38 protein-coding genes are annotated in these 42,604 nt (G+C 73.1%); 27 read left to right on the top strand and 11 right to left on the bottom strand.

What is annotated here, in order from left to right; genetic code table 11:
- Positions 1-223: 223 nt before the first annotated feature.
- From KUM32_RS45020 to KUM32_RS25895, 4 genes are read left to right on the top strand one after another with little or no spacing between them, the layout of a single operon-like run.
- On the top strand, positions 224-1,267 hold the full coding sequence (locus KUM32_RS45020; RefSeq protein WP_308408718.1) for a HAMP domain-containing protein: 1,044 nt from the start codon (positions 224-226) through the stop codon (positions 1,265-1,267).
- A gap of 6 nt (positions 1,268-1,273) precedes the next feature.
- Positions 1,274-2,617 (top strand): poly-gamma-glutamate synthase PgsB, encoded by a 1,344-nt coding sequence (gene pgsB, locus KUM32_RS25905; protein ID WP_374227553.1) that lies wholly within the window; start codon positions 1,274-1,276, stop codon positions 2,615-2,617.
- Positions 2,614-3,096: a poly-gamma-glutamate biosynthesis protein PgsC/CapC gene (locus tag KUM32_RS25900; RefSeq protein ID WP_217144366.1), complete on the top strand. Its 483-nt coding sequence runs from the start codon at positions 2,614-2,616 to the stop codon at positions 3,094-3,096. The genes pgsB and KUM32_RS25900 overlap by 4 nt, the downstream gene beginning before the upstream one ends.
- Before the next feature lie 37 nt (positions 3,097-3,133).
- A complete protein-coding gene (locus tag KUM32_RS25895; protein ID WP_217144365.1) occupies positions 3,134-4,237 on the top strand; it encodes a C40 family peptidase in 1,104 nt (367 codons plus the stop codon).
- A 12-nt stretch (positions 4,238-4,249) separates the two neighbouring features.
- Here the strand turns inward: KUM32_RS25895 and KUM32_RS25890 are convergent, their stop codons facing one another.
- Entirely contained in the window at positions 4,250-5,128 is an 879-nt protein-coding gene (locus tag KUM32_RS25890) for a hypothetical protein (protein ID WP_217144364.1), read from the bottom strand.
- Between the two features lie 74 nt (positions 5,129-5,202).
- On the opposite strand from KUM32_RS25890, the gene KUM32_RS25885 reads away from it, so the two are divergent.
- The 4 genes from KUM32_RS25885 (at position 5,203) to glmM (ending at position 9,199) form a co-directional block, all read left to right on the top strand.
- Entirely contained in the window at positions 5,203-6,402 is a 1,200-nt protein-coding gene (locus KUM32_RS25885) for a glycosyltransferase 87 family protein (RefSeq protein ID WP_217144363.1), read from the top strand.
- Positions 6,403-6,609: 207 nt separating this feature from the next.
- Entirely contained in the window at positions 6,610-7,053 is a 444-nt protein-coding gene (rplM, locus tag KUM32_RS25880) for a 50S ribosomal protein L13 (RefSeq protein WP_055632362.1), read from the top strand.
- A 42-nt stretch (positions 7,054-7,095) separates the two neighbouring features.
- The gene (gene rpsI / locus KUM32_RS25875; protein WP_004927169.1) at positions 7,096-7,608 is read left to right on the top strand and encodes a 30S ribosomal protein S9; all 513 of its coding nucleotides are present in this window, start codon (positions 7,096-7,098) and stop codon (positions 7,606-7,608) included.
- Positions 7,609-7,840: 232 nt separating this feature from the next.
- Positions 7,841-9,199, top strand: a complete 1,359-nt coding sequence (gene glmM, locus KUM32_RS25870) for a phosphoglucosamine mutase (RefSeq protein WP_217144362.1) — start codon at positions 7,841-7,843, stop codon at positions 9,197-9,199.
- A gap of 86 nt (positions 9,200-9,285) precedes the next feature.
- Here the strand turns inward: glmM and KUM32_RS25865 are convergent, their stop codons facing one another.
- The 4 genes from KUM32_RS25865 to coaA form a co-directional block, all read right to left on the bottom strand.
- Positions 9,286-9,930: a hypothetical protein gene (locus KUM32_RS25865; RefSeq protein WP_254406128.1), complete on the bottom strand. Its 645-nt coding sequence runs from the start codon at positions 9,928-9,930 to the stop codon at positions 9,286-9,288.
- Position 9,931: 1 nt separating this feature from the next.
- Positions 9,932-14,677, bottom strand: coding sequence for a ricin-type beta-trefoil lectin domain protein (locus tag KUM32_RS25860; RefSeq protein WP_374227554.1), 4,746 nt, complete (start codon positions 14,675-14,677; stop codon positions 9,932-9,934).
- Between the two features lie 696 nt (positions 14,678-15,373).
- Complete coding sequence (locus KUM32_RS25855) at positions 15,374-16,321, bottom strand: DUF389 domain-containing protein (protein ID WP_217144371.1); 948 nt, start codon at positions 16,319-16,321, stop codon at positions 15,374-15,376.
- Positions 16,322-16,355: 34 nt separating this feature from the next.
- Positions 16,356-17,324, bottom strand: coding sequence for a type I pantothenate kinase (gene coaA / locus KUM32_RS25850; protein WP_254406135.1), 969 nt, complete (start codon positions 17,322-17,324; stop codon positions 16,356-16,358).
- A gap of 223 nt (positions 17,325-17,547) precedes the next feature.
- Between coaA and KUM32_RS25845 the strand changes: the two genes are divergently transcribed.
- The gene (locus tag KUM32_RS25845) at positions 17,548-18,339 is read left to right on the top strand and encodes a hypothetical protein (RefSeq protein WP_217144359.1); all 792 of its coding nucleotides are present in this window, start codon (positions 17,548-17,550) and stop codon (positions 18,337-18,339) included.
- Positions 18,340-18,456: 117 nt separating this feature from the next.
- Positions 18,457-20,304: a glutamine--fructose-6-phosphate transaminase (isomerizing) gene (gene glmS, locus KUM32_RS25840; RefSeq protein WP_217144358.1), complete on the top strand. Its 1,848-nt coding sequence runs from the start codon at positions 18,457-18,459 to the stop codon at positions 20,302-20,304.
- 261 nt (positions 20,305-20,565) lie between these two features.
- On the opposite strand, the gene KUM32_RS25835 is transcribed toward glmS, so the two are convergent.
- On the bottom strand, positions 20,566-22,020 hold the full coding sequence (locus tag KUM32_RS25835) for an NAD(P)H-hydrate dehydratase (RefSeq protein WP_217144357.1): 1,455 nt from the start codon (positions 22,018-22,020) through the stop codon (positions 20,566-20,568).
- 69 nt (positions 22,021-22,089) lie between these two features.
- Here KUM32_RS25835 and KUM32_RS25830 point away from each other — a divergent pair, with 69 nt between their 5' ends.
- The gene (locus tag KUM32_RS25830) at positions 22,090-22,761 is read left to right on the top strand and encodes a helix-turn-helix domain-containing protein (protein ID WP_217144356.1); all 672 of its coding nucleotides are present in this window, start codon (positions 22,090-22,092) and stop codon (positions 22,759-22,761) included.
- A 249-nt stretch (positions 22,762-23,010) separates the two neighbouring features.
- On the opposite strand, the gene KUM32_RS25825 is transcribed toward KUM32_RS25830, so the two are convergent.
- Positions 23,011-23,382: a holo-ACP synthase gene (locus tag KUM32_RS25825; RefSeq protein ID WP_217144355.1), complete on the bottom strand. Its 372-nt coding sequence runs from the start codon at positions 23,380-23,382 to the stop codon at positions 23,011-23,013.
- Positions 23,383-23,474: 92 nt separating this feature from the next.
- On the opposite strand from KUM32_RS25825, the gene alr reads away from it, so the two are divergent.
- The 4 genes from alr to KUM32_RS25805 all read left to right on the top strand — a co-directional run bounded on the left by alr (position 23,475) and on the right by KUM32_RS25805 (position 27,069).
- On the top strand, positions 23,475-24,641 hold the full coding sequence (gene alr, locus KUM32_RS25820) for an alanine racemase (RefSeq protein ID WP_217144354.1): 1,167 nt from the start codon (positions 23,475-23,477) through the stop codon (positions 24,639-24,641).
- A 95-nt stretch (positions 24,642-24,736) separates the two neighbouring features.
- On the top strand, positions 24,737-25,969 hold the full coding sequence (locus tag KUM32_RS25815; protein ID WP_217144353.1) for an alpha/beta fold hydrolase: 1,233 nt from the start codon (positions 24,737-24,739) through the stop codon (positions 25,967-25,969).
- Positions 25,970-26,068: 99 nt separating this feature from the next.
- Positions 26,069-26,608 (top strand): tRNA (adenosine(37)-N6)-threonylcarbamoyltransferase complex ATPase subunit type 1 TsaE, encoded by a 540-nt coding sequence (gene tsaE, locus KUM32_RS25810; RefSeq protein WP_302185184.1) that lies wholly within the window; start codon positions 26,069-26,071, stop codon positions 26,606-26,608.
- Between the two features lie 287 nt (positions 26,609-26,895).
- Positions 26,896-27,069 carry a hypothetical protein gene (locus KUM32_RS25805; RefSeq protein WP_217144352.1) on the top strand — a complete coding sequence of 58 codons (174 nt, stop codon included), beginning with the start codon at positions 26,896-26,898 and terminating at the stop codon, positions 27,067-27,069.
- Between the two features lie 100 nt (positions 27,070-27,169).
- Here the strand turns inward: KUM32_RS25805 and KUM32_RS25800 are convergent, their stop codons facing one another.
- Positions 27,170-27,724 carry a hypothetical protein gene (locus KUM32_RS25800; protein ID WP_217144351.1) on the bottom strand — a complete coding sequence of 185 codons (555 nt, stop codon included), beginning with the start codon at positions 27,722-27,724 and terminating at the stop codon, positions 27,170-27,172.
- 133 nt (positions 27,725-27,857) lie between these two features.
- Between KUM32_RS25800 and tsaB the strand changes: the two genes are divergently transcribed.
- Genes tsaB through KUM32_RS25780 form a run of 4 tightly spaced genes read left to right on the top strand, consistent with a single transcriptional unit; the run spans position 27,858 to position 30,574 of the window.
- Positions 27,858-28,511, top strand: a complete 654-nt coding sequence (tsaB, locus tag KUM32_RS25795) for a tRNA (adenosine(37)-N6)-threonylcarbamoyltransferase complex dimerization subunit type 1 TsaB (RefSeq protein WP_217144350.1) — start codon at positions 27,858-27,860, stop codon at positions 28,509-28,511.
- Between the two features lie 50 nt (positions 28,512-28,561).
- On the top strand, positions 28,562-29,179 hold the full coding sequence (locus tag KUM32_RS25790) for a GNAT family N-acetyltransferase (RefSeq protein WP_217144369.1): 618 nt from the start codon (positions 28,562-28,564) through the stop codon (positions 29,177-29,179).
- Positions 29,172-30,290, top strand: coding sequence for a tRNA (adenosine(37)-N6)-threonylcarbamoyltransferase complex transferase subunit TsaD (gene tsaD / locus KUM32_RS25785; protein ID WP_217144349.1), 1,119 nt, complete (start codon positions 29,172-29,174; stop codon positions 30,288-30,290). The genes KUM32_RS25790 and tsaD overlap by 8 nt, the downstream gene beginning before the upstream one ends.
- Positions 30,287-30,574, top strand: a complete 288-nt coding sequence (locus tag KUM32_RS25780) for a hypothetical protein (protein ID WP_217144348.1) — start codon at positions 30,287-30,289, stop codon at positions 30,572-30,574. The genes tsaD and KUM32_RS25780 overlap by 4 nt, the downstream gene beginning before the upstream one ends.
- On the opposite strand, the gene KUM32_RS25775 is transcribed toward KUM32_RS25780, so the two are convergent.
- A complete protein-coding gene (locus KUM32_RS25775) occupies positions 30,543-30,842 on the bottom strand; it encodes a hypothetical protein (protein WP_217144347.1) in 300 nt (99 codons plus the stop codon). The genes KUM32_RS25780 and KUM32_RS25775 overlap by 32 nt on opposite strands.
- A 14-nt stretch (positions 30,843-30,856) precedes the next feature.
- The gene (locus KUM32_RS25770) at positions 30,857-32,431 is read right to left on the bottom strand and encodes a hypothetical protein (protein WP_217144346.1); all 1,575 of its coding nucleotides are present in this window, start codon (positions 32,429-32,431) and stop codon (positions 30,857-30,859) included.
- Positions 32,432-32,653: 222 nt separating this feature from the next.
- Here KUM32_RS25770 and KUM32_RS25765 point away from each other — a divergent pair, with 222 nt between their 5' ends.
- The 4 genes from KUM32_RS25765 to KUM32_RS25750 all read left to right on the top strand — a co-directional run bounded on the left by KUM32_RS25765 (position 32,654) and on the right by KUM32_RS25750 (position 36,740).
- Complete coding sequence (locus KUM32_RS25765) at positions 32,654-33,706, top strand: LacI family DNA-binding transcriptional regulator (protein ID WP_217144345.1); 1,053 nt, start codon at positions 32,654-32,656, stop codon at positions 33,704-33,706.
- A gap of 216 nt (positions 33,707-33,922) precedes the next feature.
- On the top strand, positions 33,923-34,951 hold the full coding sequence (locus tag KUM32_RS25760) for an LCP family protein (protein WP_217144368.1): 1,029 nt from the start codon (positions 33,923-33,925) through the stop codon (positions 34,949-34,951).
- Positions 34,952-35,058: 107 nt separating this feature from the next.
- A complete protein-coding gene (locus KUM32_RS25755) occupies positions 35,059-35,412 on the top strand; it encodes a YciI family protein (protein WP_217144344.1) in 354 nt (117 codons plus the stop codon).
- 44 nt (positions 35,413-35,456) lie between these two features.
- Complete coding sequence (locus KUM32_RS25750; RefSeq protein WP_374227552.1) at positions 35,457-36,740, top strand: RNA polymerase sigma factor; 1,284 nt, start codon at positions 35,457-35,459, stop codon at positions 36,738-36,740.
- Between the two features lie 191 nt (positions 36,741-36,931).
- Here KUM32_RS25750 and KUM32_RS25745 read toward each other — a convergent pair whose 3' ends face one another.
- Complete coding sequence (locus tag KUM32_RS25745) at positions 36,932-38,107, bottom strand: class I SAM-dependent methyltransferase (RefSeq protein ID WP_217144343.1); 1,176 nt, start codon at positions 38,105-38,107, stop codon at positions 36,932-36,934.
- A gap of 89 nt (positions 38,108-38,196) precedes the next feature.
- Between KUM32_RS25745 and KUM32_RS25740 the strand changes: the two genes are divergently transcribed.
- From KUM32_RS25740 to groL, 4 genes are all read left to right on the top strand, one after another.
- Positions 38,197-39,138, top strand: a complete 942-nt coding sequence (locus tag KUM32_RS25740; protein WP_217144342.1) for a polysaccharide deacetylase family protein — start codon at positions 38,197-38,199, stop codon at positions 39,136-39,138.
- Positions 39,135-39,854, top strand: coding sequence for a polysaccharide deacetylase family protein (locus KUM32_RS25735; RefSeq protein WP_217144341.1), 720 nt, complete (start codon positions 39,135-39,137; stop codon positions 39,852-39,854). The genes KUM32_RS25740 and KUM32_RS25735 overlap by 4 nt, the downstream gene beginning before the upstream one ends.
- Positions 39,855-40,104: 250 nt before the next feature.
- A complete protein-coding gene (gene groES / locus KUM32_RS25730) occupies positions 40,105-40,413 on the top strand; it encodes a co-chaperone GroES (RefSeq protein ID WP_014178834.1) in 309 nt (102 codons plus the stop codon).
- A 131-nt stretch (positions 40,414-40,544) separates the two neighbouring features.
- Positions 40,545-42,170, top strand: a complete 1,626-nt coding sequence (groL, locus tag KUM32_RS25725) for a chaperonin GroEL (RefSeq protein ID WP_217144340.1) — start codon at positions 40,545-40,547, stop codon at positions 42,168-42,170.
- Positions 42,171-42,604: the final 434 nt, after the last annotated feature.

The following is a 42,604-nucleotide window of genomic DNA, read 5'->3' as shown; positions in this document are numbered from 1 at the left end:
GGTGTCGGGTGCTGGAGGCGGTGGGGTGTCGGGTGCCGGAACGGGTGGGGTGTCGGGTGCCGGAACCGGTGGGGTGTCGGGTGCTGGAGGCGGTGGGGTGCCGGGTGCCGGAACCGGTGGGGTGTCGGGCGCTGCCGGCGGCGGGGGGTCGGGCGCCGGGGGCCGCGAGGTGCTGGAGGCCGGGCGCGGCAGGGTCCGTCTCGGGGTGCGGGTGCCGTTGGCGGTGACCGCGGTTCTGCTGCTGCTGTGGTGCGCGCCCGTCGGCCTGTTGCTGAACCGCACCGACGACTCGGTCAGCGTGCCCGCCACCCTCGTCAACGACCAGCGCGACCGTACCGACCTGATCGCCGACCGCGTCCGCCGGGCGCTCAACGAGGCCCAGGCGGACCTCGTCTCGACCTCCCGGATGATCGACGCCGACGACCCCGGCGCCGCCGGGAACCTGCTGACGGACGCCCTGGAGGAACACCCCCGCTACCAGGCGCTGTACCTCGTGGACGCGGGCGAGGTGGTCGCCCGCGCCGGGGGAGACCCGCACCACTGGAGCGACGACGAGGACCTGCCGCTGGTCCGCGTCTCCGGCAAGGGGGACAGAAAGCCGGTGATCCAGGCCGCCGCCCCCGTGCCGGGGCACAGGGACGCCACCCTGGTCGGTGAGGTCCGGGTGGAGTTCCTCAACTCGCTGCTGAACCGGCCGGGCCTCGGCGAGGTCCGGGTGGTCGACGCCGACGCGCGGACGGTCGCCGCCGACGACGGGTTCCTGGCCTTCGAGGAGCTGCCCGACGGCACCCTGACCGACCTGGTCCGCGCGGGCAGCGTGCGGGCCGGTGCCGCCCGGGTCGCGAACGGCCTGCTCGTCCGGGACGGCGGCGACGTCACCGTGGCCGCCGCGGCGCCCTTCTCCGGCGGCGGTGTCGCCTCCGGCATCGGCTGGACCGTGGTCAGCAGCCAGGACGCCGACCGGTTCGAGATCGCCGCCTACGAGCGCGAGGACCGCAGCGTGCTCGCCGGGATGCTCGGCCTCGCCGCGATCGTGGTCTGCCTGGGCTGGGTGTACCTGGTCGTCGCCCGCCCGCTGAGGGCGCTGGCCACCAGTGCCGAGAAGCTCGCCGACGGAGACCTCAGGACCGTGCACCACCCCCGCTACCAGGACGAGGTCGGGGCCGTCGCCCGCAGCCTCGAACTGCTCCGCCAGCAGCTGCAGGCCCGCCGCCAGAACCAGGCCCGCCGGCCCGCCGAGCCCCGGCCCGGCGCCGGAGGAAGGTGACCCCCCGTGCTCTACCTGTACTTCGTCCTGCTGACCGGCAGCCTCTTCCTGCTCGCCGCGGGCATCGTGGAGCAGCGCCGCCACTACGCGGCCCTGCACTCCATCCCCGCCCGCGTGCTGGTCAACGGCATCCGCGGCAAGTCCTCCATCACCCGGCTGTGCGCGGGCGCGCTGCGCGGCGGCGGCCTGGTCACCGTGGCCAAGACGACCGGTACGGCCGCGCGCTTCATCCACCCCGACGCCACCGAGGAGCCGGTCTACCGCAAGTTCGGCATCGCCAACGTCGTCGAGCAGATCGGCATCGTCCGCCGGGCCGCCACCTACCGCCCCCAGGCCCTGGTCATCGAGTGCATGGCCGTCATGCCGGCGCTCCAGGAGGTCAACCAGAGCAAGCTGATCCGCTCCACGATCGGCGTGCTGTGCAACGTCCGCGAGGACCACCTCGCGGAGATGGGGCCCACCCTCGACGACGTGGCCCGCTCGCTGTGCCGCTCGATGCCGGAGAACGGCATCTGCGTCACCGCCGAGAAGGAACGCTTCCACATCCTCCAGGAGGAGGCCGACGCCCGTGACTGCCGGTTGGTCTACGCCGACCCGGACACGGTCACCGACGAGGAGCTGCGCGGCTTCAGCTGGTTCACCTTCAAGGAGAACGTCGCCATCGCCCTGGTCGTCGCCGAGCTGCTCGGCGTGGAGCGGAAGGTGGCCCTCCAGGGCATGTACGACGCTCCGCCGGACCCGGGCGTGCTCTCCGTGGAGCGCTACGTGGCCCCCGGGGACAAGCGGTTCTCCTTCGCCAACGTCTTCGCGGCCAACGACCCCGAGTCGACGTTGATGAACATCAACCAGCTGCTCGACCTCGGCGCCATCCGCCGCCCGCTCAACGTCGTGATCAACTGCCGCCCGGACCGCGTCGAGCGCAACGGCCAGATGGGCGAGATCATCCCCGGCCTGGAGCCGGAGAACGTCTTCGTCATCGGCCACCCGGCCAGGAGCGCCCTCGACGCCATCCCGGCCCGGTGGCGCGAGCGGGCGGTCGATCTCGGCGGTGAGCGGCGGTCCGCCGACGAGTTCGTGCCGGCCCTGCTCGACCGCATGGCCGACGGCTCCTCCCTGGTCGCCGTCGGCAACATCCACGGCCAGGGCGAGGAACTCCTGGAGTACCTGGCGGAACTCCCGGCCGACGACGGCGACCCCGGCCCCGCCGTGCCGGGCCCGGCCGCCGGGGCACCGGCCGAGGAGGCCCCCGTCGTCCGCATGCCGGCCCAGCGGACGGGACCGCCCCACGACGAAGCGCACGACGACCCCTACGGCGGGACACCCCGTCCGTCCGCCCGGAGGCCCCGTTGACCACCGCCGCACTCACCCCCGAGATGGCCGCCCTCGGCATCGCCATCGGCCTGTTCTTCTCACTGCTGTGCTACCTCACCACCAACCTGTCCCCCGGCGGCATGATCACCCCGGGCTGGATCGCGCTGACCCTCGTCGAGGACCTCCAGCGCGCGGCCATGATGGTGGGGGTCACCGCGCTGACCTACGGGGGCACCAGGGTCATGCAGCGGCTGGTGATCCTCTACGGCAAGCGGCTGTTCGCCGCGGTCGTGCTGTTGGGCGTGCTGCTCCAGGCCACGGTCATGATCGTGCTGTCGATCGAGTTCCCGCTGATGTACGGCAACCAGACGCTCGGATTCATCGTGCCCGGCCTGGTCGCCTACCAGATGGTGCGCCAGCCGAAGGGCGCCACCCTGCTGGCCACGGGCACCGTCTCGCTCATGGCCTACGTCGTCGTCGCCGCCGGCCTGCTGCTCGGCGTCATGCCCACCGTCTGAGACCCGGACCGCCTGAGAACCGAGGAGGAGCAAAACCATGGCAGCGAAGGCAGCGAAGGCCAGGAAACAGTCGCGTCCGGTCGTCTCGGGCCTCGTGGTGCTCGTGCTCGTCGCGGCCTCCGGCTACCTCACCCTGGAGCTGCGCGAGCGGGAGGAGACCGGCGTCACGGAGGTCGTGAACGCCGGCGTCCTCGACGGCACCGGCGGAACCCTCGGCACCGGCGTCGCCTCGAAGCGCGAGGGCGGGGAGAGCTGGTCCCGGCTGGAGAACCCCGCGCGCTCCGTGCTGCGCGACGCGGACGGCCGGGTCAGGGCCGTGCTGACCGACGGGGCGCGCACCGCCACGCTGACCGGACCGGCGCGCACCTTCGCGGAGCCGGCCTCCACCTCCTCCGAGGTCTCCACCACGGACTGGGTCCGGCTCATGCCCCGGCCCTGGGAGAAGGGCGCCGAGAAGACGAAGTGGTTCAGGGACTGGTACGCCGAGTACCGGGACAGCGAGGAGGACGACCTGTTCGCCTTCGCCTTCCAGTACGTGGCGGGCGCCCCGCAGAAGAAGGACCGGCGGGGCGTCGTCTACGCCGGTGACGCGGACTTCGGCCCGCCGGCCGCCACCGGCGGCGAGGGCGGTGGCCCACGCCTGGAGCAGTCCGACTTCTTCGACTACCTCGGCGTCCCGCACCTCTTCCGCGACGGCTCGACCGGTGTGCCCAAGCCCCTCCACGCCAGGTCCCTGGACCGCGCGGGTTACATCCGCATGGTGTTCGGCCACCGCGCCCACTACCCGCTGATGTCCTCCGACACCTCCGGCGACGGCCTGCCGCGCACCGCCGACGGCATGGCCCGCTCCGGGGAGGGCGTCGACGTCCTCCCGCTGACCGGTGTCTCGCCGGACCACCGGCCGCCCGCCATCGACCAGCTCCAGCCCGGCGACCTCGTCTTCTTCAAGCTCGACCCGCGCACCGAGGAGCGGCTGGACCACGTGGGCATGGTGCTCGGCTACGACACCGAGGGCCACCTGATCTTCGTCTCCAGCCGGGAGGAGCTCAACGGCCCGACCATCGGCGACATGGGCGGCGTCTCCCGGCTGGACGGCAACGGCACCTACGCCAGGACGCTGCGCAGCGCCAAGCGGCTGTGACCGGCGGAGGGGTCAGCTCTCCGCCGCGGCCGACGCCTGGGCCTCGCCGCGCTTGCGGATCTGCCGGAACGCGAACTCGGCCAGGTCGTCACCGGCCCGGAACACCTCGGTGGTCTTCTCCGTCACGTCCTTGCCGTTGGTGAAGCCGGCGATGGTGAAGTAGGCGTAGCGGCCGTAGGAGTTGGTGGTGGAGCGGCAGACGGCGCCGGTGCAGAAGGGCTTGACGCCGCCGCCGGACAGGGAGCGGATGATGCTCTTCTTGTCGGTCTGCTTCTTGGCCCTGGCGGCCTGCGCCTCGGTGTCGAAGACGGCCACGCCGACCGTCACGGCGGTGTCGCCCCTGGTGTAGGTGACGCGCATCAGACGGGTGCAGTCGTTGTCGGCGAGCACCTTCGGGAGCGTCTTCTGGGCGGCGGACCCGCAGGTGCGGGTGTCGGCCGCCGGGCCCTTCTCGTAGACCGCGTCGCCCATGGTCAGCCGTGTGCCGGGGAAGAGCACGTCCGGTCCGAGCGGAGCCCTGTCCTTCTGGACGCTGGAGACGAAGTCCTTCGGGTTCAGCGGCGGCGGGGCGCTGGTCGGGGCGAACGACGGGGCCGTGGCCGTCGCGCTGGGGATGTCCGCGGTCGCGGGGAGCCGGGAGGGGTTGTCCGACGCCTGGCCGGAGCCGTTCGCCGAGACGACGGCCACGGCGACGGCGGCGGCCACCGCCACGGTGGCCAGCGCGCCACCGCCGATGAAGAGCAGGCGGCGCCGCTTGTTGCGGGCCTCAGAGGCCTCCGCGAGGGCGGCCCAGTCCGGGGTGCCGTCGCCGTCGCCACTGTTCCAGGGCTGCTGCGATTGCGGTTTCCACGGATCCCACTGCGACTGAGGTCCCCCCTGCCCAAAGCTCATGGGCGGCATCTTAGACGGGCTCCGCGGCGCGCTGGTGCCGGTCCCGGGGCCCCGCGACGCCTAGCGTTCCGTTCATGCGGAAGGACGAAAGCGGCATCTGCGGGTGGTTGGTGCGACCGGCGGGCGGGCATCCGTGGGCGGTGCTCGGGGTGGTGCTGGCGGCGTCGGCGGCGCACGCGGCGCGGGTGACCCCGGACGGCGGGATGGACAACGCGATCGTCGTGCGCGCCGCCCGCACCTGGCTGGCCGGCGGGTCCCCGTACGACGATCCGCACTTCCTCTATCTCCCGGGCGCCGTCCTGGCGGCCGTTCCGCAGGCGCTGCTGCCCGGGGCCGTGCTGCGGGTGCTGGTGCCGTGCGCGGTGACGGCCCTGCTGGCACTGGGCTGGGCCTGCGCGCTGCGCCTGCACCGCGTGCCGCTGCGCAGCCGGCTGGCGGTCCTCGGGCTGACCGGGCTCGCGGCCGGCTTCGCGCCGTTCGGCCACCTGGTGCGCCTCGGCAACTGGACGGTGACGGCGGCGGTGGCCCTGCCGCTGTCCCTGCTGCTGGCGAGCCGGGGGCGGTGGACGGCGGCGGGCGCGGTCGTCGGCGCCGCCGTGGCGCTCAAGCCGCTGCTCGTGCCGGTCGTCCTGCTGTTCCTGTTCGCCGGACGGTGGCGGGCGCTGGCGGCGGCCGTGCTGGTACCCGCGCTGGCCTCCGGCGCGGCGGCACTGCTGATGCCCGATCCGGCCGGCTTCTTCACCCGTACCCTGCCGTTCCTGCTGCACGCCGACGACGGCTTCGTACGGCTGTACGAGGCCTCCCCGGCGGCCGTGCTGCCCCGGCTCGGCGTGCCGCGGGCGCTCGCCGAGGGGGCGGCGGTGGCGGCGGCCGGCGCGGGGCTGCTCTGCGCGTACGCGCGCTGGCGCCGCGCCGACCCCGGTCCGCCGCGGCTCGCGGAGACCGGCGCGGGCCTGATGCTGTCGGCGTTCCTCGTCTCCCGGCCGTCGTACGACCACTACCTCCTGGTCGTCCTTCCGCTGCTGCTCGCCGGGGTGCCGTACGCCGGTTCGGTGGCACGCGGGCCCTGGTTCTGGATCGCCCTGCTGCCCCAGGCGCCGGGGCTGGGCTGGCCCTGGCTGGAGTCGGAGCGGCGGCGGGCCTTCAAGGACGCCTTCACGCTGGGTGTGCTGGCCGTGACGGTGGCCCGGCGGGCCCGTGCCCCGGAGACGGCCGCCGGCGTCGGCGACCCTGTCCGCGCGCGGGGCGCGCCGGTGTCGCCGGCTCCGTTTTGACCCTGCCGCGGTACCCCGGGTACTCTGCACAGTCGTATGTGTATTGGCTTGCTCATTCTCACGTGAGGGGCCCTTACACCGGTCCACCGGGACCGATGACCAGCGACCAGCACGCGGTTTGCGTCACCGTGGTGCGGTCAGGGCTGTCGTGATCGTCTTCGGTGACCTTGTCAGGACCATTCACTGAAGAAGCGAAGGCTACGAACCGTGCGTACGTACAGCCCCAAGCCCGGCGATGTGACGCGCCAGTGGCACGTCATCGACGCTCAGGACGTCGTCCTGGGTCGTCTGGCCTCCACCGCCGCCTCCATTCTGCGTGGCAAGCACAAGCCCATCTACGCGCCCCACGTGGACACCGGTGACTTCGTCATCATCATCAACGCGGACAAGGTGCACCTCTCCGGGAACAAGCGCACCCAGAAGATGGCGTACCGCCACTCGGGTTACCCGGGCGGTCTGCGCTCGGTGCGCTACGACGAGCTGCTGGACAAGAACCCGGAGAAGGCCATCGAGAAGGCCGTCAAGGGCATGCTCCCCAAGAACACGCTGGGCCGTCAGATGCTCTCGAAGCTGAAGGTCTACAAGGGTGACCAGCACCCGCACGGCGCGCAGCAGCCGCAGCCGTTCGAGATCACCCAGGTCGCGCAGTAAGTCCGGCCACCCCCTAAGACTGAAGAGAATCTGAGGAGCATCGTGGCCGAGACCACTGCCGAGCAGCCGCTCGAAGAGCTTGACATCGACAGCTACACCACCGAGTCCGAGGTCCCCGTCGAGGGCGAGTACACCTCGGAGTCCATGGCCTCCCGCTTCGGCGAGCCCCAGCCGGCCGCCGGCCTGGGCCGTCGCAAGAACGCCATCGCCCGCGTCCGGATCGTCCCGGGCACCGGCAAGTGGAAGATCAACGGTCGCACCCTCGAGGACTACTTCCCGAACAAGGTGCACCAGCAGGAAGTCAACGAGCCCTTCAAGGTGCTCGAGCTCGAGGGCCGTTACGACGTCATCGCCCGCATCGCCGGTGGCGGTGTCTCCGGCCAGGCCGGCGCGCTCCGTCTCGGTGTCGCCCGTGCGCTGAACGAGGCCGACGTCGACAACAACCGCGGCCCGCTGAAGAAGGCCGGCTTCCTCAAGCGCGACGACCGTGCGGTCGAGCGCAAGAAGGCCGGTCTGAAGAAGGCCCGCAAGGCGCCGCAGTACAGCAAGCGCTAAACGCTGCCTGTACTCCGAACGCCCCGGCGGCACGCCACTGTGCTGCCGGGGCGTTCGTTTATCCCCGCCGTTGGGCGTATAACGGCACAAGACGTTCAGAAGTTGAGAAGCTCAAAGGCTTGTGTGATCGGATGGTCGGGCAGCGCATGCCGCACGCCCAGGACCACGGGAGCCGACTGCGTGGGCCGCACCAGCAGCCGCTTCCGGAACTGACGTTTCCTCAGGAGGACAAGTGGGACGACTCTTCGGCACGGACGGCGTGCGCGGTGTCGCCAACGCGGACCTGACGGCCGAGCTGGCGCTCGGGCTCTCCGTCGCCGCGGCGCACGTACTGGCCGAGGCGGGCACCTTCGCCGGACACCGGCCGACCGCCGTGGTCGGACGGGACCCGCGCGCCTCCGGGGAGTTCCTGGAAGCCGCCGTGGTCGCCGGCCTGGCCAGCGCCGGCGTGGACGTCCTGCGGGTCGGCGTGCTGCCGACGCCCGCGGTCGCCCACCTCACCGGCGCGCTCGGCGCCGACCTCGGCGTGATGCTGTCCGCGAGCCACAACGCCATGCCCGACAACGGCATCAAGTTCTTCGCCCGCGGCGGCCACAAGCTCGCCGACGAGCTGGAGGACCGCATCGAGGCCGTGTACGAGGAGCACCGCACCGGCGCCCCCTGGGACCGGCCGACCGGCGCCGGCGTCGGCCGCGTCCGCGACTACGACGAGGGGCTCGACCAGTACGTCGCCCACCTCGTCGGCGTCCTCCCGAACCGCCTCGACGGCCTGAAGATCGTCCTCGACGAGGCGCACGGCGCGGCCTCCCGGGTCTCGCCGGAGGCGTTCGCGCGGGCCGGGGCCGAGCTGGTCACCATCGGCGCGGTGCCGGACGGCCTCAACATCAACGACGGCTGCGGCTCCACCCACCTCGACCTGCTCAAGGCCGCCGTCGTCGAGCACGGCGCCGACCTCGGCATCGCCCACGACGGCGACGCCGACCGCTGCCTGGCCGTGGACCACACCGGCGCGGAGGTGGACGGCGACCAGATCCTGGCCGTGCTGGCACTGGCGATGCGGGAGCGGGACGCGCTGCGGTCCGACACCGTCGTGGCCACCGTCATGTCCAACCTGGGCTTCAAGCTCGCCATGGAGCGCGAGGGCATCCAGTTCGTGCAGACCGGCGTCGGTGACCGGTACGTCCTGGAGGAGATGAAGGCCAACGGCTACGCCCTCGGTGGCGAGCAGTCCGGCCACGTCATCATCCTCGACCACGCCACCACCGGCGACGGCACGCTGACCGGCCTGATGCTGGCGGCGCGGGTCGCGCAGACCGGCCGTACGCTCCAGGACCTGGCGTCGGTCATGGAGCGGCTGCCGCAGGTGCTCATCAACGTCCCGGACGTGGACAAGTCCCGGGTGACGACCTCCGCGGAGCTGGCGACCGCCGTCGCGGAGGCCGAGCGGGAGCTGGGCAGCACCGGGCGGGTGCTGCTGCGCCCCTCGGGGACCGAGCCGCTGGTGCGGGTGATGGTCGAGGCGGCGGACATCGAGCAGGCCCGGACCGTCGCCGGACGGCTGGCGGACGCGGTGAAGTCGGCGCTGGGATAGGCACCAAAAGCCCTGTACGGCGAAGGCCCGTACCCCTGGCAGGCCGCCAGGGGTACGGGCCTTCGGCCGAGCGGGCGCCGCGTGCGTCAGTCCGTGTCCGGGACGGACTGCAGCGTCCCGTCGTCGACGACGAGCTCGTGGTAGCCGAAGCGCTCACCGAGCTCGTGGTACCACTGGTACCGCGACTCCGTGACCGGAACCAGGTACGCCTTCAGGACCCGCAGGAAGAGCCGGAACCCGAGGTCGGGGTCGGCCTGGACGACCACCTGCTCCAGCGCGGCCACCACCTCGGCCCCGCCGGACCGGACCGCGGCCTCCACGGCGGGTGCGGCCCCGCGGATCTCCTCCAGGACCGCCTCCTTCAGCGGCCCGTCCACCGGGGGACCCGGCGGCACGGGAGTGAAGGACGGGTCGTCGCGGCGTATCCGTCCGGTGCAGATCCGGACGATGTCGCGCAGCCACGCGCGCCCGTCCGGCCCCACGGCGTCCGGGTCGTACGGGAGCCCGGTCGCCGCACGCCACAGGAGGCCGATCACCCGGGTGGGCAGCGGCGACTCCAGCAGACGCAGGGCGTCCTCCAGCAGCGTGGCCGCGTAGGCCCCGTCCCCCCAGTCCGCCGCGCCGGCGACGATCTCCTCCGGCGTGGCCTCGCCGACCCACGGGCCGGCGAACCACTTGGTGAGTCCGCTGAGCCCGAAGTCGACCCAGATGTCCTGCCGTCCCGCGGTCATCTCACGGCCTCGCGCCCTTGGGGTACGCGGTGTACACCATGTAGCCGGGCTTGTGCGCGGACCTCTTCAGCGTGATGGACACGATGTTCCGGGCGGGCCAGCTGTCACCGGTGTGGTGGTGGACGGTGCCCAGGGACGCCGTGTCGTCCAGCGTCACGTCGAACGAGAGGAGGTCCTTCGGGCTCTCGGAGTCCTTCGGGGTCTTCTGCATCCAGGAGTTCAGCCGCTTCCGGTTCTTGTCGTTCTGAGTCGGGGACATGCCCGTCAGCCACTTCCGCATCGCCTCGTCCACGGCGGCCTGGGCCGTGTCCAGATCCTTCCAGACACCGGTGACGCCGGGGTGGTTCGGGTTCTTCTCCAGGTCCCTCTTCGCCTTGTCGGCCGCCTCCCGAGGGGTGGTGTCGACGTGGTCGCCGATGGTGTGGGCGCCGCGGTCCCCCTCGTGCAGCCTCAGGTTCAGGCAGTTGTGGACGAGGACGTCCCGGGTCGGGGTCCCCGCCGTGCCCTCCGCGCCCACGTAGAAGGTGTGCGGTCCGTCGACCGTCAGGTCGTACACCGCGCTCGGTGCCAGACCCGGCCGGTCGTGCAGTGCGCCGACGACACGGGACGCGCCGTCCGGCCCGCGCAGCCGGTCACCGGCCCGCAGGTCGACCGTGAACGTCCAGCCCCGCCCGTCCACGTACACCCGGTGCCAGGCCGTGCTGGTCAGCCGGGTCCCGTCGGCGAAGGAGACGTCGACGAGCCGCCTCGTGTCGTGCCGGAACGTGTCCGTGACCGGATGGGCCGCGTGGGCACCGGTCTCGGGGTCCGTCGCGAGGACCAGGTCGCCCTCGTGGACCGAGCCGATCGGCCGGCGCGTGCCGTCCGCCATCAGTACCGGCGTGTCCGCCGGGAAGCTGTTGACGCGGCAGCTCGTCAGGGCGTCCTCGACGATGTTGGTGTGCTGCTGGAGGGCCGCCAGCGTGCTCGGGTCGATGTCCAGGGTCTTCAGGGCCTTGAACGCGTCGGTGACCCCGATCCCGGTCCGCAGCGCGGCGTCCAGGGCGGTGAGCGCGTCGGCGATCTTGGCGAACGCCTTGCCCGGGATGAAGTTGCTCGCCGCCCAGGCGCAGCCGCTCGCGCTGCCGTGCCAGCAGTCCAGGAAGTCCTGGACCAGGACCGCCTTGAGGATCTGGTAGACGACGGTCTGCTTGATCAGGTCGAGCTTGCTGAAGTAGTGGGTGACGTCCTTCTTCAGCCCGGTGAAGCGCTCGGTCTTGATCAGGACCGTGTCCTGCGCCGGGCAGCCGGAGGACGTCGCCGGCACGTCGGGGTCGGTGCAGAGGAAGAAGTCGACCGTGGCGTCGAACGTGACCGCGAAGGTGACCGTGCAGCCGCCGAACCCGATCTCGATGACGCAGTCGTTCTTCTGCTGGGTGTCGGTGACCTCGACGCTGTCCTCATCGACGACGTAGAAGGTGCCGCCGATCCCGGTGCCGGCGCCCGCGGAGACCTGCTGGTTGGCCTCCTTGCGTTCGGCGGACTCCGCGGCCTCCTGGGCCTCCTCCGCGTACTTCTGGGCGTCCTTCGCGGCCTCCTCCGCCTCGGTGGCGGCGGCGTCCGCGCGGTCGGCCGCCGCCCGGGCGTCCCGGGCGGACTCCTCGGCCTCCGAGGCGGCCGTGCGGGCGGCCTCCGCGTCGAGGGCGGCCTCGTCGGCGGAGTCGCGGGCGTCCTTGGCGTGGCCCTCGGCGCGGCCCGCCGCCTTGTCGGCGGCCTCCGCGTCCTCGGTGGCCTGGCGGTCGTACTCGACCGTGCGGGCCAGTGAGGCGGTGGCCTTGGACGCGGCGAGGGCGGCGTCGGCGGCGTAGCCGAGGGCCTCCTTGGCGTAGGTGCGGGCGTCGGCGGCGTGGCCGGCGGCGTTCGCGGCGTGGACGTAGGCCTGCTTCGCGTCGCCCTTCGCCTGGTCGGCGAGGTTCTTGGCGGCGGAGGCCTCGGCCTGCGCGTTCTTGGCGTGGGCCTCGGCGACGGCCTTCTGCTGTTCGGCGATCGACTTCGACGCCTGACCGGACAGCACCACGAGGCCGGCGGCCGAGTCGGTGTCGACGTAGGGGGAGCCGAGCTGGATCGCGTCGTTGGCGGGCTGGGCGACCTGCGCGGCGGCGTTGCCGGCGTCCACGGCGGCCTGGGCGGTGACGTGGGCGAACCCGGCGGCCTTCGCCGACGCGGCCAGGGCCTTGCCGGCTTCCTTGCTCGCCTCGTCCGCGTGGGTCTTGGCGGTCTTGGCCTGCTTCTCCGCCTCGTCGGCCAGTGCGACGGCCGCCTTCGCCTCGGCCGCGGCGTGCTGGGAGGCCTGGATGGCGTCGGCCGCGGCGCTGGTCGCGGTCTTCACCGCGGCGTCGGCCCTCAGCTTCGCCGCCTGGGCGTCGTCCGCGTGCGCGCGGGCCCGCTTGGCGGCGGCCTCGGCGCGGGTGGCGGCGGCGTCCGCGTCGGCGGCGGCCTGCGTCGCCGCGTCGGCCGCGGTGCGGGCCCGCCCGGCGGCGGCTTCGGCGTCGTCGGCGTGCCTGGCCGCGGCGTTGGCCGCCGCCCTGGCCTCCTGGGCGTTGCTGTCGGACTCGTGGGCCTGCGCGAAGGCCTCCTTCGCGTCGGCCTTGGCGCGTGCGGCGTCGGCCTTCTGCTCGGCGTCCCAGGCGTCGTCCCGCAGGTCGCGGGCCTTGTCCCGGGCCTTGACCGCGGCGTCCCTCCTGTCGGACGCCGTGCCCTCGGCCGCCTCCGCCCTGTCCTTGGCGTCCTTGGCCTTCGTCGCCTCGGATTCGGCGGTCTTCCGGTGCTCGGCCGCCTCGGCCCGTTTGGCGGCGGCGTTGTCCTTCTCCGCCTTGGCCGTCTTCTCCTCGGCCTCGGCGGCCAGGCGCTCGGCGTGGGCGTCGGCGGCGGCCGCCTTGGCCTCGCCCTCGGCCTTCAGGGCCTCGGTGAGCTTGGCCTCCGCGGTCTCCTTGTCCTTCTTGGCGTTGTCCCGGTGGACCTTGGCCGCGTCCGCCGCGGCCTTCGCCTGCAGCTCGGCGACGTGTGCGGCCTCCTTGCGGAACTCCGCCTTGGACTGCGCCGCCTGCGCCAGCGCACGCTGCGCGATGGTCTCGCTGTCCCCGGCGGAGGCGCGGGTGGCGGCCTCGGCCGTCTCCGCGGCCTTCACCAACGCCGTCAGCGCCGCCGCGGCGCCCTTGGTGACCTGCGCCTTCTGCTGGCCGGCCAGCAGACCGCGACCACGCGGCGCCCCGTTGGCGTCGGCGATGCCGTAGGCGGCCTGGGTGGCGGTGTCCGAGGCGGCGGCGGCCTTCTTGGCCGTCTCGAGCTGGGCCCTGACGGCGGCGAGCTGCTTCTTGGCCTGCGCCTGGGCGTCGGTGATGCCCTTCTTCGCCTTGTCGAACTGCGCCTTGTCCGGGTAGGAGAGGCTGTCGGTGCCCTGGTGACCGGACGGCTTGATCAGGAACTTCTGCGCGGCGGAGTTCTTGCAGTCCCACAGCCGCGCGTCCGTGCTCTTGGTGAACGCGCTCAGGTCCAGGCACTTGCCGGTGGTCACGCTCTGCAGGGGCGCGGTGGCACGGGCGTCGCCCTTCCACGACTGCCCCTTGGACTTGTAGCAGTCCGATATCTGGATCTTCGTGCCGTTCGCCGACGCGTTCCCGGCCACGTCCAGGCACTTCTGCGAATTGACGTTGCGCAGGTGGAGGTCGTCCTCACTGCCTTCGAGCGTCCACTGCTGGGCCGCGCCGCCGTTGCAGGTGTAGATCTGGACGGGCGTGCCGTTGGTCTTGCCGCCGCCGGCGACGTCCAGGCAGTTGCCCTTCGCGCCCGGCACCTCGATCGCCACGGGACTGTCGCCGATCCAGCCCACCCCGCCGGCGGACCAGTAGTCCTGCCAGCGGGCGAGGTGGTCGGCGCCCCAGGACTGGCCGAGCAGGTCGGCCATCGACTCGGAGGCCTTGGCCAGGGCCGTCGTGGCCTCGCGGTTGGCGTCGAGGATCTGGTTGCGCTGGACCGCCTGGGAAGCGATCTCCTGCTGCCACTCCTGCGCGGCGACGTCCTCCACCTGGCGCAGGGCCTTGTTCGGGTCGATCGGGTCCTGCCACGCGCAGGACGCGAAACGCGTCTTCATGTCCTCGACCGCGACCCGGTACTCCGCCGTGCCCGGCTGGGGAGCGGTGCGGGGGAAACCGCCGGAGGCCAGGAAGATGCGGGCGTCGTCCGCGCTCGCGTTCGAGGAGCCGTCCGTCAGCTCCTCGAACGCCTGCTGCTCGTAGTACTGCCGGTCCCGTTCGTCGGACGGCAGGGAGGGGTCGTACGGCTTCTCACCGTAGAGGGGAGCACCGAGGTCGGTGACGGCCTTGAGGGTCTTCTCGTCCGCCTCCGGGGTCGGGTCGTAGAAGTCGAACTCCTCGTTCCAGTCGGGTCCTCCGGCCCATTTGCCCAGGCCGGTCTGGTCGTAGAAGTCGTCGCCCTCGTGGACACCGGGAACCCAGTGGAACCCGGTGACGGTGAACCCGCCGGGGGTCTCCAGGCCGTCGAGCGGCTTCTCCCACGCGTTCCTGCGCGCGTGCAGACGCTCCCAGGTGGCGTCCCAGTCGGCCTCGTCCTTCTCGTGCGCCTGGTGCAGCGGGCCGTCGAACGCGCCGTCCAGAGTCGCCAGTTCGCGCAGCTTCTCCGGCGTCTGGTCGAGGGCGTCCTGCGCGAAGCGGTACATGCCCGGCCCGCCCAGGCGCAGGGCGTCGGTCATCAGGCACTGGTCGAAACGCAGTTGCTCGTCCGCCGTGGTCTCGTACCAGTCGTCCGGCCGGTCGCTGGACCGCGTGCCGTCGGCGCCGACGGGGACCGCCGCGAGTTCGGGCCGTACGGCGGTGGTGGCCAGGACGGTGACCGTGCTCAGCAGCAGGGCGATACGGGTGAGTGTTCTGTGTCTTCCCGATCTCGGTGTCGGGAGGACGGGTGATCTGGAACGCAAGGGTGCATCCCCTTTTCGTGGTGAGAGGGATGACCGGGAATGAGCCGGTGAGCGCGGAGGGCCGTGACGGCGCCCGCCTTCTGCGGCGTCAGGAACGGCGCATGGTGTGTGGTGCCGGATGCACGGATGGCCGGTGCCGCGGCATGCGACGCGCCCCTCCCCGTGGCGGCGCTGTTCCCCCGGTCGCTGATGGATGTGCGCGAGGACGGAGTGGTCAGTTCCAGCCGGGCGCGGCGCAACACTAGGCAGAAGTCGGGGGAGTGGGAAGGAGTGCCAGGGGCCTGCGGGAAGGGCGGTTGGCGCGAACCTTGCTACCGGTCGGTAGTCGTCCTGGTTCACCGTTCCTTCACAAGACAAGGGGCGCTTGTGGAGTTCTGGTGTTCAGGTGGCGGAGGGCGGGGTGAGGCGTCGGCTGAAATTGGCCGGTAACCGACGGCGGGAAAGGTTCAGGTTCGGGTCCGTCGGAGCCGCTCAGGCCCCGGGGCGTCTGCGCGGGCGTTCGTGCTGCCCGGCCCAGAGGGCCTTCTGGACCAGCAGCGTGAGGATCCCCGCGAGGACGATGCCGAGCAGGTTGAGCAGGAGTTGCTCGGTGGAGCCCCGGGTCTGGACGGTGTCGCCGTAGCTCAGCGCCACGGCGGCGTTCGCGGCGGCCGGGACCGTCGTCACCGAGATGGCGACGCCGACCAGGGCGCCGGACTTGGCGGACGTCAGCGAGAGCGTGCCCGCCGCACCCGCCAGCACCGCCACCACGAAGGAGAACCAGTCGGGGGCGTAGACGAACCCGGTCTGCGGGCGATCGCCCTCCAGCCGCTCCTCGGTGAACAGCCCGACCGCGTCCATGAAGAAGCTGAAGCCCACCGTCACCGCCATCGCCACCGCGAAGCCGACGAGCAGGGCGGTCATCGAGCGCAGCGCGAGGCGGGGCTGACGCTGCACGGCCGCGGTGGAGATACCGGCCAGCGGCCCGAACTCCGGGCCCACCGCCATCGCGCCCACGATGAGGATCGCGTTGTCCAGCACCACACCACAGGCCGCGATCATCGTGGCGAGCGTGATGAAGGCGACGTAGGTGAACGACAGCGTCGACTCCTCGTGCGTCGCCTCCTCCAACTGCTCCCACAGCACCGCGTCCGCGGCCTCGCCCGGCGCGTCCTTCTCGGCCCGGTCGGCGCGCGTGGACAGCGACAGGTCGATGTGCTCGGCGGTGATGGCACCACGGCTGTCGATGCCCAGCACCTGGAGCTCGCGGATGAGTGGGTCACCCGCCTCGCGGGCCACGTCGCACATGACCACGTCGCCCTCGGGATCGCGTGCGGCGCCCGGCAGGACGACCAGGTGGGCGGTGCCGACCGTCCGGCCGATCAGGCGGACCACCTCGTCGGTCCGGTCGGCCGGGGTGATCAGACGCAGATGCAGCAACATCCGGCATTTCTACCTTCTGCGGTGGTCACCGTCACAACTTGCGCAGCCTGAGGCGCTGCACCTTGTGGTCCGGTCCCTTGCGCAGGATGAGGGTGGCCCGGCCCCTGGTGGGGGCCACGTTCTCCACGAGGTTGGGCTTGTTGATGGTGCGCCAGGTGGTGCGGGCGTAGTCGAGGGCCTCCTCCTCCGACACCTGGGTGTACTTGCGGAAGTACGAGGACGGGTTCTGGAAGGCGGTCGCGCGCAGCTTGCGGAAGCGGCTGAGGTACCAGCGCTCGATGTCCTCGGTGCGGGCGTCGACGTACACGCTGAAGTCGAAGTAGTCGGCGAGGCCGACCCTGGTGCGGCCGTCCTTGCCGGGCAGCGCGGGCTGGAGCACGTTGAGGCCCTCGACGATCAGGATGTCGGGGCGGCGGACGACCAGCCGCTCGTCCGGGACGATGTCGTAGATGAGGTGGGAGTAGACCGGCGCGGTCACCTCCGCCTTGCCCGCCTTGATGTCGGCGACGAACCGGGTGAGCGCCCGGCGGTCGTACGACTCGGGGAAACCTTTCCGCGACATCAGGCCGCGGGCCTCCAGCTCCCTGGTGGGCAGCAGGAAGCCGTCGGTCGTGACCAGCTCGACGCGCGGGTGCTCGGGCCAGCGGGACAGCAGCGCCTGGAGGAGGCGGGCGACGGTGGACTTGCCGACCGCCACCGAGCCGGCGACCCCTATGACGAAGGGCGTGCCGGACTGCGAGCCCTGTTCACCGAGGAAGGTGTTCAGCGCGCCGCGCAGGCCGTCGGTGGCGCCGACGTAGAGGTTGAGGAGCCGGGAGAGCGGGAGGTAGATGTCCCGCACCTCGTCGAGGTCGATGACGTCGCCGAGGCCGCGCAGCTTCTCGACCTCCTCGGCGGTGAGGGGGAGCGGCGTCTTGTCGCGCAGCGCGCTCCACTCGGGACGGGTGAGGTCGACGTAGGGAGTCGCCTCCGGCCGCTGCCGGTGGGCGCTCCTGGGCATCGAGGAGACCGGTGAGATCACAGTCCATTGTTAACGGAAGACGAACGGGGCGGCGGGTGGGGTGTGTCACGCCGGACGCCCCGCCCGCGGGGGAGATCACGTCGGCGTCACGGTCGGATAACCGGGTGAACCTCATGGATCAGCTGTGCGCGCCCTGTGCGTAGAGTGCGCGCACAGCATGCGGGGAGCCTCTCCGCGATTCCGGCAGAAAGAGCCCCCCGACGTGAGAACCACCCCCGTCCGCCGTTCCGCCCTCGCTGCCTCCGCCGCGGCCCTGGCCCTCCTCGTGACCGCCTGCGGCTCCTCCGACGACGGTGGCGACAAGGCGTCCGGCGACGGCGGGGCCAAGGGCGACAAGACCGCCTCCGCGGCTCCGGCGGCGGCCCGGGCGCTCACCGCCGCCGAGCTGGAGAAGGCGGCCCTGGCGCAGGCGGACGTCAAGAACGGCAAGGTCACCAAGGCGTCGGCGGCGGACGACGTCGCGAAGGACAAGATCAAGGGGGCGCAGGCGGAGTGTGAGCCGCTCGCCTTCGCCGAGGCCGGCGTCCCGCTGGGCGAACCGGCGGCGACGGTGAAGCGGACCTGGACGGAGGGGCCGAAGAAGCCGTCCTCGGACGCGAGCACCGAGGAGGCCATCGGCAGCGCGTTCGACCTGGACAAGGCCCTGGTGACGCTGGCCTCCTACGAGGACGGCGGCGCCGAGGCGGTCATCGAGGACGTGAGGACGGCCGCCGGCACGTGCGCCGGGGGCTTCGCCTTCACCGCGGTCGGGCAGTCGGCAAAGATAGCCGAGGTGGCCGAGGACCAGGCGCCCGGAGGCGCCGACGAGGCGGTCGCGATGACGATGACGATGACCGGCGACGACGGTGACGCGTTCCCGGTGAAGGTGGTCGTCACCCGCAAGGGCTCCACCGTCGTCTCCTTCACCGTCCTCAACCTGGCCTCCGCCGGCACCGGCAAGGACTTCCCGTTCCCCACGGAGATCAGCGACGCGCAGCTCGCCAAGCTCGGCTGAGTCTGCCGCTCGTCGGCGCCGACGTTCCCACCGGGGTGTTCGTACCCCGGTGGGAATTTCCGATTTCGGGCACGGGAAGGCCCGTTCGGGAACGAATCTGATCGTAGGCTGCCGGGCATGTGCGGAATCGTGGGTTACGTGGGGTCTCAGTCGGCGCTCGACGTCGTGATGGCCGGGCTGAAGCGGCTCGAGTACCGGGGTTACGACTCGGCGGGCGTGGCCGTGCTCGCGGACGGCGGTCTCGCCACCGCCAAGCGCGCCGGAAAGCTCGTCAACCTCGACAAGGAACTGGCGGAGCGGCCACTGCCGACCGCGGCGACCGGCATCGGCCACACCCGCTGGGCCACGCACGGCGGACCCACCGACGCCAACGCCCACCCGCACCTCGACAACGCGGGCCGGGTGGCCGTGGTGCACAACGGCATCATCGAGAACTTCGCGCCGCTGCGGGCCGAGCTGGCCGAGCGCGGCCACGACCTGGCCTCCGAGACCGACACCGAGGTCGTCGCCCACCTCCTCGCCGAGGAGTTCTCCGCCTGCGCCGACCTCGCCGAGGCGATGCGGCTGGTGTGCCGGCGGCTGGAGGGCGCGTTCACGCTGGTCGCGGTGCACGCGGACGCGCCGGACGTGGTCGTGGGGGCGCGTCGCAACTCGCCGCTCGTGGTGGGCGTGGGGGAGGGCGGGTCCTTCCTCGCGTCCGACGTCGCCGCGTTCATCGCCCACACCCGGGACGCCATCGAACTCGGCCAGGACCAGGTGGTGGAGCTGCGCCGGGACGGCGTGACCGTCACCGGCTTCGACGGCAGCCCGGCCGACGTCCGCTCCTACCACGTCGACTGGGACGCCTCCGCCGCCGAGAAGGGCGGCTACGACTACTTCATGCTCAAGGAGATCGCCGAGCAGCCGAAGGCGGTCGCCGACACGCTGCTCGGCCGCATCGACGGCTCCGGCACGCTGAGCCTGGACGAGGTACGGATCCCTCCGAGCGCGCTGCGCGAGGTCGGCAAGGTCGTCATCGTCGCCTGCGGCACGGCCTTCCACGCCGGGCTGATCGCCAAGTACGCCATCGAGCACTGGACGCGCATCCCCTGCGAGGTGGAGCTGGCCAGCGAGTTCCGCTACCGCGACCCGATCCTCGACCAGCAGACCCTGGTCGTCGCCATCTCCCAGTCCGGCGAGACCATGGACACCCTCATGGCCCTGCGCCACGCCCGCGAGCAGGGCGCCAAGGTGCTGGCCATCTGCAACACCAACGGTTCGACCATCCCGCGCGAGTCCGACGCGGTGCTCTACACGCACGCCGGACCCGAGGTCGCCGTCGCCTCCACCAAGGCCTTCCTGACCCAGCTCGTGGCCTGTTACCTGGTCGCCCTGTACCTGGGCCAGGTGCGCGGCACGAAGTTCGGCGACGAGATCCGCGACGTCGTGCGCGACCTCTCGCGCATCGCCGGAGCGGTCGAACAGGTCCTGGGGACCATGGAGCCGGTACGGGAGCTGGCACGCTCGCTCGCCCACAAGGACACGGTGCTCTTCCTGGGCCGGCACGTGGGGTACCCGGTCGCACTCGAAGGCGCCCTGAAGCTCAAGGAGCTGGCCTACATGCACGCCGAGGGCTTCGCGGCGGGCGAGCTGAAGCACGGGCCGATCGCGCTGATCGAGGAGGACCTGCCGGTCGTCGTGGTCGTCCCGTCCCCGCGCGGGCGCTCCGTGCTCCACGACAAGATCGTGTCCAACATCCAGGAGATCCGGGCGAGGGGAGCCCGCACCATCGTCATCGCCGAGGAGGGCGACGAGGCGGTGGTGCCCTACGCCGACCACCTCGTCAGCATCCCGGCCACCCCGACCCTGCTCCAGCCGCTGGTGGCGACGGTGCCGCTGCAGGTCTTCGCGTGCGAACTGGCCACGGCCCGGGGGAACGAGGTGGACCAGCCCCGGAACCTGGCGAAGTCGGTGACGGTGGAGTGAGCCGGCTTCAGGGCCCCGGCAGGGGGTGAACGTTCCGGTCGGCCCGACCGAGCCCGACCGGGCCCGGTCGGTTCCGGTCGGTTCCGGTCGGGAAGGCGGCGACGGCGCACGCCGGGTCCGAGGACCGCGTACGGCCCCCGGACCGCACCGGAGCACGACCGGGCCCACGGTGAAGTGCCCACGGCCACCCCCTGGTGAGGCCGGGCCGCAGGCACGCCACGTGCTCACCGCAGCGACCCGGCGCCCCGCGGACCCCCGCGCTCAGCCCCCTGCCCGCGTCACGCTCCGCCACGCCTTGGGGATCGTCCCGGCGACGTCGTGGGCCCCCATCGGCGCCCCCTCCGCCGCCAGCCGCCCCGCCAGCCCGTGCACGTACGCCCCCACGCTCCCCGCGTCCACCGCCGAGAGCCCCGCCGCCAGCAGCGATCCTGCCAGCCCCGACAGCACGTCCCCGCTCCCGGCGGTGGCGAGCCACGAGGTCCCGGTCGCGTTGACCCGCACCGGACCGCCGTCCGGCCCGGCGACCACCGTCGTCGACCCCTTCAGCAGCACCGTCGCCCCGTACCGCGCCGCCAGCTCCCGCACCGAGGCCAGCCGCGCCCCCTCGACCTCCTCGCGGCTCACCCCGAGCAGCGCCGCCGCCTCCCCGGCGTGCGGCGTCATCAAGGTCGGCGCCGTACGCCCCCGTACCGCCGCGGCGTCCGCCAGCCGCAGCCCGTCCGCGTCGATCAGCACCGGCACCTGGGCCGCCAGCACCTGCGCCACGGTGCCGGCGTCGTCACCGGCCCCCGGCCCGACGACCCACGCCTGCACGCGCCCCGCCCGCTTCGGCCCCTCGTCGGACACGAGCGTCTCCGGGAAGCGGGCGATCACCGCGTCCCCGGCCGGACCGACGTACCGCACCGCCCCCGCCCCGCCCCGCAGCGCCCCGGCGACGGCGAGCACCGCCGCGCCCGGATAGCGCGCCGACCCGGCGGCGACGCCCACGACCCCCCGCCGGTACTTGTCGCTCTCGACCCCCGGCACCGGCAGCAACCGCGCCACGTCCGCGTGCTGCAACGCCTCCAGCTCGGCCGCGTCGGCCGGCAGCGCCAGCCCGATGTCCACCAGCCGCACCGATCCGGCGTACTCCCGCGCCGGGTCGACCAGCAGCCCCGGCTTGTGCGTCCCGAACGTCACCGTCAGGTCGGCCCGTACGGCGGCCCCGCGCACCTGCCCGGTGTCCGCGTCGACCCCGCTCGGCAGGTCGACGGCGACGACGGCGGCCCGTGACCGCGCCGCCGCGTCCGCGAGCGGGACCGCCTCCTGGCGCAGTCCGCCCCTGCCGCCGATCCCGACGATGCCGTCGACGACCAGATCGGCCCGCGCGATCAGCTCCTCGGCGGATCCGGTTTCCGCGACCCGTCCGCCCGCCCGGCGCAACGCCGCGAGCCCCGCGCCGTGGGCGCGCCCGGGCGAGAGCAGTACGGCCGTCACCCCCGCGCCCCGCCGGGCGAGCCGCGCCCCGGCGTACAGGGCGTCGCCGCCGTTGTCGCCGCTGCCGACCAGCAGGACGACCCGGCTTCCGTAGACCCGCCCGGACACCCGGCCGAGCAGGTCCGCGCAGGCGGCGGCGAGCCCTGCCGCGGCCCGCTGCATCAAGGCTCCCTCCGGCAGCCGTGCCATCAGTTCCCGTTCGGCCATCCTGACCATTTCCACGCTGTACGCAGTCCGCATGCCGTCGAGTCTTCCCCGTGGGCCGCGAACGTTCACGAAGCCCCGCGCGAGGTGAGGGACAGTTGTCCCATGGGTGACGACGAGACGGGCGACGACGAGACGGCACAGGTGATGACGTCACTGGGGGCGCGTCTGCGCGCCATCCGGCAGGCCCGCGGCCTCACGCTGGCCCAGCTCGGCGGCGCCACCGGCATCTCCGTGAGCACGCTGTCCCGGCTGGAGTCGGGGCAGCGCGAGCCGGGCCTGCGGCACCTGCTGCCGCTGGCCCGGGCACACCGGCTGCCCCTGGACGAACTGGTCGGCTCCCGCACCGGTGACCCCCGCGTCCACCCGCGCCCCTTCACCCGGCACGGCCAGACCTGGATCCCGCTGACCCGCAACCCCAACGACGGGCTGCACGCGTACAAGCAGATCCTCCCCGCCCCCGCGACCCCGCGGACGCGGTGGACCCCGCGGCCCGACCAGGGGTCGCACGAGGGCCACGAGTGGATCTACGTACTCTCCGGCCGTCTGCTCCTCGCCCTGGGCGACCACGACCTCGTCCTGTCGGCGGGCCAGACGGCGGAGTTCGACACCCGCGTCCCGCACGGCATCGCGAACGCGGGGGACCGGCCCGTCGAGTGGATCGCCCTGTACGGCGCGCAGGGCGAGCGCATGCACATCCGGGTCCAGCCGACGGGAGGCACCGCCCAGGCCCGCCCGGCCGACGCGCCCACCGATCCGCCCGCCACCGCACCGTGAGGCGAGCCGTGTCCGTCGCGGCAGTACGGCCGTTGCCGTGGGTGGGGCGCTCGTGTCCGTCGCTGGTGGGGCCGTTGCCGTGGGTGGGCGCTCGTGTCCGTCGCTGGTGGGGCCGTTGCCGTGCGTGGGGGTCAGGGTCCGTCGCCGTACGGGTCGCCACCGCGCCGTGAGGCGAGCCGCGTCCGTCGCCGTACCGGCCGCCACCGCGCCGTGGGGCGAGCCGTGTCCCTCGCCGCACGGACCCGGGCCCTACCCCTCGGCGATCACCACCGCCGACGCCACCCCCGCGTCATGGCTCAGCGACACGTGCCACGACGCCACGCCCAGCTCCGCCGCGCGCGCCGCCACCGTCCCCGTCACCCGCAGCCGCGGGCGCCCGCTGTCCTCGACGTACACCTCGGCGTCCGTCCACAGCAGGCCCGCCGGCGCACCCAGCGCCTTGGCCAGCGCCTCCTTCGCCGCGAAGCGGGCCGCGAGCGAGGCGACGCCCCGGCGTTCACCGCTCGGCAGCAGCAACTCGCTCTCCAGGAAGAGCCGCTGGGCCATGGCCGGTGTGCGCTCCAGCGACGCCCCGAACCGCTCGATCTCGGCCACGTCGATCCCGACCCCGATGATGCTCATGCCGGGCACCCTAACCACTGCCGGCCGCAGGCGAGCGGGTGGCAGTCCGGGCACACGGCGCCGGGCGGGGGCTCTGAGAGACTGTGGGCACGATGAGTGAGACAGCTGCTCGGCGGACCGCGCCCCTGCGGGCCCGTGCCGAGATCGATCTGGCCGCCCTGCGGGCCAACGTCCGCGCACTGCGCGAACGGGCTCCCGGGTCGGCTCTCATGGCCGTGGTCAAGGCCGACGCCTACGGCCACGGCGCGATCCCCTGCGCCCGCGCCGCCGTCGAGGCGGGCGCGACCTGGCTGGGCACCGCCACGCCGCAGGAGGCCCTCGCCCTGCGCGCCGAGGCGGGGCTCCCGGACGACGTGCGGATCATGTGCTGGCTGTGGACGCCGGGCGGGCCCTGGCGCGAGGCCGTCGAGGCCGGCCTCGACGTGTCCGTCAGCGGCATGTGGGCCCTGGCGGAGGTCACCGAGGCGGCACGGCGGGCCGGGCGGCCGGCGCGCGTGCAGCTCAAGGCCGACACGGGCCTCGGCCGGGGCGGTTGCCAGCCCGGCGAGGACTGGGCCGAGCTCGTGCGGGAGGCCCTGCGGGCCGAGGCCGAGGGGACCCTCCGCGTCACCGGGCTCTGGTCGCACTTCGCCCGCGCCGACGAGCCCGGCGACCCCTCGATCGCCGCCCAGCTCACCCGCTTCCGGGAGATGACGGCCCACGCCGAGCGGCAGGGCGTGCACCCCGAGGTGCGGCACATCGCCAACTCGCCGGCCACGCTCACCCTCCCCGAGGCCCACTTCGACCTCGTACGCACCGGCATCGCGACCTACGGCGTCTCGCCCAGCCCCGAGGTGGGCACCCCCGCCGACTTCGGGCTGCGTCCCGTGATGACGCTGTCCGCCTCGCTGGCCCTGGTCAAGCAGGTCCCCGGCGGCCACGGCGTCAGCTACGGGCACCACTACACCACCCCCGGCGAGACCACCCTCGGCCTCGTCCCCCTCGGCTACGCGGACGGCATCCCGCGCCACGCCTCCTCCGCCGGCCCCGTCCTCGTCGACGGCAAGTGGCGCACGGTCGCGGGGCGGATCGCGATGGACCAGTTCGTCGTCGATCTGGGCGGGGACCGGCCGGAGCCGGGCGCCGAGGCGGTGCTGTTCGGGCCCGGCGACCGCGGCGAGCCCACCGCCGAGGACTGGGCGCAGGCCGCGGGCACCATCGCGTACGAGGTCGTCACCCGGATCGGGCCCCGCGTCCCGCGCGTCTACCTGAACGAGTGACGCGCCCGTCCACGGCGTGACGCGCGCGGCACGCGTCGAGGTGAATCAGCGACCAGTGGGTATCCGCACAACGGCCCGGTGAAGAGGAGCGGTACGTGAGCGAGAGCAACGCGGAGGCCGTCGCGGCGGCCGTCGCCTCCGCCACGGACGCGGCCGCCGGCGGCTGGCGCCGGGCGACCGGCATCGCCGGCGTCGCGATAGGCGTGGTCGCGGCGGGCGCGGCGGCCGGCGTGGCGATAGAGCGGCTCACCGTCGGCCGGGGGATACGCCAGAAGGCACGGCTCGCCCTCGACTCGGCGGGACCGTACGGCGGACTGCGCGGCACCCCGGGCAGGGCGTACGCCGACGACGGCACCGAGCTGTACTACGAGGTCGACGACGTCGATCCGGAGGCGGAGACCGCGCTCACCCGGCGCCGCCGGCGGCTGTTCGGCCGCAGGGCGCCCGCCCCCGTGACGGTCGTCTTCAGCCACGGCTACTGCCTCAACCAGGACTCCTGGCACTTCCAGCGGGCGGCCCTGAGGGGCGTCGTGCGCACCGTGCACTGGGACCAGCGCAGCCACGGCCGGTCCGGGCGGGGCGTGTCCCAGGTGCGGGACGACCGGCCGGTCACCATCGACGAGCTGGGCCGCGATCTGAAGGCGGTCATCGACGCGGCCGTGCCCGAGGGCCCGATCGTGCTGGTCGGGCACTCCATGGGCGGCATGACGGTGATGGCCCTGGCGGACGCCTTCCCCGACCTGGTCCGCGAGCGCGTCGTCGGTGTGGCCCTGGTCGGCACGTCGTCCGGGCGGCTCGGCGAGGTCAACTTCGGACTGCCCGTGGCCGGTGTCAACGCGGTCCGGCGGGTGCTCCCGGCGGTGCTGAAGGCGCTGGGACAGCGGGCCGAGCTGGTGGAGAAGGGGCGGCGGGCGACGGCGGACCTGTTCGCCGGGATCATCAAGCGGTACTCGTTCGCGACCCGCGACGTCGACCCGGCCGTGGCCCGGTTCGCCGAGCGGATGATCGAGTCCACGCCGATCGACGTGGTCGCCGAGTACTACCCGGCCTTCAACGACCACGACAAGACCGAGGCGCTCGCCCACCTCGCCGACCTGCCGGTCCTGGTGCTGGCCGGCGTACAGGACATGGTCACGCCGAGCGAGCACAGCGAGGCGATCGCCGACCTCCTGCCGGGCGCGGAGCTGGTGCTGGTGCCGGACGCCGGGCACCTGGTCATGCTGGAGCACCCGGAAGTCGTCACCGACCGCCTCGCCGACCTGCTCGCCCGCGCCGGTGCGTTGCCGGCAGCGGCTACCGTGGACGGCTGTGACTCCGCCTCTTCCTGACTCCTCCCGAGCGGAAGCGGCTTCCAGCCTTCCGGCTGCGGTCCAGCCCGACCGGCCCCTTGCGGGGTGTGACAAGCGTACTACTGCGAGTGAGTGACGATGGAAGAATCCGCCAAGGCGCCCATCCCGACGGAGACCGGCCCGGCCGGGCCCGGTCCCGTCGTCGAGGTCACCGTCACCTCCCCGGAGCAGATGCGGGAACTGGGCCGCAGGCTCGCCGAAGAGCTGCGCGCCGGTGACCTGCTGATGCTCAGCGGGGAGCTGGGTGCGGGCAAGACGACGCTGACCCGGGGGCTCGGCGAGGGGATGGGCGTGCGCGGCGCCGTCACCTCCCCGACCTTCGTGATCGCCCGCGTGCACCCCTCGCTCGGCGACGGTCCGCCGCTCGTCCACGTCGACGCCTACCGGCTGTCCGGCGGCCTGGACGAGATGGAGGACCTCGACCTCGACGTCTCCCTGTCCGACTCGGTGATCGTCGTCGAGTGGGGTGAGGGCAAGGTCGAGGAGCTGACCGAGGACCGGTTGCAGGTGCGGATCCACCGGGCCGTCGGCGACACCACCGACGAGGTGCGGCACGTGACGCTGACGGGCGTCGGCGAGCGCTGGGCCAGGGCCGACCTCGGCGTGCTCGCGGTCTGAGCCGGCCCCGACGGAGCCGTCGGGGCCGCGTGAGCCCTCCGGGGCGTCCGGGCCGTCCGGGGTATGCGGGGTATGCGGGGCATGCGGGGCGTGCGGGCTGTCCGGGGCATGCGGGGCGTGCGGGCCATCCGGGGCATGCGGGGCGTCCGGCCGTCCCTCGGTCCGGGCGCGTTCCGACAGGGTGTCGGCAAGATATTGCGTTCGGGGTCCCGCACGTGGTCACATGGTATCCAGCTCGTGGTTAGGTTTGCCTAACTACCCCCGCCCCCGACCTTCAGGAGGCGTCCATGCCGGAGACCGAGCGCCAGCCGCAGACCCATCCGCGGCCGCCCGCCCCCGCCGGGGTGTCCATGCACGCCCTGCTCGCGTCCTGCGCCGCCGCGAGGGCGGTCTCCACACCCCCGCGCGCACCCGAGCCGGAGGCGTGCCACCCCGCCCGGCGCCACCGCGAGGCCGCCTGAGCCGTCCGGCGGCAGGGAGAGGCAGGGGACGCCGAAGCGTGGCGGACGCGCCGTCGGCGCCCGTACAGCGCGCCCCGCAGGCCGGGGCACGGGCGGCGGCTCAGGGGACGACGACGACCTGCTGGCCGATCGTCGCGAACCGCCACATCGCCTCGCCGTCCGCGCGCGTCTCCCGGATGCCGCCGGTGCGCTCCCGCGGGTCGGGCTTCGCCGTCGAGCCGTCCACCGCCGCGCTGAACCCGATCACCACGCCGCCGACGTCGGCGAAGCGCACCACGTGCTCGACCGGCACCCCGTCGGATCCGGTGACCCGGCTCGAACGCGACGTGACCGCGTAGGTGCCCGGCAGCGGATCGACCGTACTGGGCGTGACCCTGAACGTGCGCCGGACCTCGTTGTCGGCCCCGACCAGCCAGACCCGGTCGTCGTCCACCGAGTAGACCACCCGCTCCCCCTGGCCCGACCGTGCGGGCAGGGCCTCGGGACGCCGTCGGTCGCGGGGGGCCTTGGAGACGCCGGGGGCGGGCCCGTTGCCCACGTGGGCCCTGCCGAGGCCGTCGGGGACGGTGGCCGCCGCCTGGTAGGCGAGGACACCGATCGTCGCGAGCGCCGCCGCGGTGAGGCCGGCGACGAAACCGGCGCTGCTGCTTGCCACTGGGACCACCTCGACGTCGTACGTCCTGCGCTTGCGTCGTCCCCGCCCCTTTTGCCCTCCGGCGACGGTAGCAGCAGGTGACCGCCCGACCCGGTCGTCCGACACGGGCCTCGCGGCGCCGTAGGCTGTTTGCGTGCTCTTGCTCGCTCTGGATACCGCCACGCCCGCCGTCACCGTCGCGCTGCACGACGGTACGGACGTCATCGCTTCGTCGAGCCAGGTGGACGCACGCCGGCACGGTGAGCTGCTGCTGCCCGCCGTCGACCGGGTGCTCGCCGAGGCCGGTCGCACGCTCGACGCCGTCACCGGCATCGTCGCCGGCACCGGCCCCGGCCCGTACACGGGGCTGCGGGTCGGCCTGATGACGGCGGAGGCGTTCGGGCTCGCGCTCGGCGTGCCCGTGCACGGTGTGTGCACGCTGGACGGCCTGGCGTACGCCGCAGACCTGGAGGGACCCTTCGTGGTGGCGACCGACGCCCGCCGCAAGGAGGTCTACTGGGCGCGGTACGCCGACTCCCGCACCCGCCTCACCGACCCGGCGGTGGACCGTCCCGCCGACATCGCCGACCGGGTGGCGGGCCTGCCTGCCGTCGGCGCGGGCGCGCTGCTGTACCCGGACACCTTCCCCCGGGCCCACGAGCCCGAGCACGTGTCCGCGTCCGCCCTTGCGTGCCTGGCCGCCGGGAGACTCGCGGCGGGCGAGGAGCTGCTCGCCCCCCGGCCGCTGTACCTGCGCCGGCCCGACGCCCAGGTCCCCAAGAACTACAAGGTGGTCACCCCGAAGTGACCGAGGCGACCGATCCCGTGACCCCGCCCGTGCGCGCCGAGCTGCGCGAGATGCGCTGGTGGGACATCGACCCCGTGCTCCGGATGGAGCGGGAGCTGTTCCCGGAGGACGCCTGGTCGCGGGGGATGTTCTGGTCCGAGCTGGCCCACGCGCGCGGCCCCGGGGCGACCCGGAGATACGTCGTCGCCGAGGTCCCCGCCGCGGACGGGGGGACCACAGAGGAATCCGAGAACCCCGAGAGCCCCGATAACGCCGAGAACCCCGAGAACGCCGGGGAAAGGGGCGACGGGGGCGGCGGCGCGGCGGGCGGGCGCAACGGCGCCCGGATCGTCGGCTACGCGGGTCTCGTCGCCTCCGGCGACCAGGCCGACGTCCAGACCATCGCCGTCGCCCGCGATCACTGGGGCACCGGACTCGGCGGGCGGCTGCTGGCCGAGCTGCTGCGGGCGGCGACCGCCTTCGAGTGCGCCGAAGTGATGCTGGAGTGCCGGGTGGACAACACCCGGGCCCAGCGGCTGTACGAGCGCTTCGGCTTCGAGCCCATCGGTTTCCGGCGCGGCTACTACCAGCCGGGCAACGTGGATGCCCTGGTGATGCGACTGACCACAGCGCCCGGCGGCCCCGCCGCGGACGCCGACCCCGTACAAGGAACCGACAACCATGGCTGACTCCCGCGACGAACCTCTCGTACTGGGGATCGAGACCTCCTGCGACGAGACCGGCGTCGGTGTCGTCCGCGGCACCACCCTGCTGGCCGACGCCGTCGCGTCCAGCGTCGACGAGCACGCCCGCTTCGGCGGGGTCGTGCCGGAGGTGGCGAGCCGGGCCCACCTGGAGGCGATGGTCCCCACCATCGACCGCGCCCTGAAGGAGGCGGGGGTGAGCGCGCGCGACCTCGACGGCATCGCGGTCACCGCCGGTCCCGGCCTCGCCGGCGCCCTGCTGGTCGGGGTCTCGGCGGCGAAGGCGTACGCCTACGCCCTCGGCAAGCCCCTCTACGGCGTCAACCACCTCGCCTCGCACATCTGCGTCGACCAGCTGGAGCACGGCCCGCTGCCGGAGCCGACGATGGCCCTGCTGGTCTCCGGCGGCCACTCCTCCCTCCTTCTGTCGACGGACATCACCTCCGACGTCCGCCCGATGGGCGCCACCATCGACGACGCGGCCGGCGAGGCCTTCGACAAGATCGCCCGCGTGCTGAACCTGGGCTTCCCCGGCGGCCCCGTCATCGACCGGTACGCGCGCGAGGGCGACCCCGGCGCGATCGCGTTCCCGCGCGGGCTCACCGGGCCGCGCGACCCGGCGTACGACTTCTCCTTCTCCGGGCTGAAGACGGCCGTGGCCCGCTGGATCGAGGCCAGGCGGGCGGCGGGGGAGGAGGTGCCGGTGCGGGACGTGGCGGCGTCCTTCCAGGAGGCGGTCGTCGACGTACTGACCCGCAAGGCGGTGCGCGCCTGCAAGGACCAGGGCGTCGACCACCTGATGATCGGCGGCGGTGTGGCGGCCAACTCCCGGCTGCGGGCGCTGGCCCAGGAGCGGTGCGAGGCGGCCGGCATCCGGCTGCGGGTGCCGCGGCCCAAGCTGTGCACGGACAACGGGGCGATGGTGGCCGCGCTCGGCGCCGAGATGGTCGCGCGGGGGCGGGCCGCCTCCGACTGGGACCTCTCGGCCGACTCCTCCCTGCCGGTGACGGACCCGCACGTGCCGGGGACCGGCCGGCCGCACACGCACGACCACGACCACGTCCACGAGGTCAGCAAGGAGAACCTGTACTCGTGACCGTCGCGCTGATGTGGGAGGCGCGGGCCGTGCCCGGCCGGGGCGAGGAGCTGCTGGCCTGGGCACGGGCGCAACCGCTCGACGGCGCCCCGCTGCGCCGGGAGACCCTCCGCGCCCCGCAGGACCGCGTCCTCGTCATCACCTGGTGGGACGCCGCCTACGACGCCGACCTGCCGGAGCTGCCCGAACCGGACGCGGGCCTGGTCGTCCGGGCGGTGCACCGGTGGCGGTTCGAGTCGGTGGAGGGGGCGCTCACAGACCCAGGTGCGCCGTCAGGGACGTGATCAGGGCCAGGGCCCCGCTGCCGGCTCCCGCGCCCTCCCGGATCGTGGCGAGCCATTCCTGCATGCGGCCGCGGTCCACGGGACGGTTCTCGGCCGCCGCGAGCGTGATCTCGGCACGGACCAGCTCGGCCTCTTCCGCCTGATCGGGCTGTTCCGCCCGCACCCGCTCCACCAGCTCGTCCAGGTTCCCGACGAACAGGTTCTGGTTGTTGTCGCCGATGTTGGTCTGAGCGCTGTGGACCGGCCCGTTGAAGTGGTACGTGCCCATGGGTGCCGCCTTCCTCACTTCGCGGTGCTGCCGGAAGCCCCCGACGGGGCCGGGCTGGTGCCGGTGCCGGAGCCGGTGCCGGAGCCGAGGGCAGGGCCGGGGCCCGCGCCGGGTCCACGGGCCGGGCCGAGGCCCGGGCGATGGCCCGTGACGATGTTGACCCCGCGGTTGCCGAAGTTGTTCTGGCCGCTGATCGGGCCGCTGAAGTTGTACGTCTGGTTGTTGATGGTCTTGTGGGCGTGGCGCAGGTCCGACGTGTCGATGTGGTGCGCCGTCAGGAACTGCTCGGTGGCGTGCAGGAGGGCCTGCTGGATCCGCTGGATGGCGTCCCTGGCGTCCATGCGCTGGGTGTAGTCCCACTCCCGTTGGAGGGTCGCCGCCGCGGCCCTCAGGGTGCCGTAGGCGCCGTAGTCGAAGTGGCTGCGGGGGCGGGAGATCCGGTAGCGGCGCCACAGCAGCCCCATGGCGTCGGCCAGCCGGCGCAGGGGGCGGCGCAGCACCCGGCGGACGGAACCGAAGAGGTCGTTCCGCAGTTGCCCGCGGGTGACGTCCAGGACCTTCAGGAGGTGCGGACCCAGGTCGAGGGGCCGGGTGCCCTTCGCGCTCAGTTCGGCCGGCACGGGCGGCAGGTAGTAGGCGGAGACCTCCCAGGACAGGCGGGAGCGGACCAGCCGGGCGCGGACGTGCACGGTGACGACGTACGAGCCGCGGGCGCCGACGAGTTCGAGGGTCAGGTAGGTGCGCATCACGTCGCCGGTCTCGGTCACGCCCTCCTCGACCAGCTCCGGGGCGATGCGGGTGACCGGCCGTCTCAGCCGGTCCGGCAGCAACTCCGCCTCCAGGTCCCTGACGTGGTGCCCCCGCACGTACAGGCGGTTGTGGGCGCGCAGCCCGTCTATGCCCGCGATGTCGGCCACGTGCTCGGCCACGTGGGCGTGCAGTTCCTGGGCGGTGAACTCCTTGGCCGTGAGCTTCTCGCCGGCGTCGTCCTCGGCGGGGCGGGCGACGTCGATGCCGGCCCAGACCTTCTCCAGCACGGAGACGCCGCTGCCGAGGAAGGGCTGGTCGCCCTCCGGTCCTTCGGCCGAGTACACGATGACGTTGGCGTCGTCGAGGGCGTCCAGTTCCTGTTCGAGTACGGCACCGACCGCGGGGGCGCTGTCGCGCGGCGGGGTCGTGCCCCACTGGACGGCCTGCGCGAGCCGCCACATGACCCAGGTCCACGTGAACACGACGAGGGTGCCCGCGGCGAGCGCGCCGAGCACGAGGAGCAGGCTCCTGCCCAGGCGGGCGCCGTCCTTCGTCAGGAAGGCCATGAAGCCGTCGACGAGTCCGGCGACGAACGGGGCCAGGCAGACCAGGAGCATCAGGTCGCGCACCAGGAAGAGCCGCCCCGCACGGCGGGCGTGCCGGGCCACGGCGACGAGGTCGATCCCCTGCGGCTGGCCGTGCGCCCGGAACCGCTCCGTCACGAACAGCCTGTGCACGTCCACGGCGAAGGGCATGTACCGGTACAGATGGCCCACCAGCTGCCGGGTGACGGTGTCCGCGGTGTACCGCGGTAACGCGTACTTCCCCCGTTGCTCCATCAGTCCCCCTCCTGGTGAGCAGACCCAAGATAGGGGTGGCTTGCCCTTCCTGTCGCCGGGTCGAACGCGTTGGAGTACGGAAGTTCGGTCCGTCTCCCCGGCCTCGGTCCCGCGTTGCCGCCCGGAAGTGCGAAAGATTGCGGACGTGAAAACGAAAGCTGCGGAAGAAAGCGACCTGCCCGAGGCTTCGCCAGGAGGGCCCGCAGGGTTACGATCGCCGCCATGACATCCCCCCAGCCCGCAGAAACACGGACGCAAAGGCGATCCGCGCAGACCGCGACCCTCGCCGAGATCGCGCGTGAGGCCGGTGTGTCGGCGCCGACTGTTTCGAAGGTCCTCAACGGCCGCGCCGACGTCGCTCCCGCCACCCGGGCCCGTGTGGAGGAGCTGCTGCGCGCCCACGGCTACCGGCGCAGGCGTGCCGAGGCGACCCGCTCGCCCCTGATCGACCTGGTCTTCCACGAGCTGGAGAGCGCCTGGGCGATGGAGGTCATCCGGGGGGTGGAGAACGTGGCGCGGGACACGGGGCTCAGCGTGGTGCTCTCCGAGAGCGCGGGGCGCCTCACGCCCGGCCGTACCTGGGCCGACCAGGTCGCCGCCCGTCGGCCGCACGGCGTGATCCTCGTGCTGTCCGACCTCGACGAGTCCCAGCGGGCCCTGCTCACCAGCCGTTCCATCCCGTTCGTGGTGATGGACCCGGCCGGTGACCCGGGCGCCGACGTGCCGTCCATCGGCGCCACCAACTGGCAGGGCGGACTCGCCGCCACCCGGCACCTGATCGACCTCGGCCACACCCGCATCGGCGCGATCAGCGGCCCCACCCGGATGATGTGCAGCCGCGCCCGCGTGGACGGCTACCGGGCCGCCCTGGAGACGGCCGGCCTGCCGGTCGACCCGGACCTGATCACGACCGGCGACTTCCACCACGAGGCCGGCTACCGGCAGGGCCTGGAACTGCTGCGCCGCCCCGACCGGCCGACCGCGGTCTTCGCCGGCAACGACCTGCAGGCGCTCGGGCTCTACGAGGCCGCGCGTGAGCTGGGGCTGCGCATCCCGCAGGACCTGAGCGTGGTCGGGTTCGACGACCTGCCGGTGGCCCGCTGGGTGGGGCCGCCGCTGACGACCGTACGGCAGCCGCTGACGGAGATGGCCGAGGCGGCGGCTCGGCTGGTCCTGGACCTCGGGCGCGACGACGGCTCCACGGTGGCGACCCGGGTGGAGCTGGCCACCAGCCTGGAGGTGCGCAGCAGTACGGGGGCGCCCGCGGTGGTGTGACCGACCGGTCGCCGACCCCGGCGAAACGTTCGGGCGCGGCGCGACGGTGCCGGTGACGCGGCCGGAAGCGGCGCCGGGAAGCAGCCGGGAAGTCTGAGAATTTCCGCAGAATGCCGGTCCGGGCGGGTCCGCTCGCCGTATTTCGGACGTACGTTCCTCCCGATGGGGCATGCGGGTGGGGACGCGAACGGGACCGGCAGGGGCGGGGGCGGACGCATGGCGGGGCGGGTCGGACCGGGCGGGCGCCCGAAGGGGGTCAAGGCGGCCGGCCTGGCCCTGGTCGGCGCCCTGTTGCTCGGAGCCGGTGCGGCGGGCTGGGCCTACTGGCACCTGAACGGGAACATCAGAAGCGTCGACATCGACGGCGCGCTCGGCGACGACCGTCCCGCGAGGCCGGTCGCCGTCCCCTCCGCCTCGCCCTCCGCGTCCCCGGTGCCCACCGGCGCCCTGAACATCCTGGTCCTCGGCTCGGACTCGCGCGGCGGCGAGGAGAACCAGGAGCTCGGCGGCGGCGACAGCGAGGGCGCCCGCTCGGACACGGCGATGGTCGTCCACCTCGACGCCGGCCGGACCACCGCCACCGTCGTCAGCATCCCGCGCGACACGCTCGTCGACCGGCCGTCCTGCCCGCTGCCGTCCGGCGGTTCGACCCTGGCGGCGAGCGGCGCGATGTTCAACACCGCCTACGCCCTGGGCGGTCCGGTCTGTGCGGTCAAGACGGTCGAGACGCTCACCGGTGTCCGCATGGACCACTACGTCGAGATCGACTTCTCCGGCTTCGCCGAACTGGTCGACGCGCTCGGCGGGGTCACCGTCACCACCGACGTGGACATCGACGACGACAGGAGCCACCTCCGCCTGGACGCCGGCACCCACCACCTCGACGGCACCGAGGCCCTCGGTCTGGCCCGCACCCGGTACGGGCTGGCGGGCGGCAGCGACCTGGCCCGCATAGAGCTCCAGCAGAAGCTGGTCAAGGCGTTGCTGGAGCAGGTCTCCACCACCGACCTGCTCACCGACCCCGTGCGGCTCTACCAGGTCGCCGACGCGGCCAGCGGCAGCCTCACCACCGACACCGGTCTTGACTCGCTGGGCCAGCTGACGAGCCTCGGCCGCAGCCTCGGGGGCCTGTCGGCGGACGACGTGCGCACGGTGACGATGCCGGTGGTTTCCGCCCCCTGGGACGTCAACCGGGTGGTGGCCCAGCAGCCGCAGGCCGCTGACCTGTGGGAATCACTGCGGTGAAAAAACTCGGGGAAATCTCGCGGCGCCTGTCGATCCACGGCATTCCCGTTCGACGCAGGGGGTGAGAGGCCGGGAGGACACCCGGCCACCGACCCCGAGGAGCCACCATGCCCCGCTACCTGTCGCTGATCCGGATCGAGGAGAACGACGCCCTCGACGGCCCCAGCCCCGAGCTGATGCAGCGCATGGAGAAGCTGATGGAGGAGATGACGAAGGCCGGTGTCCTGCTCGACACCGCCGGGCTCGCCCCGACCGCCGAGGGCACCCGCGTCCACTACGAGGGCGGGCAGCTGTCCGTCACCGACGGGCCCTTCACCGAGTCCAAGGAGGTCATCGGCGGCTACGCGCTCCTGCAGGCCAAGGACAAGGCCGAGGCGATCGAGTGGACCAAGCGCTTCCTGAAGGTGCACGAGGAGCACTGGACGGTGACCTGCGAGGTGCGGGAGGTCATGGAGGGCTGAACCGCGTTTTGCCCGGGGGGTCCGAGGGTGTTGCATGGTGGGTTGTGGAACCACAGCCCACCACCACCCCGCACGGCCCCGTCGACCCCGTCGCCACCGAGGCCATCGAGACCGTCTTCCGTCTGGAGTCGCCCCGCGTCATCGCCGGCGTCGCCCGTCTCGTCCGGGACGTCGGCATCGCCGAGGAACTCGCGCAGGACGCCCTCGTGGCGGCCCTGGAGCAGTGGCCCCGGGACGGTGTTCCCGACAACCCGGGCGCCTGGCTGATGACCACCGCCCGGCGCCGGGCCGTCGACCTGATCCGGCGCCGGGAGAACTACGCCCGCAAGCTGGCGGAGATCGGCCGGGACCTGCCCACCGCGGCACCGCCCGCGGAGGCCGCCGACCCGGACGACATCGACGACGACCTGCTGCGGCTGGTGTTCACCGCCTGCCACCCGGTGCTGTCCGCCGAGGCCCGCATCGCCCTGACCCTGCGTCTGCTCGGCGGCCTGACCACGACCGAGATCGCCCGCGCCTTCCTCGTCCCCGAACCGACGGTCGCCCAGCGCATCGTGCGCGCCAAACGCACGCTGGCCAGGAAGAACGTGGCCTTCGAGGTGCCGTACGGCCCGGACCGGGCGGCCCGCCTCGGCTCGGTCCTGGAAGTGATCTACCTGATCTTCAACGAGGGCTACGCGGCCACGGCCGGCGACGACTGGCTCCGCCCGGGCCTGTGCGAGGACGCCCTGCGCCTGGCCCGCGTGCTCGCCGCCCTGATGCCCAAGGAGCCCGAGGTGCACGGCCTGGCGGCGCTGCTGGAGTTCCAGGCGTCCCGCACCGCCGCGCGCACCGGCCCCGACGGCGCGCCGGTCCTCCTGAAGGACCAGAACCGCCGCCGCTGGAACCGGATGCTCATCGCCCGCGGCATCACCGCCCTCGACCGGGCCACCGCCTCCGGCACCGGCTCCCCGGGCCCCTACGCGCTCCAGGCCGCGATCGCCGCCAGCCACGCCCTCGCGCACAGCTACGAGGAGACCGACTGGCAGCGCATCGCCACCCTCTACGCCCTGCTCGCGGCCCGCGCCCCGTCCCCGGTCGTCGAACTCAACCGCGCGGTCGCCGTGTCGATGGCCGAGGGCCCGGCCCCGGCACTCGCCCTCGTCGACGCCCTCGCCGCCGAACCCGCCCTGCGCGACTACCACCTGCTCCCCAGCGTCCGCGGCGACCTGCTGCTGCGCCTGGGCCGTACGGCGGAGGCGCGCACGGAGTTCGAACGGGCGGCGTCGCTGGTCCACAACGCGCGCGAGCGCGACCTGCTGACCCGCCGGGCGAAGGAGTGCGACTGAGACACCCGGAGCCGGGACGCCCCCCGGGGCGCCCGCGGGCCGGGCGCGCGTGCGGCTGAGGGGCGGGGCCGTCCCGGGGGCCGGCTCGGGACACGGGGGCGCCTGCCGGGGGCGCCGCCCCCGGCCCGACCGCGTCGCGCGGGCCCGCGACGGACGTGCGGCGACCGGCACCGCCCCACCGGGCGGTCCGCCTAGCGCACCGGGTGCCCGATCAGCATCGTCGGTGCCCCCGCGACCCTGGTCAGGAAGACCGTCGCCGTGTTCGGCCCCTGGGGCTTGACCTTGCGGCGCAGTTCCTCCGGCTCGACCGCCGAGCCCCGCTTCTTCACGGTCAGCGTGCCGACGCCGCGTTCCCGCAGCAGCGCCTTCAGCTTCTTGACGTTGAACGGCATCCGGTCGGTGATCTCGTACGCCGTGGCGTACGGCGTCGGCAGCAGCTCGTCCGCCGTGACGTACGCGATGGTCGCGTCGAGCAGCCCGCCGCCGACCTGTCCGGCGACCTCGGCGACCAGGTGGGCGCGGATGACGGCGCCGTCCGGCTCGTAGAGGTACCGGCCGGGCGTGCGGACCTCGGGGTCGGGCAGGCCGGTGCCGAGCAGTGTGCGAGGGCCCGGCAGCAACGTGGCCCGCACCGCCCCCGGCGTGCAGCCGAACCACAGCACCGCCTCCTTCACGTCCCCGCCGTCGGAGATCCACTCGGCCTCCGCGTCGTCGGGCACCGCCTCGTGCGGAATGCCGGGGGCGACCTTCAACGCGGCGGCGCGGGACGCCGTACGGGCCGCCGCCACGGCCCAGGACAGCGGCGGCGAGTAGGCCTCCGGATCGAAGATCCGGCCCCGTCCGCCACGCCGCGCCGGGTCGACGAACACGGCGTCGTACCCGCTCGTGTCCACCTCCGTGACGTCCGCCTCGCGCACCTCGATCAGCTCACCCAGCCCCAGCGCGTCGGCGTTGGCCCGGGCCGCCGCGGCGGTCACCGGGTCCCGGTCCACGGCCAGTACCCGGATCCCGGCGCGCGCCAGCGCGATCGCGTCGCCGCCGATCCCGCAGCACAGGTCGGCGACGGACGTCACGCCCAGGGCCGCCAGCCGCCCGGCCCGGTACGCGGCCACGCTCGCCCGCGTCGACTGCTCGACCCCGTTGGCCGTGAAGAACATCCGCCCGGCGTCCCGCGCCCCGAACTTCGCCGCCGCCCGCTGCCGCAGACGCGCCTGCCCGAGTGCCGCCGACACCAGTTCGGCGGGACGGGTGCGGCGCAGCCGGGTGGCGACGGCCAGCTCCTGCGCGGGGTCGGTTTCGCGCACTTCGTCGAGGAGGGCGCGGCCTTCGGGGGTGAGCAGGGCGAGGAGGGCGTCGAGGTCGTTCACGCCGTCATTGTGGGCCAGTCGGTGGATGGTGCGCCTCCGGCGGGTGTCGGACGGTCTCCGGCAGCCGGGGGCTGCGAGGATCCGGCACCATGCGAGTAGTCGTACAAAATGACAAAAGTCGGCCTTTTCAGGTGTTCCGGGCGCGCTCTCCCCACGCCCGCGCGCGGGGCCTCGTCGCCGTCCTCGCGGCCGCCGCCCTCGCCTCCGCCTGCGCGCCGGGCGCCTCCGAGGTGCGGGGCTCCCACGGTCAGCAGCCCCTCCAGGCCCCGCCGGCCCGCGCGCTCGACTCCTACGCCTCCGAGCTGCGCGCCGCGCACGCCGCCCGGGTCGCCGCCGCCCGGCGCTGGGGGCTGGAGGAGGTCCCGCTGCCGGCGCCGCCGGCCCCCGCCACGAAGCCGGAGATCACCGCGCGCGAGGGCTTCGAGGTGGACGGCCAGGAGGACCTCCCGCCGGTCTTCACCACCGTCCCCACCCAGGAGAAGGTCGTCTTCCTCACCATCGACGACGGCGCCGAGAAGGACCCGGCGTTCCTGCGCATGACGAGCGAGCTGAGGATCCCGTACACGGTCTTCCTCACCGACGAGGAGATCAAGGACGACTACGGCTACTTCAGGGCGATGCAGGCGCGCGGGATCACCCTCAACAACCACACACTGAGCCACCCCTACCTCCCCGGCCTCTCCTACAAGGAGCAGAAACGCGAGATCTGCGGCATGCAGGACGTGATCGAGGAGCAGTACGGCAAGCGCCCCACCCTCTTCCGCCCGCCCTTCGGCAACTACAACCGGGACACCCTGCGCGCCGCGAAGGCCTGCGGCATCGAGTACGCGCCGATCTGGAGCGAGGAGGTCTTCGTCGACCACTGGGAGTACCGCGAGTGGGACCAGGAGCTGCACCCGGGGGACATCGTCCTCACCCACTTCCGGGGCCGTGGTGACTGGGGCGGCACGATGACCGACATGGTCCGGCGGTTCCTGGACAAGGTCACCGCCGAGGGGTACGCGGTGGCCCGGCTGGAGGACTACCTGTGAGGCGGGGGCGGTCCCGGCCGGCCGGTGCCGCCCTGGCCGCCGTACTGCTCGCCGGCTGCGCCCAGCTCGCCGGCCCCGCCGAAGGCCCCACGGCCGGGGAGCCCGCCCAGGGCAGCGGCCAGGGGCAGGACCTGCCGCCCGTCGTGGACCACGTCCGCACCACCGACCGGGTCGTCTTCCTCACCTACGACGACGGCGCCGAGCGCGACTCCCGCTTCACCGACCTCGTCCGCGCACGACGGCTCCCGGTCACCTTCTTCCTCACCGACACCGTCGCCGGGCCGGCGTACGGCCACTTCGCCCGGCTGCGCTCGGTCGGCGCGAGCCTGCAGAACCACACCCTCGACCACCGCTCCCTGCGCGGTCTGCCCTACGCCGGTCAGCGCGCCGAGATCTGCGGCCAGCGGGCGAAGCTCACGTCCCGCTTCGGCGTCCGCCCCCACCTCTTCCGCCCGCCCTACGGCACGTACGACACCACGACGCTGCGCGCCGCCGCCGACTGCGGCAGCACGGCGCTCGTCCTGTGGCGGGCGACCCTCGACGCCCACGGCGAGCTCACCTACACCCGTGGCGAGCACCGCCTGCACCCCGGCGACATCGTGGCCGTCGACCCGGACCACCCGACGGGCATCGCCCTGAGCACGCGCACCGCACGTTTGCTGGAGGAGATCGAGGAGCAGGGACTGGGGGTGGGACGCCTGGAGGACTACCTCTGACCTGCTGACGCCGGGCGGCCAGCCCCCGGCGGGACCCGCCCCGTTCGCGGAGAAAGTCCGCCGACGCGCCGCCGGCATTGGCACTCCGCTTGACCGAGTGCTAATCGCGGTCATAGTCTCGGCTCTGGCACTCCCCACTGGAGAGTGCCAACAACGCGACGGGCAGGTCCGGCACCCGCGACGACGGATCGACCTGGTCGCCACCTCAGACAGTTAACCCCGTGAGATCTCCGAAGGGGGAGGTCGGATCGTGACGACCGCCAGCTCCAAGGTTGCCATCAAGCCGCTCGAGGACCGCATCGTGGTCCAGCCGCTCGACGCCGAGCAGACCACGGCTTCGGGCCTGGTCATTCCGGACACCGCCAAGGAGAAGCCCCAGGAGGGCGTCGTCCTGGCCGTGGGCCCGGGCCGCTTCGAGGACGGCAACCGTCTTCCGCTCGACGTCTCCGTCGGTGACGTCGTGCTCTACAGCAAGTACGGCGGCACCGAGGTGAAGTACAACGGCGAGGAGTACCTCGTCCTCTCGGCCCGCGACGTGCTCGCGATCATCGAGAAGTAAGTCGGGCAGTAGTCGACTCACCTCGACGCACACAGCTCAGCAACTGCGCCCCTGGCCCCCGCGACCTAACAAGCCGGGCGCGAGGGGCGCAGTCAGTTTTCCCCTAGATTTCCGAGAGGGCTCACGCTCCCATGGCGAAGATCCTGAAGTTCGACGAGGACGCCCGTCGCGCCCTCGAGCGCGGCGTCAACAAGCTCGCCGACACGGTGAAGGTGACGATCGGCCCCAAGGGCCGCAACGTCGTCATCGACAAGAAGTTCGGCGCCCCGACCATCACCAACGACGGTGTCACGATCGCCCGTGAGGTCGAGATCGAGGACCCGTACGAGAACCTCGGCGCCCAGCTGGTGAAGGAGGTGGCGACCAAGACCAACGACATCGCGGGTGACGGCACCACCACCGCCACCGTCCTGGCCCAGGCGCTGGTCCGCGAGGGCCTGAAGAACGTCGCCGCCGGTGCCTCCCCGGCGCTGCTGAAGAAGGGCATCGACGCGGCCGTCGCCGCCGTGTCCGAGGACCTCCTCGCCACCGCGCGCCCGATCGACGAGAAGTCCGACATCGCCGCCGTGGCCGCGCTGTCCGCCCAGGACCAGCAGGTCGGCGAGCTGATCGCCGAGGCGATGGACAAGGTCGGCAAGGACGGTGTCATCACCGTCGAGGAGTCCAACACCTTCGGTCTGGAGCTGGACTTCACCGAGGGCATGGCCTTCGACAAGGGCTACCTGTCGCCGTACTTCGTGACGGACCAGGAGCGCATGGAGGCCGTCCTGGAGGACCCGTACATCCTCATCAACCAGGGCAAGATCTCCTCCATCGCGGACCTGCTGCCGCTGCTGGAGAAGGTCATCCAGACCAACTCCTCCAAGCCGCTGCTGATCATCGCCGAGGACGTCGAGGGCGAGGCCCTCTCCACCCTCGTCGTGAACAAGATCCGCGGCACCTTCAACGCCGTCGCGGTGAAGGCCCCGGGCTTCGGCGACCGCCGCAAGGCGATGCTGCAGGACATGGCCGTCCTCACCGGCGCCACCGTCATCTCCGAGGAGGTCGGCCTCAAGCTCGACCAGGTCGGCCTGGACGTGCTCGGCACCGCCCGCCGCATCACCGTCACCAAGGACGACACCACGATCGTCGACGGTGCCGGCAAGCGTGACGAGGTCGAGGGCCGCATCGCGCAGATCAAGGCCGAGATCGAGAACACGGACTCCGACTGGGACCGCGAGAAGCTCCAGGAGCGCCTCGCGAAGCTGGCCGGCGGCGTGTGCGTGATCAAGGTCGGTGCCGCCACCGAGGTGGAGCTGAAGGAGCGCAAGCACCGTCTGGAGGACGCCATCTCCGCGACCCGCGCCGCGGTCGAGGAGGGCATCGTCTCCGGTGGTGGCTCCGCCCTGGTCCACGCCGTCAAGGTCCTGGAGGGCAACCTCGGCAAGACCGGCGACGAGGCCACCGGTGTCGCGGTCGTCCGCAAGGCCGCCGTCGAGCCGCTGCGCTGGATCGCCGAGAACGCCGGCCTCGAGGGCTACGTCATCGTCTCCAAGGTGGCGGAGCTGGAGAAGGGCAACGGCTACAACGCCGCCACCGGCGAGTACGGCGACCTGGTCAAGGCCGGCGTCATCGACCCGGTGAAGGTCACCCGTTCCGCCCTGGAGAACGCCGCCTCCATCGCCTCCCTCCTCCTCACGACCGAGACCCTGGTCGTCGAGAAGAAGGAAGAGGAGGAGCCGGCCGCCGCGGGCCACGGCCACGGCCACGCCCACTGAGCGACACGCTCGTAGAAGGCCCGGCACCCGGGGCGGTTTCTAGGGGTGCCGGGCCTTCGGCGTGTCCGCCCGGGAGCGGGCCGCCGCCCCGGTCCGCCCAGGAGGGCGGCGGGTTCGGACGTGTGCGAGGCGAGCCGCGCCGCTCGACCGAGGGGTTCCAGGCGGCCGGGCGGGCCGATCCGGTGGGCCCTCCGGAGCCCGCGGGCCCGGGACCGCGGCGGCCCCGGCGGTGAAGCCGGCGCGGAACGCCCCGGGCCGGCCGGAGACCGCCGCGATCGTCCGCATCACCGCGCTCGGCACGGGGCGGGCCTGCGTCAGTCGTGGTCCGGGGCGGGCTCGGCATTGGGCGGGCCTGCGTCAGTCGTGGTCCGGGGCGGGCTCGGCATTGGGCGGGCCTGCGTCAGTCGTGGTCCGGGGCGGGCTCGGCATTGGGC

This window comes from Streptomyces sp. AC627_RSS907 (genome assembly GCF_019049165.1).
Note: the sequence above shows the minus strand (reverse complement) of the source record. Positions and strands in the feature narration are given on the sequence as shown.

What these genes read in the sequence shown, in the direction of transcription:
- KUM32_RS25895 (WP_217144365.1), top strand. Translation starts at nt 3,134, where the DNA reads ATGGCAGCGAAGGCAGCGAAGGCCAGGAAACAGTCGCGTCCGGTCGTC.
- KUM32_RS25890 (WP_217144364.1), bottom strand. Translation starts at nt 5,128, where the DNA reads ATGAGCTTTGGGCAGGGGGGACCTCAGTCGCAGTGGGATCCGTGGAAA.
- KUM32_RS25885 (WP_217144363.1), top strand. Translation starts at nt 5,203, where the DNA reads ATGCGGAAGGACGAAAGCGGCATCTGCGGGTGGTTGGTGCGACCGGCG.
- KUM32_RS25865 (WP_254406128.1), bottom strand. Translation starts at nt 9,930, where the DNA reads ATGACCGCGGGACGGCAGGACATCTGGGTCGACTTCGGGCTCAGCGGA.
- KUM32_RS25860 (WP_374227554.1), bottom strand. Translation starts at nt 14,677, where the DNA reads ATGACCGACGCCCTGCGCCTGGGCGGGCCGGGCATGTACCGCTTCGCG.
- coaA (WP_254406135.1), bottom strand. Translation starts at nt 17,324, where the DNA reads ATGCCCAGGAGCGCCCACCGGCAGCGGCCGGAGGCGACTCCCTACGTC.
- glmS (WP_217144358.1), top strand. Translation starts at nt 18,457, where the DNA reads ATGTGCGGAATCGTGGGTTACGTGGGGTCTCAGTCGGCGCTCGACGTC.
- KUM32_RS25835 (WP_217144357.1), bottom strand. Translation starts at nt 22,020, where the DNA reads ATGCGGACTGCGTACAGCGTGGAAATGGTCAGGATGGCCGAACGGGAA.
- KUM32_RS25830 (WP_217144356.1), top strand. Translation starts at nt 22,090, where the DNA reads ATGGGTGACGACGAGACGGGCGACGACGAGACGGCACAGGTGATGACG.
- KUM32_RS25825 (WP_217144355.1), bottom strand. Translation starts at nt 23,382, where the DNA reads ATGAGCATCATCGGGGTCGGGATCGACGTGGCCGAGATCGAGCGGTTC.
- alr (WP_217144354.1), top strand. Translation starts at nt 23,475, where the DNA reads ATGAGTGAGACAGCTGCTCGGCGGACCGCGCCCCTGCGGGCCCGTGCC.
- tsaE (WP_302185184.1), top strand. Translation starts at nt 26,069, where the DNA reads ATGGAAGAATCCGCCAAGGCGCCCATCCCGACGGAGACCGGCCCGGCC.
- KUM32_RS25805 (WP_217144352.1), top strand. Translation starts at nt 26,896, where the DNA reads ATGCCGGAGACCGAGCGCCAGCCGCAGACCCATCCGCGGCCGCCCGCC.
- KUM32_RS25790 (WP_217144369.1), top strand. Translation starts at nt 28,562, where the DNA reads ATGCGCTGGTGGGACATCGACCCCGTGCTCCGGATGGAGCGGGAGCTG.
- tsaD (WP_217144349.1), top strand. Translation starts at nt 29,172, where the DNA reads ATGGCTGACTCCCGCGACGAACCTCTCGTACTGGGGATCGAGACCTCC.
- KUM32_RS25775 (WP_217144347.1), bottom strand. Translation starts at nt 30,842, where the DNA reads ATGGGCACGTACCACTTCAACGGGCCGGTCCACAGCGCTCAGACCAAC.
- KUM32_RS25770 (WP_217144346.1), bottom strand. Translation starts at nt 32,431, where the DNA reads ATGGAGCAACGGGGGAAGTACGCGTTACCGCGGTACACCGCGGACACC.
- KUM32_RS25765 (WP_217144345.1), top strand. Translation starts at nt 32,654, where the DNA reads ATGACATCCCCCCAGCCCGCAGAAACACGGACGCAAAGGCGATCCGCG.
- KUM32_RS25760 (WP_217144368.1), top strand. Translation starts at nt 33,923, where the DNA reads ATGGCGGGGCGGGTCGGACCGGGCGGGCGCCCGAAGGGGGTCAAGGCG.
- KUM32_RS25755 (WP_217144344.1), top strand. Translation starts at nt 35,059, where the DNA reads ATGCCCCGCTACCTGTCGCTGATCCGGATCGAGGAGAACGACGCCCTC.
- KUM32_RS25740 (WP_217144342.1), top strand. Translation starts at nt 38,197, where the DNA reads ATGCGAGTAGTCGTACAAAATGACAAAAGTCGGCCTTTTCAGGTGTTC.
- groL (WP_217144340.1), top strand. Translation starts at nt 40,545, where the DNA reads ATGGCGAAGATCCTGAAGTTCGACGAGGACGCCCGTCGCGCCCTCGAG.